Raw genomic sequence first — 57,671 nt, 5'->3', positions numbered from 1 at the left:
CAGATCAGCTCGAAGAACGGCTGCTCGGGCGAGCTGACCATTCCCGTCGACGGCGAGCACGACGACGCGGCGAACATCTTCGCGGTGTTCGACGCCGAGTACACCGACAAGGGCGGGCTGACCACCCACACCCAGCACATCCTGCAGCCGCGGCACCGCCAGGCCGAGCACTACGGGGCCTCCCAGGGCGTCAACCCGATCAGCAAGAGCCAGGCGCACGGCGGCAAGACCGTCGGCGACATCAACAACGGCGACTGGATCTCCTTCAAGCCCTACGAGCTGAGCAAGGCCAAGGGGATCGCCGCCCGCGTCTCCTCCGGCGGGAAGGGCGGCACCATCGAGGTCCGCGCGGGGTCGCCGTCCGGCACCCTGCTGGGCAAGGTGAGCGTGCCCGTCACCGGAGGCTGGGAGACGTTCACCGACGTCTCCGCGCCGCTGTCGAACGCCCCGGCCGGGACGACCGAGCTCTACCTGTTCTTCAAGGGCAACGACGGCGCGCTGTTCGACGTGGACGACTTCACGCTCACGGCCGAGCCGCCCGCGGGCGGCAGCCCGGGACCGATCGTCAACGCCGGCGGCATGTGCCTCGACGTCGCGGGCGCCAACCCGGCCAACGGCACCAACGTGCAGCTCTACCAGTGCAACGACACCGGGGCACAGGTCTGGACGGTCAACGGCTCCACGCTCCGCTCGCTCGGCAAGTGCCTCGACGTCTCCAACGGCGGCACCGCCGACGGCACGCGGGTGCAGATCTGGGACTGCGTCGCGAACGTCGGCGCGCAGGTCTGGACGATCGGCACGGACGGCACGATCAAGAACCCGCAGTCGGGCAAGTGCCTCGACGGCTCGAACACCGGGCAGATGGTCATCAAGACCTGTGACGGCAGCAACGCGCAGAAGTGGACGACCTCGACGGCCCCGGGCGGCGGCGCCGAGGGCGAGGTCCTGGTCTTCTCGCGTACGGCCGCCTTCCGGCACGACTCGATCCCGGCCGGCATCCAGGCCATCAAGGACCTGGGCTTCAAGGTCACCGCGACCGAGGACCCGGCCGTCTTCACCACGCAGAACCTGGCCAAGTACAAGGCCGTGGTGTTCCTCAGCACCACGGGCGACGTGCTGAACGACGCCCAGCAGGCGGCCTTCGAGTCGTACGTGAAGGCGGGCGGCGGCTACGTGGGCATCCACGCGGCGGCCGACACCGAGTATGACTGGCCGTTCTACGGCGGCCTGGTCGGGGCGTGGTTCGCCTCGCACCCGGCCGTCCAGCAGGCGACGGTGAAGGTGGAGGACCGGGCCCACCCGGCGACCGGCCACCTCGGGTCGACGTGGACCCGCACCGACGAGTGGTACGACTACCGCTCCAACGCCCGCACCACCGCGCATGTGCTGGCCTCGCTCGACGAGAAGTCGTACTCGGGCGGCAGGATGGGCGAGGACCACCCGATCGCGTGGTGCAAGGAGTATCAGGGCGGCCGGTCGTTCTACACGGGCGGCGGCCACACGGCGTCCTCGTTCTCCGAGCCGGAGTTCCGGCAGCACCTGCTCGGCGGCATCAGGTACGCCATGGGCGACCTCAAGGCCGACTGCCGTCCTGAGACCGGCTACACGACGCTCTACAACGGCGCCACCACCGGCTGGCAGCAGGCCGGGCCCGGCGGGTTCACCAACGCCGACGGCACCCTGACCTCGCACGGCGGCCTGGGGCTGTTCTGGTACAAGGCGAAGGAGTTCCACTCCTACTCGCTCAAGCTGGACTGGAAGATGCGCGGCGACGACAACGCGGGCGTCTTCGTCGGCTTCCCCGCCTCGGACGACCCGTGGTCGGCGGTCGACAACGGCTACGAGATCCAGATCGACGCCACGGACTCCCCGGAGAAGACCACCGGATCGGTCTACGGCTTCCAGTCGGCGGACCTCAAGGCCAGGGACGCCGCGCTCAACCCGCCGGGGCAGTGGAACACCTACGAGATCCGCGTGGAGGGCGAGCGCCTGCAGATCTTCCTGAACGGCGTGAAGATCAACGACTTCACCAACACCGACCCGAAGCGGTCCCTCCAGCAGGGCTACGTGGGCATCCAGAACCACGGCGACGGCGACGAGGTGGCGTTCCGGAACATCCGCATCAAGGAGCTCGGCCCGGCGGAGGGCGACGTCACCGTCCAGGCCGAGAGCTGGACCGAGGCGAAGGGCGTCGACACCTACCCGCACGCCCCCGCGCACGGCGGCACCGTGCTCGGCTACGTCAACCCCGGCGACTGGGCGGCGTACGACGGCGTGGACCTCACCGGCGTCACCCGGTTCACGGCCCGGGTGGCCTCGCCCAACCCGAGCGGCGGCTTCGAGATCCGGACCGGTTCCCCGACCGGCCCGGTGCTCGGCAGCGTCACCGTCCCGAACACCGGCGGCTGGGAGTCGTACGCGGACGTCTCAACGCCGCTCACGAACGTCCCCAGCGGGAGCGTGAAGCTCTACCTGGTGTTCACCGGGGCCGACTTCGACGTGGACGACTTCACGCTCGTCCGCGCCGCGAAGGACACGAAGGCGCCGGTGACCACGGCGGCCCTCGACCCGGCGCAGCCGGCGAGCGGCTGGTTCACCGGACCGATCTCGGTCACCCTCAAGGCCGCCGACGAGGGCTCCGGGGTCGACACGACCGAATACAAGGTGGACGACGGCGAGTGGACCGCCTACACCGAGGCGGTCGTGGTCTCGGGCGACGGCTCGCACACGCTGGCCTACCGCTCCACGGACAAGGCGGGCAACGTCGAGGACGCCAGGACCCTCGCGGTCAAGGTGGACGCGACGGCGCCGATGACCACCGCGTCGTTCGCCCCGGCGAACGACGACGGCTGGCACAACGGCGCGGTCCCGGTGACCCTGGCCGCGACGGACGGCACGTCCGGCGTGGCGAAGATCGAGTACTCGATGGACGGCGGGGCCTGGACGGCGTACAGCGAGACGGTCGCCGTCACGGGCGAGGGGCAGCACGAGCTGCGCTATCGCTCGGCCGACAAGGCCGGCAACGTCGAGCAGATCAAGGCCGTGACGGTCAAGATCGACACGAAGGCGCCGACCGTCGCGGTCTCCGGAGTGGCCGGCGGGCAGAAGTACGGCGACGGCCAGGACCTGCGGATCGGCTGGACGGCCGTCGACAACGGCTCCGGCGTCAAGACGGTCACCGGCACGCTGGACGGCAAGCCGTTCACCGCGGGCACGGTCCAGGCGCTCTACGAGCTGGCCCTGGGCGAGCACACGCTCACCGTCACCGCCGTCAACAAGGCCGGCAACCAGACCGTTCAGACGGTGAAGTTCTCCGTCGTCACCTCGACGGACGACATCACAGCGCTGATCGACCGATTCGAGGCCGCCGGGAAGCTCACCGGCAAGAACGCCGACAAGCTGCACAAATCGCTCGACGGCGTGCGCAAGGCCGAGGAGAAGGACGACAAGGGCAAGGAGAGGGACGACAAGATCGTCAAGGAACTCGAGAAGTTCGAGAAGACCGTCGACGACAAGAAGATCGTGACCGACGCCCAGGTCCGCGCCACGCTCCTGCGGGACGCCGACGCGCTGATCGTCCAGTACGGCGGCGCGCCGAAGAGCTGACGCCCTGCTGAGGCGCTGCTGAGGCGCTGCTGAGGCTCGGTTCGCCGAACCGATTCACCCGGGTGCCCCGCGACGCGAGTCGCGGGGCACCCGCTTCCTTTTTCAGGCGGTCCGCAGCAGGTCTCCGCGGATCCGCACTACTCCCGGCGGAGCAGCCGTACCGCAGATGGAGCAGGCCCGAGGTGCCTGTGGCCGGACGACGCGACCGAGACGCGCCCCCCGCCTAGCGTTGCGTCGTCAGTCACCGCTCCCTCATGAAGACCGATGGAAGGCCCCGCATGGCCGCACCGCACGCACTGTCCACAGGCGCCCCCGCCGGCTCGTCCGCCCGCTCGCCCGTCCGCCACGCCGGATGGATCCGGGCGGTGGCCGCCGTGGCGGCCGGCGACGCGCTCCTGTCCCCCGGGGTCACCCGCCGCGTCATCGAGCGGTTCGCCCGCCGCCAGGACCTCGCGCCCGACGCCGGGGAGCGGCTGGACGCCCTCACCACCCGCGAGCTGGAAGTGGTCCGGCTCGTCGCGCTCGGGCTGTCGAACGGCGAGATCGCCGAGCGCCTGGTCATCAGCCCGCTCACCGCCAAGACCCACGTCGCCAGGGCCATCGCCAAGCTGGACGTCCGCGACCGCGTCCAGCTCGTCATCCTCGCCTACGAGAGCGGCCTGGTACGTCCCGGCGGCTGAGCTCTCCTGCTCAGGCCGTCGTGAGGGCGGATTCGATGCTGCGGTGCCGGGCGGCGCCGTGCGCGAAATCGGGCACGCCCGGCGTGCCGCCCTCGCGCAGGTCGTCCAGGAACCGCTGGTAGGCGTGGGCGACCGCGTAGGCCGGCGCGTCGGCGTGGGGATCCAGTCGCGGGACGCGAACGTATGACTCCGGCACCGTCAGGGGAGCGAGTCCGGCGGATGTCCCGCGGCCGCCTTCGACGGTGATCGGGCTGAGCTGGAGATGGCCGATCGGGGCGGTGATGACGAGGTCGCCCTCGGTGCCGTTGATCTCCCAGCGGAAGTTGGTGCCCCGGGAAACGCCTCCGCGGTAGTGGAAGGTGGCCACCGCGCCGCCCGGCAGCCGTCCCGAGGCCACCACCTGGTCCGCGGCGGTCATGGGCACGGGCCGTCCGCTCCCGGTGTCCACGGCCGACGTGCGCCGCGACGCCAGGTCGATCCGCAGGTCCCCGGGCTCGCCCAGGACGGACGCGAGTCCGTCGAGGGTGTGCGCGAAGGGGATGGTCAGCAGCGTCATGCCGTTGGCGGCGTCGAGCACGTGATGATCGCCGGGGCCGACGGTTGCGCCCCAGGCGCCGCCGGAGCCGACGACCGTCGTGGACAGCACCTCCCCCACGTAGCCGTCGGCCACGAGATCCCGCACGTAGGCGAGGGCCGGGTGCGACCGCGCCTGGAGGCCGACGACGGTGGGCACCGCGCGGCCGCGCGCCTCCCGCGCCATGTCCTCGGCCTCCGCGAGCCCGTTGCCGAGCGGCCACTCGCACAGCACGCTCTTGCCGGCGCTCAGCGCCGTCCGCACCAGTTCCCTGTGGTGCGGCACCTTCACGGCCACGACCACGAGGTCCACCTCGTCGCAGGCGGCCAGTTCGGCCGCCGTTCCGAAGGTGCGCGACACTCCGTGCTTGTGTCCGGAGCGCTCCGCCGACTCTTTCGAACTCGTGCTCAGGGCCCTCAGCTCGTAACCCGGGACGGCGCGCAGGGCCGGCAGGTGGGAGCGCTCGGCCCAGCCTCCGTTCGCCCCCAGTCCGATGATCCCTACTCCCATCGGCTTCCCGGACCGGGCCGGCTCGGCGAGGAGTGACTCGGATGTGTTCATGATTCGCGACCTGTTCTTTCCGTAGACGGCGCAGGGGTGCGTTCGCTGTCCAGCAGAGCCATGAGGGGTGCGGCGTAGCGGGTGCCGGCCACCGCGCCGGCCGGGACGGCCTCGTCGATCGCGCGCAGGTCCGTGCCGGTCAGGGCGACGCCGGCCGCGGCCAGGGCCTCCTCGACGCGGTGCGGCCGGCGGGCGCCCAGGACGGCCACGATGGTGCCGCGCTCGCGGCTCTGGGCGACGACCCAGGCGGTGGCGAGTTGCGCGACGCTGATGCCGTGCGCGTCGGCGAGCGGCCGCAGCCGGTCGACGAGGGCGAGGTTCGCGGCGAGATTGCCGGGGTGGAAGCGGGGCAGCCAGTGGGCGCGCGGGTCCCCTCCGGCGGGTCGCCGGTAGGTGCCGGTGAGCAGGCCGTGTGCGAGGACCCCGTAGGCGGTGACGCCGATCCCCAGCTCGCGGCAGGTGTCCAGGATGCCGTTGGTCTCGGGACCACGGCTGAACAGGGAGTATTCGATCTGCACATCGCAGATCGGGTGCACGGCGTGGGCACGGCGGATGGTCTCCGGCCCCACCTCGGAGAGCCCGATGTGGCGCACGTACCCGGCCTGGACCAGCTCGGAGATCGCGCCGATCGTGTCCTCGATCGGGGTGTCGGGGGCGAGGCGGGCGGGGCGGTAGATGTCGACGTGGTCGCTGCCGAGGCAGCGCAGTGAGTAGGCGAGCGCGTTCTTGACGTGGGCGGGGCGGCCCTCGATGCCGACGAAGGCTCCGTCGGGGCCGCGCAGGCCGCCGAACTTGACGCTGAGGAGCGCCTTGTCGCGATCGCCGGCGCGGAGGGCGCGGCGGATGAGGTCCTCGTTGTGGCCCATGCCGTAGAAGTCGGCGGTGTCGAGGAGGGTGACGCCGGCGTCGAGCGCCGTGTGGATCGTGGCGATGGCGTCGGCCTCGTCGGCGGGGGTGGTGTGGTCGGACATGCCGGCGCAGCCCAGCGCGAGAGGGGCGACCCGAGGGCCGCCGGTTCCAAGATGTCGGGTGTGCATGGCGCCTCCTGTGGGGCGAGAAGCATGGACGCCGCCGACAGTGCCGCTGCGGACGCGGCCGTCTGTTAGCGTTGATATTTCAACACTAGGAAGAGGCATGTTGATATGTCAACACGAGAGGGAGTGGCCTCGGCATTGAACGAGGCCGTGACCGGCGCCGCGCCGGAGCCCGTCGATTTCTGGTCCGCCTTCAAGCGCGCCCACGAGGTCGTCCGAGCCCGCGTGATCGCGGACACCGCCGAGGCGGCGGGCCTGTCCGAGCCGGACCTGACGATCCTCGTCAACCTCGGCAAGGCGGGAGGCGCCCTGCGCCAGAGCGAGCTCGCCGCGTCACTCGGCTGGGATCGCACCCGCATCTCGCATCAGCTCACCCGCATGAGCACTCGCGGGCTCGTCACCCGCGAGCGCGCAGGCGGGGTCATCGTCACCCTCACCGACGCCGGGCGCTCCACCATCACCGCCGTGCACCCCGCCCTGGACGCCGCGGTACGCCGCCACTTCACCGACAAGCTCTCCGCGGAGGAGATCGAAACGCTGGCCGCCGTGTTCAGCCGGCTCTGACGCGCTCCCGGCCGAAGACCCTCGGCAACTCCCTCCGTCGGCGGCAGTGGACCTCGCGAGTCAAGATCTTTTCCTCGCACACTAAATTCAAGTATTGACCTAAGTATCGAAGGCGATCATTCTCTGGGTCAGGGTTCGCCCCGTTCACCCCCCGAAGAGGAATCGCCATCATGAGACAGCGTTCGAGGATCCATCCCACGCGCCGCGCCCTGACGGCCGTGCTCAGCGCACTGGTCCTGGTCGTGGCCTGCGTCGTCGCAGCGGCGGCCGTGTCCACGCCGGCCACGGCCGCACCCGCGCTGCTGTCGCAGGGCAAGACCGCGACGGCCTCGTCCACCGAGAACGCCGGCACACCGGCGTCGGCCGCCGTCGACGGGAACACCGGAACGCGCTGGTCCAGCGCGTTCGGCGACCCGCAATGGCTGCAGGTCGACCTCGGCACCACGGCGACGTTGAGCCAGGTCACCCTCAACTGGGAGGCCGCCTACGCCAAGGCCTTCAAGATCCAGGTGTCGGCCGACGCGTCCACCTGGACCGACGTCTACTCCACCACCGCCGCGACCGGCGGCGTCCAGAACCTCACCGTCAGCGGCACCGGCCGCTACGTCCGCGTGTACGGCACCGCCCGCGCCACCGCGTACGGCTACTCCCTGTGGGAGTTCCAGGTCTACGGCACGACGTCCGGCACCGCCTGCGGCACGGCCGACGCCGCCCAGGGCAGGCCCGCGACCGCCTCGTCCACCGAGAGCGCCGGGACGCCGGCGTCGGCGGCCGTGGACGGCAACAGCGCGACCCGCTGGTCCAGCGCGTTCGGCGACCCGCAGTGGCTCCAGGTCGACCTCGGCTCCGTCAAGACGATCTGCAAGGTGGTCCTGACCTGGGAGGCCGCCTACGCCACGGCCTTCAAGATCCAGGCGTCCGACAACGCCTCCACCTGGACCGACCTCTACTCCACCACCACCGGCACCGGCGGCACCCAGACCCTCGACGTCACCGGCTCGGGCCGCTACGTCCGCGTGTACGGCACCGCCCGCGCCACCGCGTACGGCTACTCGCTGTGGAGCTTCACCGTGAACACCACGGGCGGCTCGACGGACCCGACGACTCCGCCGCCCGACGCCTTCTGGGGCGACACCTCGAGCATCCCGGCGGCCAAGAACGTCGTCATGGTCAAGATCCTCAACAGGACCAACGGCCAGTACCCCGACTCGCAGGTCTACTGGAGCTACAACGGCCAGGTCCACTCGATCGCCGAGCAGCCCTACTTCGACATGCCGGCCAACACGGCGGGCCGCATGTACTTCTACCTCGGCTCCCCCAACAGCCAGTACTACGACTTCATCGAGTTCACCGTCGGGCCTTCGGTGTTCAACGGCAACACGACCCGGGTGGACGCGTTCGGCCTGAAGCTCGCGATGCGCCTGCACGCCCGCGACGGGTACGACGTGGCGGTCGGCGAGGACTACGCCACCTTCGCCGAGTCCCGCGCGGCGACGTTCCAGCGGTTCGTCGACGAGGTGCCCACCGAGTTCAAGCAACTGGCCCAGGTGCAGGCGCCGTACCGCATCCCGGCCCCGGGCAGCGCGTCGATCTTCCAGCCCGGCGGGGCGTACGCGAACTACTTCACCGGCTACGCCGCCCAGCAGGGTGTGACGGCGACGACCTCGCAGGTCACCGGGTGCGCCGGCCCGCTCGCCGAGGCCCCGAAGATGTGCGCGGCGCTGAACCGGCACGTCGCCGGGCTGTCCGACGCCCAGCAGTCGGACGCGTCGAACTACTACAAGGCCGCGCCGGCGAACTACTACGCGAAGTTCTGGCACGACCACGCGATCGGCAAGCTCGCCTACGGCTTCCCCTACGACGACTACGCGGGCCAGTCCTCGTTCATCTCGCACGGCGACCCGCAGTGGCTGCTGGTCGCGGTCGGCTGGTAGCGCAGGCAGGAGACGCCATGAAGCACACCCTTCCATTCCGGCACGGGCTCGCTCTCGTCCTGGCGGTGGCGCTGGCGCTGCTCGCGAGCATCGTCGCCGGGCCCGCGCACGCCGCGCCCGTCCTGCTGTCGCAGGGCAAGACCGCGACGGCCTCGTCCACCGAGAACGCCGGCACACCGGCGTCGGCCGCCGTCGACGGGAACACCGGAACGCGCTGGTCCAGCGCGTTCGGCGACCCGCAGTGGCTCCAGGTGGACCTCGGGGCCACCTCGGCGTTGAGCCAGGTCACCCTCAACTGGGAGGCCGCCTACGCCACATCGTTCAAGATCCAGGTCTCCGACAACGCCTCCACCTGGACCGACCTTTACTCCACCACCACCGGCACCGGCGGCACCCAGACCCTCGACGTCACCGGCTCGGGCCGCTACGTCCGCGTGTACGGCACCGCCCGCGCCACCGGCTACGGCTACTCCCTGTGGGAGTTCCAGGTCTACGGCACCACCGGCACGTCCTCGGGCTGCGCCGGCCCCGACGCCGCCCAGGGCAGGCCCGCGACCGCCTCGTCCACCGAGAACGCCGGGACGCCCGCGTCCGCGGCGGTGGACGGCGACCCCGGCACCCGCTGGTCCAGCGCCGCCGCCGACCCGCAGTGGCTCCAGGTCGACCTCGGCTCCGTCAAGACGATCTGCAAGGTGGTCCTGACCTGGGAGGCCGCCTACGCCACATCGTTCAAGATCCAGGTCTCCGACAACGCCTCCACCTGGACCGACCTCTACTCCACCACCACCGGCACCGGCGGCACGCAGACCCTCGACGTCACCGGCTCGGGCCACTACGTCCGGCTGTACGGCACCGCCCGCGCCACCGGCTACGGCTACTCCCTGTGGGAGTTCGCCGTCCACACGAGCGGCGGCGGCACCACCGACCCACCGCCGGGCGGCACGCCGATCTCGGCGTACAAGCAGGTGACGGCGTCGTCCTGGGAGGGCGGCAACGCTCCGGCGGCGGCGCTCGACGGGCGGACGACGACCCGCTGGTCGAGCCAGTACTCCGACGACCAGTGGCTGCGGGTGGACCTCGGCGGAGCGGGGCACATCACCGGCGTCACGCTCAACTGGGAGTCCGCGTACGCCACCGGCTACCGGATCGAGGTCTCCGCGAACGGCACGTCCTGGACGCCGATCTACACCACGGCCGGCGGCAGGGGCGGCGTCGAGAACCTGAACGTCACCGGCGACGGCCGCTACGTCCGATTCGTCGGCACCGCCCGGGCGACGGGCTACGGCTACTCGTTGTGGGAGTTCCAGGTCTTCGGCACCGTGGACACGGCGGCCACGACCGCGCCCCTGCTGTCCCCGCCTGCCAAGGCCCCGGCGACCACCGGCCAGTTCGCGCTGTCCGCCCCCGCCGACAAGGCCATGGTCACCGACACCCGGCGGCCCGCGTTCTCCTGGGCGGCCGTCTCCGGCGCGGTGCGCTACGAGGTCTGGCTGAACGTCAGCCGCACCGACTACGACTTCACCACATCGGGCAACCTCATCGACCTCTACACCAAGGTCGCCGAGCCGACCGGCACGAGCTACACGCCCACCTGGGACATCCCCGACCGGTGGACGTACAAGTGGTATGTCGTCGCGGTGAGCGGCTCGGGTGCCAGGACGACGTCGAACATCCGCACCTTCAGCCTCTACCTGCCCGACATCGAGCAGGTCGCCGACGGCGTCCCGGTCGTCAACGGCGCCCGCGACCTCAACAAGAACGGCACGATCGAGCCGTACGAGAACTGGCGGCTGCCCGTCGAAACCCGCGTCAACGACCTTCTCGGCAGGATGACCCCCGAGGAGAAGGCCTACCAGATGTTCTACAACGCCCAGACCTACCCGCTCTCGGGCTGGCACTTCGGCCCGGCGTTGCCGAACGACCTGCACGCCGTGCTGCTGAGCGCGTCCGGAACCCGGCTCGGCATCCCGCCCGTCTCTGCGGGCGACACCATCGCCGGATACCAGACCACCTACCCGCTGCAGAGCACGCTCGCGGCGGGCAAGGACTACGCGCTCGACTACAAGCTCGGCGACATGCAGCGCCGCGAGGAGCTGGAGGTCGGGGCGCGCGGCGTGCTCGGCCCGCTCGCCGAGGTCGGCACCAAGGTCCTCTACCCGCGCATCCAGGAGGGCAACGGCGAGAACGCCGACGTCGCGGCCGCCCAGGTCCGCGCGCTGGTGGCCGGGCTCCAGGGCGGCCCCGAGCTCAACCCCGCCTCCGTGCTGGCGACCGTCAAGCACTGGCCGGGCGAGGGCGCGGGCGGCGAGGCGGGGATCACCTACGACGCGGTGACGATCAAGTACCACATGATCCCGTTCAGGGCCGCGATGGAGGCAGGCGCCGTCAACATCATGCCGGGATACGCCGGGAGCTCCTACCTCGACCCGGGCGGCTCGGGCGCGGGCGACAGCAAGCCGATCCTCGACTACCTGCGGGGCAACCTCGGCTACACCGGTCTCATCACCACCGACTGGCTGCCGTCGTCGGTCTGGGTCAAGGCCGCGAACGCCGGCTCCGACGTGATGGGCGGAGCCGATCCCGGAGCCACCGGGTTCACCATGGCGACCTTCCTCGCAGGAGTCCCGATCGCGCGCATCAACGACGCGGTGACCCGGATCCTGCGCCTGAAGTTCACGCTCGGCGTGTTCGAGCACCCGTACGGCGACCCGGTGAACGGTCCCTACCGCTTCCACCAGCCGTCGTACGTCGCGCTCGCCAACCAGGCCGCCCGGGAGTCCATCACGCTGCTCAAGAACAACGGCGTGCTGCCGCTGAAGCTCAAGGCGGGCGACAACGTCGTGGTCGCCGGTCCGCGGGCCACCGACGGATCGGCCTGCTGCATCTGGACGAGCTTCTTCCACCAGGAGTACGGCTCGCAGACCGTCCTCGACGCGGTCAAGGCGCGGGCGGCCACCGCGGGCGTCAACGTCTACCAGGACACCGGGCCTTCGCCCAAGCTCGCGATCGTGGCGGTCGGCGAGCCCACCTACACGCACGCCACCGCCTGGGTGAAGGAGCAACCCCAGTTGCCCGCCGACCAGCTCGCCGTCATCCAGAACTTCAAGAACCAGGGCATCCCGGTGGTCGTCGTGCTGACCCTCCCCCGGCCCATCGTCATCAGCGAGTGGAACGGCCTGGCCGACGCCATCGTGGTGACGTACCGGGGCGGTGAGGAGGTCGGCCCGGCCACGGCGAGCCTCCTGTTCGGCGACTACACGCCGCGCGGCCGCCTGCCGTGGCAGCTCCCGCGCAGCCTCGACCAGATCCTCAAGCCGGGCGGGGGCGACGTGCTCGCCGACGCCGTCGAGGACTGGAACCTCCCCTACGACCTGGGCGCGACCGCCGCCCAGCGGTCGGAGATCCGGGCCCGCATCGACGCGGGCCAGACCGTCCCCACCACCTACGGCAACCCCCTCTACCCGTACGGAGCCGGCCTGCAGGGCTGGTCGTGACACCCGCTTCAGACTGAAGCGGGCAGCGGCCCGCCGCGCCAGGTCATGGCGTCGGCCAAGGCGGCGAGGAGATCCACCTCGCCGCCTTCGGCCTCGGCGTAGGCACGGTGCAGGTTGCGGTTCTGGCCTTGGGATCGTGGACAACACCGTGACCGACACGGGCAGGCAGCTCGGGGTTCGCCCGTGCGAGGTTCACTGGCGCACGGTGAGCACGATCTTGCCGATCTGGGTGCCGGACTCCATGTGCCGGTGGGCCTGCGCGACCTCCTCCAGCGGGAACAGGCGGTCCACCACCGGACGGAAGGCGCCCGTGCGCAGGCCCGAGGCCACGAAGGCGACGGCCCGGCGCATCCGCCCGGGGTCCTTGGTGATCTCCAGCACCGTGTACGTGCGCATGTTCAGCGCGGGCATGCCCAGGTCGAACCCCGGATAGGGCGTCGGCCGGCCGCTCTGCGCGCCCCACAGCAACAACGTCCCGCCGGGGGCGACGGCCCTGGCCAGTTCCGTCACGCCCGGTCCGGCGACGGCGTCGAAGACGTACGCGGCGCCCCTGCCGTCGGTCAGCTCCAGCACCCGCCCCGCGACGTCCTCCTCGTCGGAGACGACGACCTCGGCCGCACCCTCCTCGATCAGCCGCCGGCGCTTGGCACGGGTGCGGGTGACGGCGATCGGCGTGGCCCCGATGCGGTTGGCCGTGTGGATCGCGGCCAGGCCGATGCTGCTGGACGCCGCGTTGATCACCGCCACGTCGCCCGCCCGCGTCCCGGCCACCTCCGCCATGGCGCCGTAGGCCGTGAGGTAGGGCATCCACACGGCCGCACCGGTGACCGCGTCCACCCCGTCGGGACGGGACAGGAGCGCGGACGCCGGCACGATCGTCCGCTCGGCGTAGACGCCGTAGTCGTTCTGGGAGAAGAAGCCCGGCAGGACGCTGACCGCCTGACCCTCCGCGAAACCGGCCACCTCCGGGCCGAGTGCCTCCACCACACCGGCCGCCTCGGTGCCGAGCGTGGCGGGCAGATGCTTCACCGGCTCGATGTACCGGTCGCGCCGGAACAGGATCTCGGCCCTGTTGACGCCGATCGCCTCCACCCGGATCCGCACCTCGCCCGGCCCCGGCTCCCCCGGCTCAAGGTCGTCCAGCCGCAGCACCTCGGGCCCGCCGATCTCGTGGAACCGCACAGTCTTCGACATGTCGTCGCCCTCTGCTCGTCGTGATCACTGTCCGCCATGTCGGGTTCACTGTGCGGCGAAAGTACGATCGCTGTCAAACTTTGATGGATGTCGTACTATGAGGGCCATGGGACGTACGCCGCCGCATCCAGAGGCGTCACAGTTCGACCTCCAGCAGGTGCTGGAGGCCCTCGTCGATCCGGTACGCCGGAGCATCGTCGCGCAGCTCGACGCCTCCGGCGTGGACATCCCCTGTGGGGGTTTCGACATCCCGGTCAGCAAGTCCACCGCCACCCACCACTTCAACGTGCTGCGCGAGGCGGGCCTGATCCGGCAGTACTACGTCGGGACGTCGCGGATGAACTCCCTGCGCCGCGCCGAGATGGACGAGGTGTTCCCCGGCCTGCTCGACGCCCTGACGCGTCAGCCGGTGAGGAAGACCTGACGCTCCGCGGCCCTGTCGTCGAACGCCTCCAGCCGGGCCTGGCCCTCGGCGGCCAGGGTGTCCAGCATGGTGTGCAGCAGCGCGGTGCACAGGACCGTCGGGCCGGCGTGGGAGTCGAACGCGAAGCCCGAGCTCACCGGGGCCAGCAGGACCTCGTCCGCGAGGTCGGTGAGCCGGCCCACCGGCTGATCGGTGACGAGGGCGATCTTCAACCGGACCCGCCGCGCCCAGACGAGCCCCTCCGCCAGTTCACGCGGATAGCGCGGCAGGCCGATGGCGAGCACCCATTCGGCACCCGACTCGGCCGCCCTGCTCAGCCGGTCTTCGAGGATCGAGCCCGGCACGTCCAGTACGCGTACGTCCGGGAGCACCTTCTCGGCGAGGTAGCCGAACAGATGCGCCAGCGGTGCGCTGATCCGCAGGCCCATGACCAGGAGCGGGCTCGACCTGGCCAGCCGGCCGGCCACCCGCCGGAGCTGGCCGGGATCGGCCATGCCGTCGCGCAGCCGTTCCAGGTCGCGGATCTCGGAGTTGACCAGTTCCTGGATCTCGTTGTAGTGGCCGTCCTTCGCGGCCGGCGGCCGTTCGCCGAACACGGACGTGCGCAGCGCCTCCCGGAACTCGGGGAACCCGCGGAACCCGAGCGCGGCGGCGAAGCGCGTGACCGACGGCTGGCTGACGCCGACGCGCTCGGCGAGGTCGGCGCTGGTGAAGAAGACGGCCTCCTGCGCGTTGTCCAGCAGGTAGCGCGCGATCCGGCGTTGTGACGGCGAGAGGCGATGGCCGTCGAAGAGCGTCCGGAGGTTCGCGACGATCCGGGAGGCGTCCAGCACGGCGAGCGACCGGCCGGTCTCTGGGACGTGCCTCATCCTGGAACACTTCCCTTCTTCGTGGCGTGAGGGACCTGGTGATCGTTCACCGCCCGGCAGCGCCGGGCCGGTCGCCTTACTCATGAATCGCGAAGCGCCTGCCGGATGCAACGCCACCGGGCGGCCCCTGTCGGGACCGCCCGGCTTCGCTGCGTGGTGATGTCGGTCGATCAGTTCTTCGGGCCGTTGCCGTTGAACCTCGTCTTGCACTCCTGCAGTCGCACGTCGACCTGCTCGCCCCTGTCGACGGTCACGTGCACCGTCTCGAGGACCTCGCCGGTCGGGCGGGCACAGGTGAGCGTCCAGCTCTCCTTGATGAAGTTGCCCGGCCCGGTGGCGACGACGCCCGTCTCGGTGTAGGCCGGGGCCGGCCGTACGGACGGGTTGACGTGCCAGGCGAACTTGCCGTTGGCCGGGGCGACCAGCGTCGACTCCAGGTGGGTGGGGACCCTCTGGGGCGGATCGACGACGTTGTTCGCCTGCCGGATCGGCGCGGTCCACAGGTCGAAGTCCTTGGTGATCTTCAGGACCGCGCCCTTCGGCGCCTTGCCGGTGATGACGGAGTGCCCGGCCGGATCGGCCGCGTACTCCAGGGCCACCATGAACGCCTCGCGGTTCGACTTGCCCTCGTAGCGACCGGTGCCCGTGTAGTCCTCGATCACCTCGGAGTAGGTGTTGTTGGTCGACTGGGTCTTCATGATCTCGAAGGTGAACCCGAGGCCGCGGGTCGCGTAGTACGACCAGTCCGGGGTCTCGCCGGTCGTCTCGTAGTCGAAGCCCGACTTCATGCCCGTGTAGCCGTTCTCGGCCGTGATCGCGTCGGTCAGGGCGGCGTAGACGGCCTCGTCCGGGGTGTCGCCCGCCCGCTTCTCCAGCGGCGGACGCAGGACGGTGTGACCGGAGGTGTGGTTCGTGATCAGGACGGTGACCTGGTTGTTCTTGGTCAGGTCCATGATGTTCTGCACTTCGGGCTCGGAGCCGGGCCCCGGGCCGCGGGTCGTCGCGTTGGAACCGGCGTTGCTGCCCCAGCCGAAGGGGTAGTTGCGGTTGATGTCGACGCCGGCGCTGCTCGCGCACGTCGGGGACAGTCCGCAGCTCGTACGCCGGTTGATGACGAACCCGTCGACGTTGACGACCGGCACGAAGATGACCCGTGCCTTGTCGAGCAGGCGCGTGATCTGAGGGTCCTTGCCGTCGTTGTCGATGAGGTCGTAGGCGAACTCCATCGTGTGCTCGCCGGAGGGCCACTCGTTGCCGTGGTGGACGCCCATCATGAACAGGACCGGCTTGCCGTCGGCGGCGTCGACGTCGTGGGTGACCTCGATGCCGTACACCTCCCGGCCCTGGCGGGTCTTGTGCGGCAGCGTGATGTGCTTGACGAGGCCGGGGTGGCGGGCGCTCAGCGCCAGCATTTCGTCGTTGTAGTCCGTGATCGTCCGGTAGGTGGTCCGCCCGCTGGGCAGGCTCGGCGCCTGCTGCTGGACGACCGCCTGGGGGTTCGGCGTGGCGGCGGCGCTGGCGCCGGCGGCCGGAATGCCGAGACCTCCCAGAAAGCCGACGCCCAACGCCAGCGTGACAACGCGTTTCCTGACGACAGAGGCAGTGGAGGGGGACGTGCCTCCTGAAGACATACTGAAACCTTTCTCAGCCACGGACGAGCGGGAAACGAAAACGCATCCTTTTCTCCGAGCCGTCTTTCGGCAGTGCGCGACACCCCCGAACAGCCGCTGACTGCAAAGTTTCAGTAAGTCTGCGGGCTGAATATGAGCCTGTCAACCCTTCGTGGACGACCCCGATCCGCACATCCGGGAAAGGAGGCACGTGCTTGTTCGCACTCCAGCGCGGTCATGGAGGTGAGGGAACGGACAGGCCGCACCGGCACACCGCGGGAGCCCTCCACGAAGCGACCACCGTCGTTCTGCGTGGCGGACGGCGGGCCGCGTGACCGGTCTCGCGCACCGGCGCCGCCCGCATCCACGGCGACGAATATCCCAGCCCCCAACGGCGCAGTTTTCAGCGTGAAATAGTTTCTCGGGGAGTATGAACCCAGTCGATTCGCGGTCGCGACCGAATGCGCCGAATAATCGCCGCAGTTGCGCGGGCGGATATGGTCCGTGCCGCCTTCGCGGCTGTCGCCTGGCGCGGGGGCGCGGACGCCGCCGCCGTCCCGGGGACGGGGACGGGGGCGGGGGCGGGGACGGGGGCGGGGACGTCCCGCACCGCCGGCCGCCTTCCGGGTGTGGCCGGTCCGCCCCGCCGGCCCAGTCATCCGGTAATCGCATTCTCCCGATTTCCGGCCCGGGGACGGTGAAAGTTTCACACGGATGCGCCCTTCTCCGGGCCGCCCTTCACTCTCGGTAAACGACGACGTATCTGCCTCTTGTAAAGGCCCCGACCAGGCGGCTTGTTCCATTTCCGGCAAGACGGCGTATCAGATTGTTCGTTGACTCGACACCTGTTGTTCACCTATTGTTCCGCACGGGCCCCCGAAACTTTCTTTCTCTATTCGAAAGTTTCGACCGGGCCTGTATGGAGAAGCGGGCGATGCTCCACCCCTGGCGGCGACTCAGGAGGAACGAACGTGTCGGCACAGCTCGTCCTGTTCGCGATCGACATCTGCGCAGTGGTACTGCTCGTCTTCGGGCTCTACTTCCCCCGACACCGCCGACGCGACCTGGTCGTCTCCTACCTCGGGGTCAACATCGGCGTCCTCGCCGTGGCGAGCGCGCTGAGCGCCGGCAATGTCGGCGCCGGGCTCGGGCTGGGAATGGCGTTGTTCGGTGTGCTGTCCATCATCCGCCTGCGCTCGACGGAGCTCGACCAGCACGAGGTCGCCTACTATTTCTCGGCCCTCGCCCTGGGAATTCTCGGCGCGGTGAGCACCACCTCGGTCTGGCTCAGCGGCGGAATGATGGCGCTCATCCTCGTGGTGATGTTCCTCGGCGACCACCGGCGGCTGTTCCGGCACTACCGGCACCAGATCCTGGTGCTCGAATCGGCCTTCACCGACCATGTCGCGCTCGTCGCGCACCTGGAACAACTCCTCGACGCCCGGGTGCACGCCGTCACCGTCCAGCGGCTCGACCTGGTCAACGAGACCACCGTGGTCGACGTCCGGTACGCGCTGACCGACCGGGCGCTCACCGCCGAACCCGAGACGTCCGCACCCGCCGGAGCGCGCCGATGACCACGATGCCCATCGGGACCGCCCTGGCGCGGCTGGCCCCCGTCGGGCTCGACGAGCTGGTCGGCCGGGCCGCGCTGCAGACCAGGGTGGACCGCAAGTACCTGGTCGCGGCGGAGGCCCTGCCCCGTCTGCTGGAACGGCTCATGCCGTACGCCCAGGTGCTGGACATCGACGGCGAGCGCGCCTTCCGCTACCAGTCGGTGTACTTCGACACCCCTGAGCTGGCCGGCTACCACCGCGCGGCCTATCGCAGGCGCCGGCGTTTCAAGGTGCGCACCCGCACCTATCTCGACTCCGCCCAATGCTGGCTGGAGGTCAAGATCAGCGGCGCGCGGGGCAGCATCACCAAACACCGGCTGCCCTACGACCCGCGAGACTGCGGCACGGTGGACCCCGGGCGCGAGTTCGTCGACGAGGCGCTCGACCGCGAGTCGATCGGTCCCGCCGCCAGGAGCTCCCTCGGCCCGGTCCTGGTGACCGAATACCACCGCGCCACCCTGCTGCTGCCGGAGACCGCCAGCCGGGTCACCGTCGACACCGCACTCGCCTGGCGGCACGGCGACGCCGCGCTGCGGCTCCCCGGTCTCGCCGTGGTCGAGACCAAGAGCGCCTCGGCGGCCACGCCGGTCGACCGCATGCTGTGGCGGGCCGGGATCAGACCCGCCCGCATCTCCAAGTACGCCACCGGTCTGGCCGCGCTCCGCCCCGACCTGCCCGACGCGCCGTGGCGGCGGACGCTGCGCCGCCACTTCCGCGGCACCGCGTCGCCCGACCCGGCGCCGGACATCTCCCACCGCCCCGAACAGGAGGCATCGTGCGTCTGACGCTCCGCAGCACCGGCGGCACGGCGGCCCGCCGCGTCAGGAGGACCGCGGTCGCCGCCATGCTCTTCACCGGGCTCCTCACCGCGTTCCTCGCCGGGCCCCTCAACGCGTACCCGTCATCGGCGGGCGCCGGATCGGCTTCCGGCACCGCGTCGGCCGGCCGCGCGACGAGCACCACCGCAGCGGCGGCAGCGGCGGCCGACGACCTGACCGGCGACATCGCCTTCTCGGTGCCGAGCGGCACCTTCCAGGGGCAGGTGTCGGTGTCGCTGAGCACCGCGGTCGGCGGCGCGCAGATCCGCTACACCACCGACGGAACACCGCCCACCGCGCAGTCGGCGCTCTACGGTGGCCAGCCGCTGCAGTTCACCCGCACCACCCAGCTGCGCGCACAGGCCTTCGCCGACGGCACGGCGTCCGGAAAGCCCGGAACGGCCATGTACGTCGCCCGCGCCACCACCACGGCCCACGATCTGCCGCTGGTCCTGATCGACTCGTACGGCAAGGGCAAGCCCGGCCGGGACTACCTCGACGCCGCCACCATGATCTTCGAGCCGGGCAGCGGTGCGGCGACGTCGCTGGCCGCGGCTCCGGCGGTCGCCACCCGCTCCGGATTCCACCTGCGGGGGCAGTCGTCGGCCTCGTTCGAGAAGGCGCCGTATCGCCTCGAGTTCCGGGACAACGACGACGACGACGCCGACTACCCGGTGCTGGGGATGCCGGCCGACTCCGACTGGGTGCTGCGCGGGCCGTTCCCGGACAAGTCGCTGATCCGCGAGGCCCTGGTCTACGATCTCGGCAAGGAGATGGGGCTGAAGGTTCCCCGGTATCGGTTCGTGGAGCTCTACCTCAACACCGACGCCGGTCCGGTGGGCGCCGACGACTACATGGGCGTCTACATGCTGGCCGAGACGATCAAGAACTCGAAGAATCGCCTCGACCTCAAGAAGCTGGACGAGGACGACACGACCCTGCCGAAGCTCACGGGCGGGTACATCTGGAAGTTCGAGTGGATGGCCGCGGAGGAGCCGACGCTGCCGTGCAGCGGGTCGTCGGCCACCTGCTGGACCTACCTCGAAGTGGTCGACCCCTCGCCGCTGCAGCCGCAGCAGAAGGACTGGCTGCGGGGCTACATCCAGGAATTCCACAACGTGCTGCACTCGCAGAACTTCGCCGACCCGGACACCGGCTATCGGGCGTACATCGACGTGGGTTCGTTCATCGATCAGTTGATCGTCTACGAGCTGAGCCGGAACATGGACGCCAACTACCGCAGCGCCTACTTCTACAAGGACCGGGACACGAAGATCTTCGCCGGCCCGCTGTGGGACTACGACCTCACGTTCGGCGTGGGCGGGTTCTTCCAGAACGACCAGACCGCTGGCTGGCAGTATCAGCAGACCCGGCAGCCGCTCGCCAACGACTGGTTCACCCAGCTCATGCGGGATCCGGCCTTCGTCGACCAGGTCAAGGCGCGCTGGCAGACGCTGCGCCGCGGCGTGCTGTCCGACGCCGCGCTGCAGAGCAGGATCGACGCTCTCGCCCAGCCGCTGACCAACGCCGCGCAGCGGAACTTCCAGCGCTGGCCGAACCTCACGACGCGCACCATCGGCTTCTTCAACACGCCGACCGCGTCCACCTGGCAGGGTCAGGTGCAGTACCTGCGCGACTGGACGCTGCGCCGCGCGGCCTGGCTGGACTCGACGGCGGGGTGGGGCGGTGCGGTCACCTCGCCCAGCCCCAGCCCATCGCCCAGCACGAGCCCGAGCCGCTCGCCCAGCCCCAGCCCCTCGCCGAGCCCGTCGCCCAGCGTCGGCCCGAGTCGCTCGCCGAGCCCGAGCCCCTCACCGTCCGGCGGAGTGTCCGGCGCGTGCTCGGCGACGTTCCGGGTGGTCAACTCCTGGCCCGACGGCTTCCAGGGTGAGGTCACGGTGCGCGCGGGCAACGCGGCGATCAACGGCTGGACCGTGAACTGGACCTGGCCCGGTTCGCAGACCATCACCCAGATATGGGGAGGCGTGCGCTCGGGCTCCGGCTCCGCCGTGACGGTGCGCAACGAGTCGTGGAACGGCTCGCTCGCGGCCAACGGGAGCACGACCTTCGGCTTCGTCGGCGGAGGATCATCGGCCACCCCGGCGGCCACCTGCACCAGCCCGTGACCTGAAGGAGCCTGCGAGGTCCCGTCCGTCGGACGGGACCTCGTCGCGCACCGGAGTGCCCTGCCGTGATCACTTCGGCATGCGCGTTCTCGGCCGCCGCCATGCGGGCCCGGCCCGTCAGCTCTCCTTGGTGTGGACGTAGACGACCGCGTGCTTCACGGCGACCGAGGTCCACGGCACGATGACGACGGCGCCGTTCCGCTCGAAGACCCGCGCGTCGTCCCCCTCGGTGCCGTACTTCTGCGGCAGCTCCGCCACCTCCGCCGCCTTACCGGTCGCCGCGTCCAGGCGGACGAGCCGGGGAGACAGGTCGCGCCAGTCGCCGACCTCCAGGGCGAGCAGGCCGTGGTCGTCGGCGCGGACGAGATTCAGCATCGTGGGCCGGGTGCCGGACGACTCCCACACCTGCTTGCCGGTCTTGAGGTCGAAGGCGAGCGCCTTGTCGCTCGATCGCGCCTTGCCCGGCACGTTCTCGGGGAAGGTCGTGAGGTAGAGACGGTCGCCGTGCACGGCGTAGCGGCGCTGCTCGAACATCCCGTCCACGAACGCGACCGTGTTCATGGCGAGCATGTCCACCTTGCCGGTCGTGAACTCGCTGAGCTTTCCACCTCGGTCGTCGAGAACGAGGAAGGTGCTCTTGTCGCCCTCCTCCTGCCGGACGACCAGGGGGTCGGCCGACAGCACCAGGCTCATCAGGCTGAGATCGCCCATCTTGTAGCGCCATACGGCCTTGCCGCTCTTCGGGTCGAGCGCCTGCACGAAGTTGCCCGAGCCCTCGAAGCTGCAGTCGAGGAGCAGGGCCACCCGGGTGGCCGCCGTGTTCACGTCCTTGATGTGGCAGCCCTCGGCCAACCGGGCCGTCCACTGCTTCGCGCCGTCCGACAGGCGGTAGCCGGACAGGATATCGTTCGCGTACACCACGGCGACGTCGCCCGCGTCCATGATCCGGGGCACCGTGAGCGAGTTGGCCAGCCGGGACTTCTCCGCCGGAATCTTGATCTTCCAGGTGATCTTTCCTGTCGTCGCGTCGACGCCGGCCAGGTGGTCGCACAGCTGGTCGCTGCCGTACGCCACGGCGCCCTTGCCGTCCGTCAGGTCGGCGGTGGCGCCGCAGAGCTGGTCGCCGGGCGAGGGGGCGCCCCAGGCGCGCTTGCCCGAGGTCAGGTCGTAGGCGAGCACGCCGTCGCGCTGCACCCGGATCACCGTCTTGTCGGTCAGCCAGCCCGCGAACGCGAGCCCCTGGCTGAAGTCCATGCTGTCGGCGCTCGCGAGCGGGACGGACCATTCCCCCGCGCCCCCGCCGGATTCGGTGCCGGAACCGCCACCTGCGACGAACCAGGCGGTCCCCGCGCCCACCGCCAGCAGCACCACCAGCCCGAGCACGACGAACAGCGCCGTCCTGCCCTTGCCGCCAGGTGCCTGCGGCTGCGGCGGATGCCCCTGGACGGGCTGTCCCGGAGCGCCATAGCCCTGGCCGGGGTAGCCCCCCTGCTGACCGGCGTAGCCCTGCTGGCCGGCGTAGCCCTGCTGGCCCGGATACCAGGGTGTCTGCCCCTGCCCAGGTGACGCGGGGGCCGGAGCCGTCTGGCCCGGCTGCGGCTGCCCCCAGGGCTGCGGGTAGGGCGAGCCCGGATATCCCTGACCCGGTCCGCCCTGACCCGGTCCGCCCTGACCCGGTCCGCCCTGACCCGGCGCCTGCTGGCCCTGACCCGGCCGGCCGTACGGAGCAGGCGCGCCCGGGGCGCCCGGGCCCCAGGGCGAGCTCTGGCCGGGCGGGCCGTACGCCGGAGGGGCCGGCGCCTGCGGACCCGGCCCGCCCAGCCCCTGTGACGCGTCACCCCACTGCCCCTGACCACCCGGCTGCCCGTACGCCGGCTGACCGGGCGCTGCCTGGCCATAGGCCTGCTGACCGGGGGCTGCCTGGCCATAGGCTGGCTGAGCGGGTGCGGGCTGACCATAGGCCGGCTGAGCGGGTGCGGGCTGACCATAGGCCGGCTGACCGGGTGCGGGCTGACCATAGGCCGGCTGACCGGGTGCGGGCTGAGCGGGAGCGGCCGGGTGGCTCCAGTTCCCGGCGTCGCCGGGTTGTCCCTGGCCGAGGTATGGCTGTTCCTGTCCGCCGTAGGGCGATCGGCCCGGACCGTAGGGGTACGGCGAGGGCGGAGTGGGCGGAGTGGACCCGCCGTACGGGTTCCCGGTGTGCTGATCCGTCATGCCTGTCCCCCGATCACGCGAGCTGGGCGCGGACGTAGCCCGCCCACTGCCGCTCGAAGTCCGCCTTCGTCACGCCGAGCGCCTGGAACAGAGCGGCTTCGCTGTCGTCGCCCGGCGCCCGGTAAGCCGCCACCACGCCCTCGACCAGCTTCCGTTCGCCGTACTTCTGGGCGGCGAACCGCATGGCCAGATGCCCCATGAGGTAGTTGACGCTGGTCATCTGCTTGAAGTCCCAGAGGGCGTTGGTCGGCAGCTTTCCGTCGAACGGCATGGCGAGCTGCCCTGCCACGTAGGCGCGGCCCTCGCTGAAACGCCGGTTCGCGTTGATCGGCCGGTTACGGCCGGCGACGTACTCGGCGAAGCCCTCGGTGATCCAGTTCGCCCGGCCGAACAGAGCGAACTGTGCACTGTCGAGCCCGGCGACGAGCGAGTGCGCGAGCTCGTGCTCGGAGATCTCCGTGATCCCCTGCTCGTTCCTGAAGAACTCGGTCGTCGTGTCCATGACGACGCGAGTGCCGCCGATCTTCACGGTGTCGTTCGCGATCCCCCAGCTCGGCATGGGGATAGAAACGCCGGCCTCGTTCGCCTTGGCCGTACGGAACAGCTTGCCGAGCTGTGCCTTCCCCTCGACCAGCGCCACCACGAACCCGGTCGGCACCGCCGCATCCGGATCGCCGTTCTTCTCCCAGAAGGCGAGATCGCTCGCGGTGGCGGCCGAGACGGTGGGCGCGACGCGCCGGGCCAGGGCGGCGTCCTGCGGCCTGGCGAGGACGAGGCTGTCGCCCGCCTTCGCCACCACGATGTCCGGCCAGATGTCCCACGGCCCGGGGAAGTACATCGTCTTCGACGCCTCGCCGCTGATCGTCGGCGGCGCGCCCTGCACCTTGGTCACGACAAGGGGCGCTTTCGGCGACGCCTTCTCGATGGTCCAGCGGTACCACTCGGACACCGGACGCAGGTCGATGCCGGCGAACCGGTGGACGAACGCGACGTCCTGCGTGAACTTCACGCCCCGCCCGAAACTGTCCTGAGCCCGGCCCTGGCGGCGCAACACCTGGTAGGACTTCTCCGCCAGCGGCATCTTGCGCAGGTTGGCGAAGACTCTCGCCTGGTCGCGGACCAGAGCGGCGTTCTTCTGGTCGAAGATCGAGGTGAACGCCTTGGCGTCACCAGAGGCCAGCGCCTTGCTGTGCGACTGGACCAGCTTGGTGATCTCGTCGTCCTTCACGACGACCGTGTTCGAGTCGGTGGCGGCGTCGCCCGTGGAGTCGTCGCCGGAGCCGCCGCCCCGCAGGACGAGGCCCACCCCCGCACCCACCGCGACGACGAGGACGAGGGACACGATGCCGAGCGTCACCCACAGCCCGGTCCTGCGTCCGGGCGCAGGAGGGGGAGGCGGAGGCGGAGGCTGCCACTGCTGTGGTGGAGGGCCGTACTGCCACTGCGGTGAAGGCGGAGGTGGAGGGGGAGGTGCAGACTGCCACTGCGGCGGTGGCTGAGGCGGATACTGCTGGTGATAACCAGGCCCCGTCGTCACTCTTGCCCCGTAAATGCTCAGAGTTACCGAAAGGCGTAAAGCGTATCAGTGGCCAAGAAGCGGGCACCGGCGCTTGCCCAAATGCGCCGCACGTACTGCCGATACGCGGCCTGAGCAGGCGTTTTAACGCCTCTCGGCCGAATACGCCGGACCCTCGCAGTCGATCCGCAGGGACGTACGGCCATTCGTGCGGACCGGCGCGTCAGGAGCGAGCCAACGATGGAACGATCCATCAAAGGTGCCACTCATCACCGGACCCGGGGAACTCGGAGAAACCACGGCGGTCCGGCGCTGGCCCGTCAACAGCCGCTCGCCGCGCACGGGGGAGGCATCGGCTTTGCCGTATTTCCGCATGTAAGGGCGGATTCCGTGAATGAGCGCCGGGTAGGTGGCCCTGTGACCTCCAGGGGACGTCTTCCAAGGGGCGGCAGATGGAGACGGTAAAGCTTGGCCGCACACGACTCCAGGTCACTCCCATCGCTTACGGCACCTGGCAGTTCGGCGGGGAGTGGGGCGAGATCGAGGAGCGATCGGCGATCGACAGCATCCACCACGCGCGCGAACTGGGCATCAACATCTTCGACACCGCGCAGGGATACGGCTTCGGCGCCGCGGAGCGACTGCTCGGCAGGGCGCTGGAAGGCGAAACGGATCAGGTGGTGATCGCCACCAAAGGCGGGCTGCGCATGGACGGCGAGAAGCTGGTGCGTGACTCCAGCCCGGCGTGGCTGCGCCGGGGCGTGGAGGAGAGCCTGACCGCGCTGGGAGTCGACCACATCGACATTTATCAGGTCCACTGGCCTGACCCGAGGACCCCGCCGCAGGAGACGGCGGCGGCCCTGTGGGACATGGTCGACGAGGGGCTCGTCCACCATGTCGGCGTCTCCAACTTCGACACCGAGCAGATGCGCGCGTTCTCGGCCGAACGGCAGGTCGAGGTGCTGCAACCGCCCTACCACCTGTTCCATCGGGACATCGAGGCCGACGTACTCCCCTATGCCGCCGAGCACGATATGGGCGTGCTCGCGTACGGGCCCCTCGCGCACGGGCTTCTGGGAGGCGGGTTCGACGAGAAGACCACCTTCCCTGCGAACGACTGGCGGTCGGCCAGTCCCGACTTCACCGGCGGCACCTTCCGCCGCAACCTGGAGGCGGTCGGCGAACTCCGCCGCTTCGCCGAGGAGCGGGGCGCCACGGTCGGGCAGATCGCCGTGGCGTGGGTGCTGGCCCACCCCGCGGTCCATGTCGCCATCGTCGGCTCCCGCCGCCCCGCGCATCTCGCCGAGACCGTCAGCGCCCTGGACGTCCGTCTGGACGAGAAGGACCTCGCGCGGATCGACGAGCTCATGGCCGGGGCCGTACCCATCCGGGCGCCCTCCCCCGAGGGCACGTGAGCACCCCCGGGCACGCGACATCAATCATCCGGCGAAGGACGAGGCAACATGCTTGATCTCGATCCATCATTCCGGCCGGTTCGCATGCGTGACGGTTATCCGCCGCTGGAAGATCTCGGCCTGATCGGGGACGGATCGACCGCGGCGCTGGTCGGTCTGAACGGTTCCATCTCGTGGATGTGCCTTCCCCGCTTCGACTCCGAGCCGCTGTTCTGCGGCTTGCTCGACCACGCGCGAGGCGGGGACTTCACCGTCGCGCCGGAAGACCTGGTGGAGGCCCGGCAGCGCTATGAGCCTGACACCGGGGTGCTGGTGACCGAGTCACGGAGCGCCACCGGCCTGGTCCGGGTCACCGATGCGCTGGTCCTGCGCTCAGGCGCCGATCTCACCGACGACGCTCCCGTCGACCGGGCGGAGCTCGTCCGTTCGGCCGTCGTCCTGGCCGGGAACGTCCGCCTGCGGGTGGAGCTGAGGCCGCGCGGCGGCGGGCAGGCCCGGGCCCTGTTCAGCGGCCTGGAAGTACGGGTGTCCCGGCGGCCGGACCTGCGGCTGCACCTACGCTCCAATCGTCCCCTGACCGGCCTGTGCAGCACGCATGACCTGGAGCAGGGTGATCGCCTTGATCTGGTGCTGTCCTGGGGGCGTTTCCACCGCCACCACCGGTTCGACGCCGAGGCGATGCTGCGGGAAACCGCCGACGCGTGGCGCCGCTGGATGACGCAGTTCAGCTACCGCGGTCCCGAGGAACCGTTGGTCCGGCGCGCCGCGATCACGCTGAAACTGTGCGACGACTGGGTCAACGGCTCGCTGGTCGCGGCGCCCACGTCCTCGTTGCCCGCGCCCGTCGGCGGGGTTCGTAACTGGGATTACCGCTACACCTGGATCCGCGACGCGGCCTTCGCCGTGTTCGCCATGCGCCGCATCGGCTTCTGCAACGAGGCCGACGCCTTCCTCGGCTGGGTTCTCGACGCCTTCGAGCAGAGCCGGCGGCCGCGCATCATGTACGAGCTCGGCGGCAGACCGGTGCCCGACGAGGTCGAGGACCCCGAGCTGGAAGGTTACCGGCGCTCCGCCCCCGTGCGATGGGGCAACGGCGCCGCCGACCAGCGCCAGCACGACATCTACGGCGAGATACTGGACTGCGCCTACCAGTGGATGCGCTCCGGTGGTGAGGTTCAGCCCGCGCTGTGGGCCGACCTGGCCGGGCTGGCCGACGCGGCGGGCAAGGCGTGGCGGCAACCGGATCAGGGCATCTGGGAGGTGCGCGGCGAAGGCAGGGCGTTCACCTACTCCGCGGGAATGTGCCAGGTGGCCCTCGACCGGGCCGCGACGATCGGTGAGCGGCTCGGCCTGCCCGGGCCGATCGCGGAGTGGCGGACGCTGGCCCGCAAGGTGCGCCAGATCATCCTCGACCAGTCCTGGGACCACGACGCGCAGAGCCTGAGCGAGCATCTCCATGGCGGCGGCAGCCTGGACGCCAGCCTGCTCGCGCTTCCTCTGCGGCACGTCGTCCCGGCCGATCACCCGCGGATGGTCGCCACCACCACGGCCGTCGAGAAGCGCCTGGCGGCCGGCGGCGGCCTGCTGTACCGCTACCTGCATGATCAGTCACCCGACGGGATAGCCGGCGACGAGGGCGCCTTCGTGCTGTGCAGCTTCTGGCTCGTCGACAACCTGACCGGCCAGGGCAGGAGGGAAGAAGCCGAGGAGCTGTATGCGTCGCTGTGCGCGCGGGCGAGCCCGCTCGGGCTGCTCTCCGAGCAGATCGACCCTTCCACGGGCGAGTTCATGGGCAACTTTCCGCAGGCGTTCAGCCACATCGGGATCATCACCAGCGGCGTGAAACTCGCGCAGGCGAGAGCGGGTGCGGCATGATCGATCGCCTCGCCGTCTTCGGCGCCACGGGTGACCTGAGCGCGCGCTACCTGTTGCCGGCGCTGGCCGCGCTGCGGGCGGCGGGACACCTCGGCGACCGGTTCCGGCTGACCTGCGTCGGACGCCAGGACTGGCACGGCGAGCAGTTCCGGCACTGGGCGGCCGCCCAACTCGACCGGCACGGGGAATCCTGGCCGGCCGACGCGAGGAAGGCGGTCGTGGCCTCGGCCCGTTATCAACGGGCCGATGTCACCGACCCCGCCGACGTCGCGTCGGTCGTCGCGGGCGACGGGCCGGTCGCCGTCTATCTCGCCCTGCCCCCGGCCGTCTTCCCCATCGTGGTCACCGCGCTGCATGACGTGGGCCTGCCTGCGGGCAGCCGGATAGCCCTGGAGAAGCCGTTCGGCGAAGATCTGGACAGCGCGGTGCGGCTGAACCGGCTGCTGGACGACCTCGTGCCGGAGCAGGCGGTGTTCCGGGTCGACCACTTCCTGGCCATGACGACCGTCCAGAACGTGCTCGGCAGCCGGCTGGCCAACCGTGTGCTGGAACCCATCTGGAACAGCTCCCACGTCGCCGAGGTGGAGATCGTCTGGGACGAGCGCCTCACGCTGGAAGGCAGGGCGGGCTACTACGACGGGGTCGGCGCGCTCAAGGACATGGTGCAGAACCACCTGCTGCAGTTGCTGTGCCTGGTGGCCATGGAACCACCGATCAGCCTCGGCGAGCGTGATCTGCGTGACCGGAAGGTCGACGTGCTGCGCTCGGTGCGGCCCCCGACCGGCGAGGACATCCTCCGCCGCACCCACCGCGCACGCTATACGGCCGGCCGGGTCGGCGACCGCGAGGTTCCCGCCTACGTCGACGAGGAAGGCGTGGACCCGGGGCACCGCACCGAGACCTTCGCCGAGGTGGAGCTGGAACTGGACGGCTGGCGCTGGTCGGGAACGACCTTCAGGCTTCGCAGCGGCAAGGCACTCGGAGACGACCGCAAGGAGATCGCGGTGCGGTTCCGGCACGTGCCCCACCTGCCCTTGGGCCTCAGCGGGGAGGTCCTGCCCAACGTGCTCCGATTCGGGCTCGACCCGGAAGATCTGACCCTGGATCTGACGGGCATCGGTTCCCACACCCGGACCCTCGTCCCGCTCACGCTGACCGCCCGGACGGAGCCACCGGACCTGCCCGCCTACAGCCAGGTGCTGCTGGACGTGCTGAGCGGGAACGCCGCCCTGTCCATCCGGGGCGACGAGGCGGAGGAGTCCTGGCGGGTCCTGACGCCGGTGCTGTCGGCCTGGTCAGAGGATCTCGTTCCGCTCCGGGAGTACCCGGCCGGATCGGGCGGGCCGGTCTCGGTGCGGGAGGACGCGCTGTGAGCCGGCCATCACTTCAGAAGGCGGGAAGTGTCCACCTTTGCCGTATTTCCGCACGTCGGAGCGCTTCTCGTGGACGAGCGCCGGGTAGATGACCAGATGGTGCCGTAGAGGACGTCTTTCGAGGGGCGGCAGATGGGGATGCCACCGGCGAAGCGCACCGCAGGAGCCCTACGCAGCCAGGCGTGGTGGGACAACAAGGGCAACCCGCAGATGACGGCTCTGTATCTCGAGCGTTTCCTCAACTACGGCCTCACTCCCGATGAACTTCAGTCGGGCCGCCCGATCATCGGCATCGCCCAGACGGGCAGCGACCTGGTGCCCTGTAATCGGCACCACCTTGCCCTCGCCGAACGGGTCAAGGCCGGAATCCGCGACGGCGGGGGCATCCCGTTCGAGTTCCCCGTCCATCCGCTCCAGGAGACGGGCAAGCGACCCACCGCGGCGCTGGACCGCAACCTCGCCTACCTCGGACTGGTCGAGGTGCTCTACGGGTATCCACTCGATGGAGTTGTCCTGACGACAGGCTGCGACAAGACCACGCCCGCGTGCCTGACCGCGGCGGCGACCGTGAACATCCCGGCGATAGTGCTCTCGGGCGGGCCGATGCTCAACGGCTACTACGAGGGCAAAAGGACAGGCTCGTCGGGCTCGGGGCTGGTGATCTGGCAGTCGAGGCGGCTGCTCGTCAGCGGGCAGATCGACTACGACGAATTCATGGCCCGCGTGGCCGCGTCCGCACCCAGCGTCGGGCACTGCAACACGATGGGCACCGCGCTGTCGATGAACAGTCTGGCCGAGGCGCTGGGCATGTCCCTGCCCGGGTGCGCGGCGATCCCGGCCCCCTATCGGGAGCGGGCGCAGATGGCCTATCGAACGGGCCTGCGAGCGGTGGCCCTGGTGCACGAGGACCTCGCTCCGCGCACGATCATGACGCGGCAGGCCTTCGAGAACGCGATCGTCGTCGCGTCGGCCATCGCCGCCTCGACCAACGTGCCCATCCACGTCAACGCCATCGCGCGTCACGTGGGGGTGGCGCTGTCCAACCAGGATTGGCAACGAGTCGGAGCCGACATCCCGGTGCTCGCGAACGTCGCCCCCGCCGGTGAGTTTCTCGGCGAGGACTTTCACCTCGCCGGCGGCGTCCCGGCGGTCATGCGGTCGTTGCTGGCAGCGGGACGCCTGCACGGCGACGCGATGACGGTCTCCGGTCGCACCGTGGGCGAGAACCTGGAGGATGTCCCCGCCGCCGACCCGGCGGTCATCCGTCCCTTCGACGATCCTGTCGCCGCGCGGGGAGGTCTCCTCGTCATGACCGGGAACCTGTTCGACTCCGCGGTCATGAAGATCTCGGTCATCAGCGACAGTTTCCGGGCCCGCCACCTGCCGCACCCGGACGACCCGCAGGTGTTCGACCTTCGCGCCGTCGTCTTCGACGGGCCCGAGGACTACCACGCCCGCATCGAGGATCCCGAGCTTGGCATAGACGAGGACTGCATCCTCGTCATCCGCTACACCGGGCCCATCGGCTACCCGGGATCGGCCGAGGTCGTGAACATGGAGGTGCCCGCCGCGCTGATCCGGCAGGGCGTCACCGCCCTGCCCACGCTCGGCGACGGCCGGCAGAGCGGCACCTCGGACGCCCCCTCCATCCTCAACGCCAGCCCCGAGGCCGCGGCCGGCGGCAACCTCGCCATCCTGCGCACCGGCGACCGGATCCGTATCGACATGGACAGGGCACGCGTCGACGTCCTCCTGTCGGACGAGGAGATCGCCGCACGGTGGGCTCACCACACGCCGCCGGCACTGCGACACCAGACACCGTGGCAGGAGATCTACCGGGCCACGGTCGGGCAGTTGGACGGCGGAGGCTGCCTGGAGCTCGCCGTGTCGTACCAGGATCTCGTACACACCAAGGGGATCCCCCGTGACTCGCACTGACCCCCGCGGCACCGTCCTGATCGCCGACTTCGACTTCGGCGATGTGGACATCGAGCGCGCGATCGTCGAGGGCGCCGGATTCCGGCTCCTCGCCGCACAGTGCAAGAGCGAGGACGAGGTGATCGAGACAGGCCGGGACGCCGACGGGGTCCTGACCCAGTACGCGCGGGTCGGCGCACGCGCCATCGACGCGTTCACCCGGTGCCGGGTGATCGCTCGCTACGGCACCGGCGTGGACATCGTCGACGTCGCCGCCGCGACCCGGCGGGGCATCCAGGTCACGAACGCGCCGAACGACTGGTGCGCCGACGAGGTCGCCGATCACGCCGTCGCGCTCTGGCTCGCCGGTGTCCGCAAGATCTGCCAATACGACCGGGCGACCCGGCAGGGCGAGTGGCGCTGGCAGAGTGGGGAGCCGATCTGGCGGCTGAAGGGACGCGTGTTCGGCCTGCTGTCCTTCGGCGCCATCGCACAGCTCATCGCCGAACGCGCGAGAGCGTTCGGCGTCGAGGTCTGGGCGCACGACCCGTTCCTCGACGAGTCCGAGATCCGATCGCGCCAGGTGCGGCCGGTGTCCTTCGACGACCTCGTGGAAGGCGCCGACTACCTGGTGATCCAGGCGCCGCTCACCCCGCGGACACACCACATGTTCGACCGTGCGACCCTCCGCAGGATGAAGCCGACCGCCATCCTCATCAACACCGCGCGAGGGCCCATCGTGGAAGACTCCGCGATCTACCAGGCACTCACCGAAGGGTGGATCGCCGGCGCGGCACTGGACGACCTCGAGGAGGAGCCCGCGAAACAACGCGACTGGCGCCCCCGCAATCCTCTCCTGACGCTTCCCAACGTGATCGTCACGCCTCACGCCGCCTACTACTCCGAGGAGGCCATCACGACCGTGCGGCGCATCGCCGCCGAGGAGGCCGTACGGGTCCTGACCGGGCAACCGGCCCGTTGCCCGGTCAACGACGTGACCGCAGGCTCCCGCCGGTAAGGGACCGCGCGAAGCTCCTGCCGTTCTGCGCGGTGACGGTCGGTCAGGCCGGCGGTGAGGTGGTGCTCGACCGTACGACCAGACTCGCCGTGTCGACCTGTCGCGAGCCGGGGGAACGGCCGTCGATCGTGTCCGCCAGCACCCGTGCGGTCTGCACGCCGTACGCCTGGATGTCCCAAGAGAGCGCCGTCAGCGCCGGTCGTACCATCACGCACAGCTGCGAGTCGTCACCGGCCACGATCGACAGCTCGTCCGGCACGGCGACGCCCATCTCCTGTGCCACGTTGAGCGCGGCGGTGGCCATCACGTCGTTGTCGAACGTGATCGCGGTCGGGCGGTCGCGCCGGGACAGCAGCGTCCGCGTGGCCCGCATGCCTTCCTCCCAGGTGTAGTCGGTCTCGATGACCTGTGGTTCGCCGAGGCCGTGACCGAGCACGGCCTGGCGGAAGGCCGCGATGCGTACTTGGGTGTGCTCAAGTGCGGACAACCCCGCGACGCGGGCGATGCGGCGGTGTCCGAGCGCCACGAGGTAGTCGACCGCCGAGACCACGGCTGCCGCGTCGTCGGTCCAGACGGCGGGCAGCTCGGTGTCCGGCCGGGGCCGGCCGACCAGAACGGCCGGGATCTGGAGTTCCTCCAGCACCGGGATCCGCGCGTCCTCCGTCCACAGGTCGGTGATCACCATGCCGTCGACGCGCCGTTCCGCCCAGCACAGCCGCATCGCGTCGATCGCGGCGCGGTGGTCCTCGACGACCTGCAGAAGCAGAGCGGTGCGCCGCCCGGACAGTTCGCGTTCCAGCCCGGCGATGAACCGCATGAAGAACGGCTCGACACCGAGCGTGTCCGCCGGGCGGGCGATGATCAGGCCGACGCTGTGCGCCCGGGACCCGGACAGGGACCTGGCCGCCGCGCTCGGCCGCCAGCCGATCTCGTTGGCGATGTCGAGGATGAGTTTGCGGGTTTCCGCGGACACCCCCGGCCGTCCGTTGAGCGCGTACGACACGGCGCCGATCGAGACACCGGCCCGTGCCGCGATCTCGGCGATGGTCGGCCGCTTCACCGCATTCCCCCTCACGTCCCGACCATTCTGTTACCGCTGCCGGAAGAGGAACAGCACCGGATCGCTTTTCCCAAGAGCAGCGATGCTTCTTAAGCGCTTAAGTTGCCATGTCGGCGAGCTCCCCATGACGGCTGCCGAGGAATACGTCGACCGTCCGGCGTGCGGCCGGCATCCGGGGACCTGCTGAAACTTTCTCTGTGCCCGCACGTCATGGAGGACCTGCGCACCGTGTACTTCTGGGCTCGGACGCTTCGGCACCCGCCGACGGACCCGCACGTCCGGATCGGCATTTCACGCGACGTGACGACGGGGAACCGTTTCCGTCGCCTTCCGTGTCCGGCCCGCCTCACCCCTTCGCAGAGAGACGACCTTGACTTAAGCCCTTAAGTCCCCCACCGTTCATCCACAGCGCTGCTCTCGACGGCCGTCCGATTCTCAGCAAGGAGGCTTCGATGCAACTTCGTGTCAAACTGGCGGCAGCCGCAGCAGGAGTGCTGGCCGCGGCAGGCATGTCCGCGATATCGGTCCCCGCCGTGGCCGCCCCCGGCGGGTGCTCGGTGCAGTACAAGGTCGTCAGCGAGTGGCAGGGCGGCTTCCAGGGTGACATCGCGATCACCAGCCTCGGCGGCCCGCTGACCGGCTGGACGTTGGAGTTCGACTTTCCTTCGGCTGGTCAGGGCGTGAGCAACGGCTGGAACGCCGACTGGTCGCAGTCCGGCGCGCACGTCACCGCCAAGAGCCTGGGCTGGAACGGCAACGTCCCCTCCGACGGCTCGGTGTCGATCGGCTTCATCGGCAAGTGGAGCGGGAGCAACCCGGTTCCCTCCGCGTTCAAGGTCAACGGCGTCGCCTGCAACGGCGCGTCCCCCAGCCCGAGCCCCAGCGCCAGCCCCAGTCAGAGTCCCAGCCCAAGCCCAAGTCCGTCTCCGAAACCGAGCCCCTCCCCGTCCCCGAGCCCATCCGCGTCTCCCAGCCCCCAGCCCGGCGGGCCGGCCCCGCAGTTGCACGTCTCAGGCAACAGGTTGCTGACGTCGGCCGGCAAGCCGTACCGGTTGCTGGGTGTCAACCGCTCCAGTGGCGAGTTCGCCTGCATCCAGGGCAGGGGCATGTGGGACGGCCCATCGGACCAGGCCTCCGTCAGCGCGATGAAGCCGTGGAACATCCATGTGGTGCGGATCCCGCTGAACGAGGAGTGCTGGCTGGGGACCGCCGACGTGCCTTCGGGCGGGACCAGCGGCGCGGCCTACCAGCAGGCGGTCAAGGACTACGTGAACCTGCTGATCACCAACGGGATCACTCCGATCGTCGAGATGCACTGGAACTACGGCCAGTACACGGGTGCGGGCGCGGGCTGCTCGGATGTGGCGGCGACCTGCCAGAAGCCCATGCCCGACGCGAAGTACGCGCCGACGTTCTGGACCCAGGTCGCGAACACCTTCAAGGGCAACAACGCCGTCATCTTCGACCTGTTCAACGAGCCCTATCCGGACGCGGCCAACAACTGGACGGACGCCACCGCGGCGTGGACCTGCCTGCGTGACGGCGGCACCTGCACCGGAATCGGCTACCAGGTCGCCGGCATGCAGTCCCTGGTCGACGCGGTCCGTGCCACCGGCGCCGCCAACGTCATCATGACAGCCGGTCTGACCTGGACCAACGACCTGAGCCAGTGGCTGAACTACAAGCCGAAGGACCCGACCGGCAACCTGATGGCCTCCTGGCACTCCTACAACTTCAACGGGTGCGTGGACACCACCTGCTGGAACAACACGATCGGCGCCGTCGCCGCGCAGGTGCCGGTGGTGGCCGGTGAGATCGGCCAGAACACCTGCGCCCACGACTACATCGACAAGGTCATGAACTGGGCCGACGCGAACGGTGTCGGCTACCTCGCCTGGACCTGGAACGCCTGGGGAGGCTGCGGCAGCTCGGGCAACGTCCTCATCACCGACGCCGACGGCACGCCGACCAGCACCTTCGGCGAGGGATTCAAGGCCCACCTGGTGGCGCAGAACCCCTACGCGTGATCCCCTGTCCCGGCCACAGGTGATCCACCCGGGCCCAGCCCCCTTCGGCTGGGCCCGTCGCCGATCCGCAGGACGCCGGGGCCGGCCCGGAGGTCGGCGCAGTCGCGGAAAGCGTTCGACGGATGTCAGGAGCGGCGGCTACGCGGCCACGGCCGTCTTCGCCTCGCGGCGCCTCTCGATGGTCTCCATGCCGACGAGGTCGTCGGGCAGCGCGTCGGGCATGTCGGCGTCGAAGCGGGCCAGTCGCCGTACGCGCAGCGCACCCGCCACGACGGCCGCCATGCCCAGCGCGCACACCAGGTAGAGGAACGCGATCCCGCGTCCGGGCCCGACGCCGATCACCGCGCCGACGGTCGGGGCGAGCGCCCCGCCGGGGGCCAGCATGGGGTCGAACAACGCGGCGCCCAGCGGTGCGACGAGTCCCATCCCGATCGGCAGGGTCGACCAGGCCACGAGCGTGTTCAGCGCGAAGACCCGGCCGTGATACCGGTAGGGCACCTTGATCTGCACGATGGTCGAGTACATCGCGTTCATCAGGGTCAGGAAGTACGTCAGCGAGAACGCGCCCGCACCGATCACGATCAGTGAGGGGCGGAGCCCGGTGACCACGCTGCCGGCCGCGATGGCCAGCGTCGACACGAGCACCCCGCGGAAGCGCCATCTGGCCGGCCCGCCCCAGACGGCCATCGTCAGCCCGCCCAGCATCACGCCGAGGCCGGTCACCACGGAGATCACGCTCACCTCGGTGAGCGTGGCGAAGGACAGGACGAGCGGAGAGACGAGCAGCAGGAGCGGGGACAGGAAGACGTTCAGCACCGCGAAGAAGACCAGCATCGCCCGCAGGCCGCGTTCGTTCCACGTGTAGGCGAAGCCCTTGCGGATCTCGGTGCTCAGCGGTTCGCGCGGCCGCCACGGCAGCGTGTCCGGGAACCGGACCGCCAGCACGGCGACGATGGCGAAGACGTAACTGACCACATCGATGATCACGATCCCGCCCAGCCTGATCCAGGCGAGCAGCCCGGCGGCGATCAGCGGCACGACGAGCTGGGCGACGCCGTTGGCCATCTGGGTCACGCCCATCGCGTGCCCGAGGTAGCGCTTGGGCACGAGCTGCGGAACGGCGGACGTGTAGGCCAGGCGCTGGAAGTTCGTCGCGATCGACAGCGCGACGATCAGCAGGTAGATCTGCCAGAGCCGGAGCTCGCCGAAGAGGATCAGGCAGGCGAGCACGAGCTGGATGCCCGCGCAGGCGAAGTCGGCCAGCAGCATGACCCGCCGTCTGTCGCCTCTGTCGACGATCGCCCCGGCCAGCGGCGAGACCAGCAGCCCGGCCAGGTTGAGCACGGCCAGGATGGAGAACTGCGCGACCGAGCCGGAGTCGACGAGGATCGTCAGCGGCAGCGCCCATCCGGTCAGGGCCGATCCGATCATCGAGATCTGCTGGCCGGCGGCGACGGTGAGGAACCGGGCCATGCCGGGCCTGACGGCGGGTTCGGCCGCCGGTCCGGCACTGCGCGGTCCGGCTCCGCGCGGGTCAGCGGTTGGCGTCCCCGGCGTGCTCACGCCGTGGACCCACCACGTGTCGTCCGGCTCGTGCGGGGCGGGCCGGTCCAGCGAGCGGTGGGTCCGCAGGATCTCGGCCAGCTCGGCGGCCCGGTAGCGCAGGAAGTAGTGACCGCCCTCGTCCAGCACCACGAGCGCGTTGGTGTCGGAGAGGAAGGCCCACTCCCGGTAGCGCTCCTCGTAGAAGTCGGTCGCCGGGTCGCGCTCGCCGATCACCGAGATGATCGGCGCCTTCAGCCGCTGCCGGTCCGGGGAGTCGAACAACTCGGTGAAGAACTTCTCGGCCGCCTTCGAATCCCGCCGCATCGTACGGATGATCCGGTCGGCCACGCCGGGGTCGAGCTCGTCCAGGTCGACCCCGCGGGCCTTGAGCCGGTTGATGTCGGTCTGGCTGCGGCTCAGCCGATCGACGTCCACGAGCCTCGACAGCCTGCCCAGCACTCCACGCGGCCGGGCGAACGGGAAGATCGCCCCGATGTAGAGGGCCTCGACCTCCCGGCCGGCCGCCTCGACCCGCCGGGCCAGCTCGACCGCGAGGGCCGCGCCCACCCCGCAGTGGCCGTAGATCGCGATCGGCCCCTCGATCGAAAGGATCTCCTCGGCGCAGCGGGCCGCGAGGGCGTCGAACTCCATCGCCTCCTCGTCCAGGCCGATGTCGTGGCCGGGGATGGCGACGGCGTACAACGCGTGGTCGCCGGGCAGCGCGTCGGCGAGCGGCTGGTAGACGACGGCGCTGCCCGAGCCGTACGGCACGCAGACGTAGGTGAGGCGGACGGTCCGCCCCGCCGGGGTGAGGCGCTGGAGCAGGGGGCGGGGACCCGCGGCGGCCGGCCGCTCGGCGAAGGCGGCCAGCTCACGCACGGTCCGGTGGGAGAACACGTCGACCAGGCCGATCTGCCCGATGCCCGCCTTGCGCAGCTTGGCGACGATCTGGATGGCGAGCAGCGAGTGGCCGCCGAGGTCGAAGAAGTCGTCGTCGAGGCCGACCCGTCCGGCGTCCAGGACCTCGGCCCAGACGGCGGCGATCGCCTTCTCGGTGCCGGTCGCCGGCTCGGCATACTCGGTATCCCCGGCGGAGGCGGCCGGAGCGGGCAGCGCCGCACGGTCGAGCTTGCCGTTCGGCGTGAGCGGCAGGGCCTCCAGGAAGACGAACTGCGACGGCAGCATGTAGTCCGGCAGGACGTCGCGTACGGCCGCCCGCATCGCGGCCGCCTGGGCGGCTTTCTCCGGGACGCCGACCAGGTAGGCGACGAGCCGCTCGGCCCGCACGACGACGACGGCCTCGCGGGCGCCCGTCTTCTCGCGCAGCGCCGCCTCGATCTCGCCGAGCTCGATGCGCAGCCCGCGCAGCTTGACCTGGTTGTCGAGGCGGCCGAGGAAGTCGATGGTCCCGTCGGGCAGCCAGCGGGCCGCGTCACCGGTTCTGTAGAGGCCGCCGGAGAACCGCTCGGCGGTCAGCTCGGGCCGGTCGTGGTAGCCGAGCGCGACGCCGACCCCGCCGATGTGCAGCTCGCCGGGCATTCCGACGGGCACCGGCCGGCGATGCCGGTCGAGGACGTGCAGCGTGATGTTCTGGATGGGCGAGCCGATCGGCACGCGTACGCGTCCAGAGAGCCGGTCGAGGGTGCACTCCCAGGAGGACACGTCGATGGCGGCCTCGGTCGGGCCGTACAGGTTGTGCAGCTCCGCCGGGATCGTCCGCAGGCAGCGTGCGGCCAGGTCGACCGGGAGCTCCTCGCCGCTGCAGATGACGCGGCGCAGGGAGGTGCAGGTGGCCGCGCCCTCCTCGGCGAGGAACACCGCCAGCATCGACGGCACGAAGTGCGTGGTGGTCACGCCTTCGGCGTTGATCAGATCACGCAGGTAGGCCGGGTCGCGGTGGCCTCCCGGCTCGGCCAGCACCAGCCTGGCCCCGGTCGTCAGCGGCCAGAAGAACTCCCACACCGACACGTCGAAGCCGGCCGGGGTCTTCTGCAGCACCACGTCGCCGGAGGTGAGGCCATACCGCTTCTGCATCCAGTCGAGCCGGTTGACGATGCCGCGGTGGCTGTTGGGCACTCCCTTCGGCCTGCCCGTCGACCCGGAGGTGTAGATCATGTACGCGGCCGTGCCGGGCTCTCCGGCGGCCCCGGGCGAGGTCACCGGCACGTCCGCCACCTCCGCCGGCTCGTCCAGCAGGAGGACCGTGGTGGCGTCGCCCAGCCGGTCGGTCAGATGCCGCTGTGCCAGCACCACGGGTGCGGCCGAGTCCGACAGCATGAACGCGAGCCGGTCGGCCGGATAGTCGGGGTCGAGCGGCACGTACGCCGCGCCCGTCTTGAGCACGCCGAGCAGGGCGGCCACGAGTTCGATCGAGCGTTCCGCGCAGACCGCGACCAGCGCGCCCGCGCCCACACCGAGACCGATCAGCCGGTGCGCCAGCCGGTTCGCCCGCTCGTCGAGCTCCCGGTAGGTCGCCGACGCGCTCCGGAACGTCACGGCGGTCGCGTCGGGCGTACGTGCGACCTGCTCCTCGACCAGGCCGTGCAGGGTGGCGTGGGCCGGGAATTCGGCGGCGGTGTCGTTCCAGGACGCGATCAGCCCGGCGTCGTCCCCCGGCGGCAGCGGCAGCCCGCTGACCGGCACGCCGGGCTCGGCGACGGCCGCCCGCACCAGGGCCTCCAGGTGCCCGGCCATCCGCTCGACCGTGCCGGCGTCGAACAGCGTGGTCTTGTACGTGAACGTGCAGGCCAGGCCGCCGCCCGGGGTGGGCACCAGGTAGAGCTCCAGGTCGTGGCGGGCCGAGCCGGGCCGCAGGGGAAAGTCCGACACCTCGCCGTCGTCGCTCCGGTTGGCGAAGTCGTGCATCGAGAACAACGTGTCGACCAGCGGCTGCCTGCTCGGATCGCGCGGCACGCCGAGCGCGTCGACCAGCCGGCTGAACGGCAGCTCCTGGTGGTCCAGCGCCTCGACCACCGTGTCCCTGGTGCGCGCCAGCAACTCGGCGAAGCTCGGGTCGCCGTCGAGCCGGGCGCGCAGCACCAGCGTGTTGACGAACATGCCGACCACGTCGTCGAGCTCGGGCCGGGTCCGCCCGGCCACCGGGGTGCCGACCGCGAAGTCGTCCTGCCCCGTATATCGCGCGATCAGCAGCTGGAACGCGGCCAGCATCGTCATGAACCTGGTCGCGCCGTGCCGTCCGCCCAGCTCGGTGAGCCGGTCGACCAGCTCGGGGTCGAGCTCGCGGACGTGCGACGCGCCGTCGAAGCACTGGCGTGGCGGCCGGGGCCGGTCCACGGGCAGGTCCGCCCTCGGCAGCGCGGCCAGCTCTCGCTGCCAATAGGCCAGTTCGCGGTCGAAGCTCCGCCCGCGCTGCCACAGCGCGACGTCGCCGTAGCGTACGGCGGGCGGGGCCGGGTCCTCTCCGCGATGAAGGGCCAGCAGGTCGCGCATGAGCAGATGAGCCGACCGGCCGTCGGCGACGATGTGGTGCACGAGCAGCGCGAGGACGTGCTCCTCCCCTCCCGTCTTCACCAGCAGCGCCTTGAGCAGCGGCCCCTCCGCGAGGTCGAGCGGCACCGCGCTCTCGGCGTCGATCAGGGCGACGGCCTCCTCGTCCGTCGCGGCCGCCGCCTCGCGCAACGGCACGTCCGTCTGGAGCACGACGTGTACGGCGGGCAGCCCCTCGTCCGTCGCCGGAAACCGGTGCCGCAGGCTCTCGTGCCGCTCGGGCAGCCTTGCCAGCGCCTCCCTGAGGCGGCTCACGTCGAGCGGCCCGCGCAGCCGTACGGCCATCGCGATCGTGTAGGTGGCGGTGCCCGGGGTGAAGTGCTCCATGAACCAGATCGGTTCCTGGGCGGGGGCGAGCGGCGGCTCCGTGCCCTCGGGGCGGCGCGGGATCGCCCGATCCGCCTGGCCGGCATGATCGGCCTGGCCGGCCTGCCGTGGCCGCAGCCGCTGTCTGAGCAGTTCCTTCTTCGCCTCGGTCAGGTCGGCCGCGGACATCAGGTGAGCCCTTCGACGGTGGCTTTGAGCGCGTTCAGGAAGAGGGCGGCGTCCCTGCCGTTGATCAGGCGATGGTCGTAGGCCAGCCCGATGTCGGCGAGGGTTCCGTCGCGCGGCCCGGCGACGGCGAGCGCGCAGACGGTGCCGGGGAAGACGAACGGGATCGCCAGCACGACCCCGTGCTCGGTGTGCAGGGTGACGACGAAGTTGGCGCCGGACAGGTCGCTCTCCCTGAACTCGCCCGTGGCGGCGGCGAGCCGGTGCTTCATCAGGGTGGTCGCGATGTCCTTCGTCGTACGGCTCGCCGCGTCGTGGACGACGGGGACGTACAGCCCCTCGCCGACGTCGACCGTGACGCCGATGTTCGGAGCCTCGGACAGCAGCGCCCTGGTGGCAGTGCCGTCCACGGTCGCGAAGAACAGCGGGAACCGCTCGTGCAGGCCCGCGACGGCCTGGACGAACACCTCCGCGAGCCCCACCGGGCGGCGGATCTCTTTCGTCGTGGCCCGCGCGTACTCCAGCGCCGGGCCGAGATCCATGCGGACGACGGCGTACGCGGCGGGGATGGTCTGACGGGACAACTCGACGGACCTGGCCACGGCCCGCTGCACCCGCGAAAGCCGGTGCTCGGCGGCGGAGGCCTCACTGCCGGCAGGCGTGGCGGCCAGGCGTTCGACGTCGGCCCGCCGGACGACGGGGATGCCGAGTGCCCTGACCCGGTCGAGGCCGACGCCGAGCTCGTCGATGAGCGCCTGCGCGGGGGCCGTGATGAGCGGCGCCGGCTCGGGGCCGGGAGGCTGCGTGACCGGTGACGCCGTGTCCGGGGACGGCATGTCCGGGGACGCCGCGTCGAGGCCGGCAGGCTCCGCCGTCCCGCCGATCGAGGCGATCACGTCGTCCGGACGGCACCAGACCCCGGGACGCAGCCGGTGGCGCAGGACGCCGGAGGCGCCCGCGGTGAGCTCCTCTGCGGCCTTGGACGTCTCCACCAGCACGACCGCGTCGTCCGCGGCGACCTGCGCGCCGTCGGCGGCGAGCCACTCGACGAGGAGATATTCGGTGTCGTTGTTGTTCAGCTTCGGCACGCGGAGCTCAGCCACGCAGGGCCTCCCTGATCGCGCTGTGGATCGTGGACTCGTTCACGAGGGCCGCCCGCTCGAGGTGGGCCGCGGTGGGGATGACCACGCCGAGGGAGTGGATCAACGTGACGGGGAGGGCCAGGCGCCCCCAGTGCCGTCGATGGACGACGTGGGCCACCTCGGCGCCCCACGTCCCCCCGGCGGTGCTCTCCTCGACGACGAACACCCGGCGCGCCGCGCGGACGTCCGCGTCGACGGCGTCGGGCAGGTCGAACGGATACAGCCTGGACGGCACCAGCAGCGTGCAGGCGATCTCCTCCTCGACCAGCAGCGAGCGCATCGCGGCCAGCGCCCGGTGCGCCACCCCGCCGGGGGCGATGATCACGCAGTCGGGGGGACCGTCGAGGGACACCCTGGCCACGCCGTCGAAGACGTCCGCCGAGAACGGCGGCTCCACGTCGCCCATCCGGCGGGTGTAGAGGACCTTGTCCTCGAAGAACACGCACGGCTCCGCCCGGGCGAACATCTCCTCGAACACGGCCAGGTTGTCGTGGAACGGCGACAGCTCGTAGAGGGCCAGGTTCGGGATGCCGACGAAGTGCTTCTGCGGGCTCTGGCTGTGGGTCGGGCCGTAACCGCGCCCGCCGCCGACCGGGCAGCGTACGACCATGCGCATCGGCAGGCGCGAGCCGTACATGGCGACCGACTTCGACGCGAAGTTGAGCAACTGGTCGAAGGCGAGCGCGGCGAAGTCGCCGAACATGATCTCGACGATCGCCAGGTCTCCCGACAGCGCGAGACCCGCGGCGACGCCGGTGACGGCGTTCTCACTGATCGGGGTCGACAGGACGCGGTCGGGGAAGCCGGTGGACAGTCCCCGAGTGATCTTGAAGGCGCCGCCGTACGGATCGACGACGTCCTCTCCCAGCACGTAGAGGTTCGGCTCCCGGGCGAGCAGGGCGGCCAGTGCCGCGTTCAGGTTCTCCGCGACCCTCACGCCCCCTCCCACCGTGACGGGGGCCGCGCCATGACGTCCGCGGCGACCGCGTCGACGTGCGCGCGAGCCTCGGCGTCGAGCCGCGGGAAACGGCCGGGGCACGCCGCCGCGCATCGCGCGTACCAGTCCTGCTCGTGCAGAGCCTGTACGGCTCGGGCCGGCCTGGTGTCGTCGCCCTTGCTGTGCGGTCCGAGGCGCCGGGTGACGAACTCGACCACGAGAGGCGTGGAGCGGGTGCGGACACGCGACACCAGGGGGCCGAGCGTGCGGCGGATCTGGGTGACGTCGGAGGTCTCGACCAGGCGGTGGTCGATGCCGAACGCCGCCGCCCGGCCCGCGATGCTCCCCGCCAGGTGCCGGGACGTGGGCGTCGACTGGGCGATGCCGTTGTTCTCGACGACGACGAGCAGCGGCAGCGCCCACAGCGACGCGATGTTGAACGCCTCGTAGACCGCGCCCTCGCCGAACGTGCCGTCCCCGACGTAGACGCAGGCGAGGCGGCCGGGCTCGGCCCGCTTGAGGTGCAGCGCGACCCCCGCGGCGACCGGCAGGCTCTCGCCCTGCACGCCTGTGGACAGGAAGCGATCCCTGCGGATGTGCTGGCTGCCGCCGACCCCGGCGCAGACCGCTCCCTCCCTGCCCATGATCTCGGCGAGCAGTCCGGCGGGGTCGCGGAAGCGTGCCAGATAGTGGCCGTGCCCGCGATGGTTGCTGAACACGTGGTCGCGCGGGTCGAGCAGCGCCTCCATGGCGACCGGGATGTACTCCTGCCCGAGACAGGTGTGGGTCGTGCCGTTGAGCAGGCCCCTGCCGTACAGGTCGAGCAGCTTCAGCTCGAACGCCCGGATCATCAGCATGAGCGAGAGATCGGCGTCGTCGGGACCGACCGCCTCCGCCGGGAGGACGGCCGGATCGGCTGTGGCGGGCCGCGTCATCGGCGGATCACCTGAAGCACGCCGGCGATCGTCGGGTTGTCGAAGAAGTCGTCCAGCTCGACCTCCACGCCCAGCCGCTTGCGCATGCGGGCGATGATCTGGGTGATGGTCAGTGAGTGGCCGCCGAGCTCGAAGATGTCGTCGTGCGGCTCGATGGGAGCGAGCTTGAGCACCTCCTCCCAGATGGCGCGGATCTCGGCCGCCAGAGGATCGCCGAGATCCGCGGCGGCGCCGGTGTCCTCCCCCGCGGCGGTCGCCGGTGCCGCCCCCGCCGTCGAGGAACTGGGGACGGGCCAGGCGACCACGGGTTCCCGGGTCGGCAGCATCTCCAGGGGCCGGGTGGGATCCTGGGCGACCGCCGCCAGCACCGCCCGGAGGTCGTCGGCGAACCCGACCGGATCGGTCAGCTCGCCAGGGTCGTAACGGAGGCTCGCGGTCATCCCCGGCGCCGACATCGCCGTGTTGTCCGAAGGGTCGCCATGGTCGAGGACCTGGAGCTGCAGGGCGCCCCGCACCGCCTGGTTGAACGCCAGCCGGTCGACCTCGCCGAACCCTGTCACCGAACCCCTGCCGTGCGCCGCCCCGCGCCGGTAGCTGACCGAGACGGGAGCGAGCGCCGCGTGCGGTTTCAGCCCGGCGACCGCCCTGGCCAGGGGGACCTCGCGATAGGTGTACAGGCTCCTGAGCTCGGCGCGCAGCCCGGCGGCGAACGTCACGAACGGCGCGTCGGGCGGCGGGCTCGAGAAGACAGGCAGTTCGTTGACGAAGGGGCCGATGTGTCCCTCCGAATCGGCGGTGCGGGTCGACAGGTCGATCGCGGTGACGACGTCGGCGTTGCCGTACGACATGAGGAGCACGTGCAGCGCCGCGAGCAGCACCTCGAACCTGGTCAGGCCGGGCAGCTCGGGGACGTCGAGCGTGAACTCCAGCAGCCGCCCCGGGCCGCCCCGGCGGGAGCGGAGCGCCCCGCCCGGCACGACCGTGTCGCCCGGTTCGCGCCACCTGCCCGCCCAGAACGCGCGGGCCTCGCCGAGCAGGGCCGCCACCCGCTCCTGCTGGCCGGTGGCGTGGTCGAGGGGTCCGAGCGGCGGCGGTGCGGCACCGGCCGCGAAAGCGGCGAGGTCGGCGACCAGGATGTCCTTGGACTCGCCGTCGAAGACCAGGTGGTGGGCGACGATCACGAGGGTGTCGCCGACGAGCGTGAAGCGGACGAGCGGGCCGTTCTCCAGGTCGAAGGGCCGTCCGACGGCCTCCTCCACCGACTCACCCGTCTCCAGGGACGGTGCCCGAGCGGCGGGCACCAGGTGCGGCACGCCGTCGTGCTCGCGTACGGCCCGGCCCAGCAGCGGATGCCGCTCGACCACGCGCGCACACGCCGTGGCCAGCACGGCGGGATCGGGAGCCGGCGAACCGTCGAAGCGGATCACGATCGGCATGTGGTAGGCCGACCCCGCCCCCATCCGCTCGGTGACCCACATTCCATGCTGGGCGAACGAGACCTGCGTCATGATGCGACCTCTCGGAGTGAGCGCTTGTCGACCTTGCCGCCGTGGTTGCGTGGCAGGGCGTCGAGGGTGATGAGCCGTAAGGGAAGCTCGTGCGGGGCCAGCAGGTCCTTCAGGAAGACGCGCAGCTCTTCGTGCGGGACGGTCCCGACGACGGCGACCGCGACGGCCTTGCCGAGCGTGGGGTGCGGCACTCCGAAAGCGGCCGCCTCGACGACGCCGGGGTGCCGGTGGACGGCCTCCTCGACGTGGATCGTGGACACCTTGTAGGCCCCCGACTTGATCACGTCGCTCTCGCGGTCGACCAGATAGAGGTAGCCGTCGTCGTCGAGGTAGCCGAGATCTCCCATGCGCACCCAGCCGCCGCGGAAGACCTCGCCGGTCGCGGCCTCGTCACCGTAGTAGGCGCGGGTGACGGCCGGCGACCGCATCCACACCTCGCCGGTCGTGCCGGGCGGCAGCGCCCCGCCGTCCGCCGCGGCGATCCTGACGGCCCCGCCGGAGACCGCGCGGCCGACGCTCGACGGCCGCTCGGGATCGAAGATCATCACGGTCTGCGCGGGCGCGGCCTCGGTCGAGGTGTAGTAGTTCGCGATCGTCGCGTTGGGGAACGAGGCGCTGAGATCGCCCGCGACCCGCGCCGGCAGCGGCGCCGCCGCGGAGCCGAGCAGCAGCACGCTCGACAGGTCGTGCCTGGCCTGCACCCCGGCGGCGAGCATCTCGATCGCCATGGCGGGGACCACGAAGACCGTGCCCGCCCGGTAGCGCTCGATCAGCGCGGCGAACCTGCCGGGCGTGAAGCGCGGCAGCGTGACCACCTCGGGGTGCGCGTCCACGGCGTTGACCAGCATCCACTGGCCGGCGTTGGTGCCGACGGGAAAGGCGTGCGCGAGATGCCTGGAGTGGGTGAACGGCCTGCGGCGGCCCCCGCAGCCGTAGGCCAGGTTCGCGTGGGTGGCGGCGACCCCCTTGGGCCGGCCCGTGGTGCCGGAGGTGTAGAGGATCTGCGCCGGGTCGCCGGGCGCCACCGGTTCGAGATCCTCGTCCCCGCCGCCCTCGCCGTACGGCAGGTCGCCCGGCCGCAGCACCGCCGCCGCGCCGCAGTGCGCGAGCATCGCGTCGACGTCGGGGCCGGCCAGGCGGTCGGAGAGCGGCACGGCGACCGCCCCCGCCCTGAGCACGCCGAAGAACGCGACCGCGTAGTCGAGCCAGTCGCCGTTGCCGAACACGAGGCCCACCCGGTCGCCGCGCCCGATCCCCCGGCCGCGCAGCGCGCGGGCCACGCCGGACGACCTGCGCTCCCACTCGCCGAAGGTCAGTGAGCCCGAGCCGTGGACGGTCATCGCCACCCGGCCGGGATCGGCGGCGGCCCGCTCTCGAAGCAGGCCGGGAAGAATCTTGCTCACGATCGGCCCCCGGAAAGTCGCCAGGACGAGAATCGCCAGATCAGAGGTCACCCGGCCACACGGTCACGCGTGGCCGTACGGGATTTCTAATAAGAAAGTTTCCTAATTAAAGTTCGGCGCCAGTTTGACACGAGGCCGCCGAGGGCGGCAACCCCCCACGGCTTGCCCACTCCGGCGCCGCCGCCGGCGAAGCCTTGCGGGTGGCCGAAGATCCGTGGAACACTGCGGCCAACCCGAAAACTGTTAAGAAGCTTTCCAGAAGGCGCCGGTTTTCCGAAGGCACTTGCCCGGGGGTAGGCACGTGAAGACAGGTCCGCTGTCCCGTGGTCAGGAACGACTCTGGTTTCTGAACCAGCTCGATCCCGACGACCCCTCCTACAACACCGCCTACGCCTACCGGCTGCGCGGGGAGCTCGACGTCCCGGCCCTCGAAGCCGCCTTCGGCGCGGTCGTGGCCAGGCACGACGCGCTGCGCACACGCTTCGTCCAGGTCGACGGCCGGCCGGCGGCCGTCGTGGAGCCGCCTGCGCCGCTGACGATCGAGCAGGTCGCCGCGGGGTCGGAGGACGAGGCCCGGCGGATCGTCCGCGCCCGCACCAATGCCGCGTTCGACCTCGCCGAGCGGCCGCCGTTCCGGGTCACGCTGGTCCGCCTCGGTCCGGCCGACCACGTGCTGTGCGTCGTGTTGCACCACATCAACGGCGACGGCTGGTCGCTCAACGTGCTCAGGACCGAGGTGGCCGACCACTACGCGGGCCGGGCGCTTCCCGAGACGCTCCCGCCGCAGTACGGCGACCACGTGCCGACCCGCGAGGACTCGACGGATCTGGACTGGTGGGTGTCGCGGCTGTCCGGGGCGCCCGTCCTGGAGCTGCCCGCCGACCGGCCGCGTCCGGCCAGGCGGGGCACGGCGGGCGGGGAGATCCGTTTCCGCATCCCGCCCGCGCTGGCCGCCACAGTGGCGGAGTCGGCCGGGAAGGCGCGCTGCACGCCGTACATGCTGCTGCTCGCGGCCTACCAGGCGCTGCTCTCCCGGCACAGCGGGCAGGCGGACTTCTGCGTGGGCACCCCCTCGGCCGGCCGCGACAGCACCGAGCTGGAGCAGGTGATCGGCTATCTGTCGACGACCATGGTGCTCCGATGCGACCTGTCCGGTGCGCCGAGCTTCGCCGAACTGCTCCGCCGCACCCGCCGGGCCGTCCTGGACGCGCTCGCCCATCGGGACGTGTCGTTCGAGCGGCTGATCGGCGTCCTCGGGGTGGAACGCGACCCGAGCAGGACACCGCTGTTCCAGACCATGTTCGCGCTGCACACCCACGGCGACGTGGCCGATCCGGTGCCGGGTCTGGCCGCCGAGCCGTTCCCGCTCGGCTGGCACCCCGCCAGGGTCGACCTGTCGCTCGACCTGTACGCGGAGGACGACGGCGGCGTGCTCGGCGTCGCCATCTACAGCGAGGAGCTCTTCGACCACGAGACGGTCGAACTGATGACGGAGCGCTACCTCGTGCTGCTCGCCGCCGCGGTCGCGGACCCCACGCTGCCCGTGGGACGGCTCGAACTGCTCACCGAGCGCGAGCGGGCCAGGCTCGCCGCGTGGAACGCCACCGCGGCCGAGCTGCCTCCGGTCACCCTGGCCGACCTGGTGCTCGACCGGGTGGCCGCCGCGCCCGACGCGGTCGCGGTGGTCTCCGAAGGCACACCCTGCCGGGAGCTGACCTACCGCGAGCTGGCCGTACGGGCGGCGGAGCTGGCGGCGCGGCTGCGCGACCGGGGCGTCGGGCGCGACAGCGTGGTCGCGGTGCGCATGTCGCGCGGCCCGGAGATGATCGTCGCCCTGCTCGGCGTCGCGATGTCGGGTGCGGCCTACCTGCCGGTGGACCCCGACTACCCGGCGGCCCGCGTCGAGTACATGATCGAGGACTCGGGCGCGGCCCTCGTCCTCACCGACGCCGACCTCGCCGATCTCCTCATCAGCGAGGATCCGGTCGGCGCGGCGCTCACCAAGGGGCCCGCCGAGCGGCCCTCGCCCGGCGACACCGCCTACGTGCTCTACACCTCCGGCTCAACGGGACGCCCGAAGGGCGTGGTGGTGCCGCACCGCGCGCTCACCAACTTCCTGCTCGCCATGCGCGATCTCGTCGGATCGACGCCCTCGGACGTCTGGCTCGCGCTCACCTCGCTGTCGTTCGACATCTCCGCGCTGGAGCTCTACCTGCCGCTGGTCACCGGCGGCCGGGTGGTCGTCGCCGGCGCGGAGACGGCGCGCGACGGCGCGGCCCTCGCCCGGCTGATCGCCGACACGGGCGTGACCCACGTCCAGGCCACCCCGTCGGGCTGGCGGGTGCTGCTCGCGGGCGAGCTCCCGCCGGTCGTCGCCATCGCCGGGGGCGAGCCCCTCCCGCTCGCGCTCGCCGCCGAGCTGCGGGCGCGGGTACGCAGGCTCGTCAACATGTACGGCCCGACCGAGACCACGATCTGGTCGACCGCCTGGGAGGTGCCCGAGCGGCCCGAGCGGGTGACGATCGGCCGCCCGATCGCGAACACCACCGTCCACGTGGTCGACGCGGAAGGCGGCCAGGTGCCGATCGGCGTGCCCGGTGAGCTGCTGATCGGCGGCGCCGGCGTCGCGGATGGCTACCTCGGCCGTCCAGACCTCACGGCGGAGCGGTTCGTCCAGCACGCGTTTCCCGAGCACGCGTTTCCCGAGCACGCGTCTCCGAGCCAGGAGGGCGAGCGGGTCTACCGCACCGGCGACGTCGTCAGATGGTCGGCGGACGGCACGCTGGAGTTCCTCGGCCGCACCGACAACCAGGTCAAGCTGCGCGGGCACCGGATCGAGCTCGGTGAGATCGAGGCCGTGCTCGAAGCGCATCCGGCCGTCCGCCAGGCCGTGGTCGCCGTACGCGACGACCTGCTCGTGGCCTTCGTCGTCCCCGGCACGCCCGATGACGCGGGCGCTTCAGCTGCCGACTCCGAGGGCGGCGACCTCGACCTCCGGCGGCACGTCGCAGGGCAGCTGCCCGGCTACATGGTCCCCGCGGCCGTCGTGACGCTCGACGCGCTGCCGCTCACCCCGAACGGCAAGGTCGACAGGAAGGCCCTGCCGCGTCCTCGGGTCGCCAGGCCCGCGGGCGTCCCGCCGCGTACCGACGCCGAGCGGCTGGTGGCCGGCGTCTTCGCCGACGTGCTCGGCGTCGAGAGCGTCGGCGCGGACGACGACTTCTTCGCGCTCGGCGGTCATTCGCTGCTGGCCACCATGGTCACCGCCAGGCTGCCGGTGCGGATCCCGGTGCGCGAGCTGTTCACCCGCCCGACCGTCGCGGCGCTGGCCGAGCTGCTCGACGAGACCACGGGAGACCGGGCCGTCGCTGGGGACGGCGACGGGCCGCGACCCCGCCCGGCCGGAGAGCCCGCGCCGCTGTCGCACGGCCAGGAACGGCTCTGGTTCCTGCACCGGCTCGACCCGGACGACGCGTCGTACAACATGTGGCTCGTCCGGCGGCTGCGCGGCCCGCTGGACGCGCGGGCCCTGGAACGAGCCCTGGCCGCGCTGGTCGCGAGGCACGAGAGCCTGCGCACGCGGTTCCCGGAGGTCGACGGCGCCCCGGTCGCGGTGGTCGAGCCGCCGGGGCCCGTGCCTGTCGAGGCGGTCACGGCCGCCGACGTCGCGCACGCGGAGACGTTGGTCGCCGAGCGCACGAACGCGCCGTTCGACCTGGCCTCCCGGCCGCCGCTGCGCGTGACGCTGATCCGGCTCTGCTCCGCCGACCACATCCTGGGCGACCACGTCCTGGGCGACCACGTCCTGTGCGTGGTCCTCCACCACATCGTGGGCGACGGCTGGTCGCTGAACGTCATGCTGGACGAGCTGGCCCGGCTCTACTCCGGCGAACTGCTCGACCCGGCGCCGCTGCAGTTCGGCGACGTCGCCCGATGGCAGCGCGAGCGGAACCAGGACGACCTCGTCGCCTACTGGGGCGAGCGGCTGGCCGGCGCGCCCCCGCTCGACCTGCCGACGGACCTGCCGCGCACCTCGCCGCCCGTCAGGAAGGGCGGTTTCCACACGTTCCGGCTGCCCGCCGAGGACGTGGCGCGGCTGGTCGAGCGGGGCAGGGAACACGGCGCGACGCTGTTCACGACGTTGCTGACCGCCTATCAGGCGGTGCTCGCCGCGCAGAGCGGGCGCAGCGACATCACGATCGCCACCGTCGCGTCCGGCAGAGACCGGGTCGAGCTGGAGAACGTGGTCGGTTACTTCGCCGACGTCCTGCTGATCCGCACGGACCCGCCCACTGCGGCTCAGCCGAGTTTCGGGGAGTCGCTGGAGCGGACCCGCGACGCGGTCCTTTCGGCGTTCGAGCATCAGGGCATCCCGTTCGAACGGCTGCGGGTGCCCGCCTTCCAGACGATGGCGATCCTGCACAACCAGGACACCGGCGCCTCCCCGGCCGCCTTCTCCGGGCTGGTGGCCGAGCCGTTCGCGCACGGCTTCGAACAGGTCAAGTTCGACCTGATGCTGGAGGCGTGGCAGGACGAGCACGAGTTGCTCGTCGTGCTCTCCTACGACGCCGCGCTGTTCGACCACGGCACCATCGGAGCGATGGCGGCCCGGCTGGAGGGGGTGCTGCGGCAGGACTTCGCCGCTCCCCCGCGGCTGACCACCGCGGCGGAGGAGGCCCGCCTGCTGGAGCTCGGCCGCGGGCCCGACGTCGCGCCCGAGCAGTATGTCACCGGGCCGTACGTCCCCGAGCTGGTGGCCTCGGCCGTGCGCGCGCATCGGGACTCCCGCGCCGTGGGCGACCTGACCTACGGCGAGCTGGACGCGCGCGCCGACGAGCTGGCCGCGCTGCTCCGGGCACGCGGCGTCGGCCCCGGTGACATCGTGGGCGTCCTCCTCGGCAGGACGCCGGACGCCATCGCGGCATTGCTCGCGGTCTGGCGTGCCGGGGCGGCCTACCTGCCGCTCGACCCCGGGCTTCCGGGCGAGCGGCTGGCGTTCATGCTCGGCGACAGCGCGGCGGCGCTCGTCCTGGCCTCCGCCGACCTCGCCGGAGGGCTGCCGCCGGGCGTCCCGGTGGCGTGCACAACGCAAGCCGTCTCTGTCTCCGTCTCCGTCTTGGAGGGTGCGCCCGCGCCCGTGCCGGTCACGGGCGACGCCGCGGCGTACGTGATCTACACGTCCGGCTCGACCGGGACGCCGAAGGGCGTCGTCGTGGAGCATCGCAACCTCGCGGCCAGGGTCGCCTGGATGGTCGGGGAGTACGGCCTGGGACCGGGTGACAGGGTCGTGCAGTTCGCCTCGCTCGGCTTCGACGCGCACGCCGAGGAGATCTATCCGACGCTGGCCGCCGGCGCCCACCTGGCGCTCCTGCCGGACGGCGCGGTGACGCTCACCGACCACCTCGACGGCGTCACCGTCCTGGATCTGCCGACCGCCTACTGGCATCACCTGGTCGACCAGATCGAGTCGATCGCCTGGCCGCCGGAGCTGCGGCTGGTCATCCTGGGCGGGGAGCAGGTGCACGAGGCCGCGGTGACCCGCTGGCGTGGGCGGTTCGGCGACCGGGTGCGGCTGGTCAACACCTACGGCCCGACCGAGGCGACCGTCATCGCCACGCTCGCCGAGCTGGACGGCTCGCCCGGGCGTCCGCCGATCGGCAGGCCCATCGGAGGCACCCGCGTCCACGTCCTGGACGCGGCCGGGCGGCTCGCTCCCCCCGGCGCGGCCGGAGAGCTGTGCATCGGCGGGACGGGTGTGGCCCGCGGTTACCTCGGTCGTCCGGAGCTGACCGCCGAGCGGTTCGCCGACCTGTACGGCGAGCGTGTCTACCGCACCGGCGATCGGGCGCGATGGCGGCCCGACGGGCAGCTGGAGTTCCTGGGCCGGCTCGACGACCAGGTGAAGGTGCGCGGGTTCCGCATCGAACCGGGCGAGATCGAGGCCCGCCTGCTGGCCCATCCCGAGGTGGGTGAGGCCGCGGTCGTCGCGATCGGCGACACGCTGGTCGGCTACGTCACCGGATCCGCCGGCTTCACCGAGCTGGCGGAGTTCGCCGGCGCGGCGCTTCCGCCGTACATGGTGCCGACCGCCTGGGCACGGCTCGACCGGCTGCCGCTGACGCCGAGCGGCAAGGTGGACCGGGCCGCGCTGCCGGCTCCGCAGGCGCACCGGGAGGCGTACGTCGCACCCGGCACCGATGCCGAGGAACTGGTGGCCGAGGTCTTCGGCGAGGTGCTCGGCGTCGAGAAGGCCGGGGTCCACGACGACTTCTTCGCCCTCGGCGGCCACTCGCTGCTCGCCGTACGGATCGTCGCCCGGCTGCGCGGCACGACCGGCCTGGAGCTGCCGATCCGCACGCTGTTCACCCATCCCACGGTCGGTGGGCTGGCACGGGCGGTCGAGGAACTCCTGATCGCCGAGCTCGACCAGATGTCGGACGAGGAGGCGGAACGCCTCGCCAAGGAGCTGCAATGATCAAAGAGAGGCTGGCGGAACTCGTCGAGGAGTCGTCCGACGGCGCCGTCACCGCGGACGAGGTGCTGGCCGCGACCCTGCCGCTGTCGGCCCTGGGCGTCACGTCGATCACGATGCTGCGGCTGATCGACGCGATCGAGTCGGAGTTCGGCGTGGAGTTCGATCTGAGCGAGGACGGCATGAGCCTGCTGGACGATCTCGACCGGCTGGCCGCGCACCTGGCTTCCATGGCCTCCCGGTGAACGCCACCGGCCCCCTGCCGCACGTCGAGTTCGCCGGGCCGGGCTCCGCACCGCCTACGGCACCGCTGACCTGGGGCCAGCGGGCCATCTGGGAGGCGATCGTGCGGACGGCCCCCGACGACCACTACTTCAATTTCGGCCGCGTGCTGAAGGTGCCGGGCTCGCGCACCGTCGCCGAGGTGTGCACGGCGCTGGCCGCCCTGGTGGAGCGGCACGGCGCTCTGCGCACCACGATGAGCGACGCGTTTCGCGCGAGGCCCCCAGAGCCGTACGGAAATGCCGAGCCGTACGGAAATGCAGAGCCGTACGGAAATGCCGAGCCGTACGGGCGGGCCGAGCCGTATCAGCGGCTGGCGGAGAAGGGCCGGCTGCCGGTCGTGGTCACCACCGAGGACCCCGACCGGGTGCTGGGCGAGCTGGCGGCGCGGCCGTTCGACTACTTCGGTGAATGGCCCGTGCGGGTGGCGCTGGTCCTCGACGGCGATCGGGTCGCCCATGTGGTGCTGGTCTTCTGCCATCTGGCCGCCGACGGGCTCGGCGCGGAGGTCGCGCTGCGCGACCTGCGGATCCTGCTGCTCAGAGGTCCTGACGTCCGGCGACCCGGCGCCGCCCAGCCGCTCGATCTCGCGCGTTGGCAGGCCGGCACGGAGGGGCGGCGGGCGGCGGAGACGGCGGCGGCGCACTGGGAGCGCGAGTATCGGCGGATCCCGCCGGCGATGTTCTCCGCGCCGAGCGGCTCTCCGGCCGGACCGCCCGTATGGCGGGCGCTGCTGCGCTCCCCCGCCCTGGAGCTCGCAGTCCGCTCGATCGCCGCCGCGCACGGCGCCTCGACCTCGACCGTGCTGCTGACGGCGGTGACCGAGCTGGTCGGCCGCTTCACCGGCCACGAGACGTGCGCGGTGCTGCCGATCTCGGCCAACAGGTTCCGGCGGGACACGACGGACATCGTCGCCACGATGTCGCAGGAGGGGCTGTTCACGCTCGACCGCCGGGAGGCGCCCTTCGCCGACCTGCTGCGGGCCGCGGGGCCGGCCGCCCTGCGCGCCTACCGCAGCGCCTACCACGACCCGGCCGACCGGAACCGGATCACCGCCTCGGTGAGCGCCGAGCGCGGCGAGCCGATCCATCCGTACTGCTGCTTCAACGACATGCGCTTCGCCGACCCGGGACCGGCCCGGTGCGATCCCGCCGAGATCACTGCCGCGCTGGCGCGGACGTCCGTCACCTGGCCGATGAGCCAGGACAAGCTGAACTGCCGGTTCTGCGTCCACCTCACCACGGAGGGCGTCTCGCTCACCGCCGACACCCGGTATCTGTCCCGCCCGGACATGGAGCGCTATCTGCTGGAACTGGAGTCCCTTCTCGTCGAAGCGGCCGTCCGATGACCGTCCGCGCCTACGCCACCTCGACGTCCTGCGTGCAGGGGGCCTCACTCGGCTTCGTCCTCGACCGGCCGGCGCCCGTGGTGGTGACCGACGCGACCGACGACCGGGTGGTGTTCGAGGGATTCGCCTCCGCGCCCCTGTGGGAGCTGGACATCCCCGCCGGCTGGCGCAGCTCGCTCTATCGGGCGCGCTTCGGGCCCGGGGAGCCGTGGCCGTTCGGACTGCCCGGAAGCGCGCCCTGCCCGGACAACGAGGTCTACTTCGTGGTGCGGCAGGCCGTGCCCAGCTCGCCGGTGCTGGTGAGCGTCCCCTTCACCACCTGGCAGGCCTACAACAGGGCGGGGGAACCGGGGCAGAGCGTCTACTGGACCGAGTCGCCCACGCGGGCCGCGCGGGTGACCTTCGACCGGCCCGGCGGCGGGCCTCCTCCCGAACGATGGGAGGAGGGGCTGATGCGCTGGCTGCGCCGCGGCGGCTACGACGTCGCGTACTGCTCGAATCTGGACGTGCACGACGGCCTCGGCCTGCTGTCCCCGCACCGGCTGCTGATCGTCAACGGGCACGACGAGTACTGGTCGCTGGGGATGCGCGACGCCGTGGAGGAGTTCGTCCGGCGCGGCGGCAACGTCGCGTTCTTCTCCGGCAACACCTGCTGGTGGCAGATCAGGCTGGAAGACGGCGGCCGCACCATGGTCTGCCACCGCGACGCGGTGACCGATCCCATCGCCGACCCCCGTCAGACGACCGTCGAGTGGTCGGCGGCGCCGGTGAACCGCCCGGAGAACGCGCTGACGGGGGTGAGCTTCCGCGCCGGCGCGGGCGCCTGGGGACCGCACATGTCGCGCATGCTGGAGGAGTCGTACACGACGCGTTTCGCGGCGCACTGGGTGTTCGAGGGGACGGGGCTGACCGACGGCGACAAGTTCGGCCAGGGCTGCCTGGGCTACGAGACCGACGCCGCCGAATTCGAGGAGGTCGGCGGAGTCCCCCGGGCGACCTGCAGGGACGGCACCCCGCCGTCGTTCGTCATCCTCGCCACCGCCGACCTGCGGCACTGGAGCGCGTACGGCCAGGGCGGCATGGCGACCATGGGAGTGTTCACCAGCGGTCTCGGCACCGTCTTCACCGCGGCGACCGTCAACTGGGGCAACGGCCTGCACGATCCCGTCGTCGACCGGATCACCCGCAACGTGATCGACCGGCTGTCGGCCGCCGACGACGGGCGCTGGGACGTGATCGGCCCGCCGGCCGACCTGCGGGCGCTCGCGGTGCTCGGCCGGACGCTGTACGCCGTGAGCGCGGACGGCACGCTGCTGGCCCGGGAGCTGTGCGGCCAGAACCTGCCCTGGCGGCCCGTCGGCCTCGCCCGCGGCGTACGCGGCCTGGCCGTGCCGCGCGAGGCGGCGGGCGGCCTCGCCGTCGGTCTGTACGGCGTCACGCATGACGGGCGGCTCCTGCGCCACGACGAGCCGGGCTGGCGGGAGATCGGTCCCGCGCCCGGGTCCGCGGTCGGCCTGGCCGTGACCGACTGCACGTTCTGGGTGGCCACGTCCTCCGGCGAGTTGTGGCGGCAGCCGTTCGGCAGCGGCGGCTGGGAGCCCGCCGGCTCGTCGGGAGGCGCCGTCGCCCTCGTCGGGATGAACGGCAGGCTCTTCGCCCTGGACGCCGAGGGTCGTCTGCTGACCCGGATTCCCCCGCCCGTGCGGGGCGACTCCGAATGGGAGAGTCACGCGGAAGCGGTGCCGGGCAGCACGTTCACGGCCCATGCCGGGCTCATAGTCGCCGCCGGGCACGGCACCCCCCTCCGCTGGCGCCACGTCTGACGCCGCCCCGGCGCCGGACCGCTGAAGGGCGAGACCGAACGATCCCCCACCCGTCCTGGCGCGACTGCCGCTGAGATCACCACCGGCAACGGTCCGCTGAGCGAACCGGAACGTCGCTCCGCCGGTCGATCTGAATGAAGATGTGACGGCGGTAAGCAGGCCGGGGTGAGTACCAGACATTGGTGAGGGAAGCCCGATGCATCGTCGATCTCGCATTTCAGCGTTCGCCGCTGGTCGTTCCTTTACACACAGGTTCTTGATCGTTCTCCTGTCGCTTTCCCTTTTCGCCACGGCATGTCTGGACGAGGAGTTCGGGGGAGGCTCGAACGCCGCGGAGACCGAGAAGGGGCAGGTCCAGAAGCCGAAGACGTCCAGGAAACCCAAGGCCCCGGTCTGCCCCGCTCCGGGGCCCATCACGAGGTCCCAACTCCCCGATTTCCCACCGGCGGACGGGGTCAGTGTGATCACGCAGAACCCCTGCATCAGCATCGCGGGCCTGGCCGAGGATGCCCTCGGTTTCATCCCCGAAGGGCGCTCCGGGGAGTTCAGAGAGTTCCGTGGCGGGCTCGAGCGGTTCATCACCAGGGTGAACGCGGTCAACGACGCGGCGGAGTGCGCCTATGAGACCGACCACTTGGCGATCGGGGTCTACCACCACGACAACGCCCCATGGTCGATCGGCATGGTCGCCGTCGTCCGCGGGGACCTGGACGCTCTGGTCGACAGCGGAGTCTGCTGGCTGCTGAGGAGGCTGCCGT

General features: G+C 71.1%; 34 protein-coding genes (2 of these 34 only partly in view). 20 read left to right on the top strand and 14 right to left on the bottom strand.

Annotated elements, in window-relative coordinates:
* Both FLW16_RS45360 and FLW16_RS25740 read left to right on the top strand, forming a co-directional pair.
* On the top strand, nt 1-3,606 hold the 3' portion of the coding sequence (locus tag FLW16_RS45360) for a ThuA domain-containing protein (RefSeq protein ID WP_142562707.1). It extends 1,914 nt beyond the left edge of the window; only the last 3,606 of its 5,520 coding nucleotides appear in the window; the start codon falls outside the window, past its left edge; it ends in the stop codon at nt 3,604-3,606.
* 278 nt (nt 3,607-3,884) lie between these two features.
* Nucleotides 3,885-4,286, top strand: a complete 402-nt coding sequence (locus FLW16_RS25740) for a response regulator transcription factor (protein WP_396686809.1) — start codon at nt 3,885-3,887, stop codon at nt 4,284-4,286.
* 10 nt (nt 4,287-4,296) lie between these two features.
* On the opposite strand, the gene FLW16_RS25735 is transcribed toward FLW16_RS25740, so the two are convergent.
* Together FLW16_RS25735 and FLW16_RS25730 are read right to left on the bottom strand one after the other, a co-directional pair.
* Nucleotides 4,297-5,421, bottom strand: coding sequence for a Gfo/Idh/MocA family protein (locus FLW16_RS25735; RefSeq protein WP_142562703.1), 1,125 nt, complete (start codon nt 5,419-5,421; stop codon nt 4,297-4,299).
* Nucleotides 5,418-6,458 (bottom strand): aldo/keto reductase, encoded by a 1,041-nt coding sequence (locus FLW16_RS25730; RefSeq protein WP_142562701.1) that lies wholly within the window; start codon nt 6,456-6,458, stop codon nt 5,418-5,420. The genes FLW16_RS25735 and FLW16_RS25730 overlap by 4 nt, the downstream gene beginning before the upstream one ends.
* A gap of 135 nt (nt 6,459-6,593) precedes the next feature.
* On the opposite strand from FLW16_RS25730, the gene FLW16_RS25725 reads away from it, so the two are divergent.
* From FLW16_RS25725 to FLW16_RS25715, 3 genes are all read left to right on the top strand, one after another.
* Nucleotides 6,594-7,019: a MarR family winged helix-turn-helix transcriptional regulator gene (locus FLW16_RS25725; protein ID WP_221891284.1), complete on the top strand. Its 426-nt coding sequence runs from the start codon at nt 6,594-6,596 to the stop codon at nt 7,017-7,019.
* A gap of 170 nt (nt 7,020-7,189) precedes the next feature.
* Nucleotides 7,190-8,953, top strand: coding sequence for a discoidin domain-containing protein (locus tag FLW16_RS45995; RefSeq protein WP_142562697.1), 1,764 nt, complete (start codon nt 7,190-7,192; stop codon nt 8,951-8,953).
* Nucleotides 8,954-8,970: 17 nt separating this feature from the next.
* The gene (locus FLW16_RS25715) at nt 8,971-12,447 is read left to right on the top strand and encodes a discoidin domain-containing protein (protein ID WP_142562695.1); all 3,477 of its coding nucleotides are present in this window, start codon (nt 8,971-8,973) and stop codon (nt 12,445-12,447) included.
* A 192-nt stretch (nt 12,448-12,639) separates the two neighbouring features.
* Here FLW16_RS25715 and FLW16_RS25710 read toward each other — a convergent pair whose 3' ends face one another.
* Nucleotides 12,640-13,641 carry a zinc-dependent alcohol dehydrogenase family protein gene (locus tag FLW16_RS25710; protein ID WP_142562693.1) on the bottom strand — a complete coding sequence of 334 codons (1,002 nt, stop codon included), beginning with the start codon at nt 13,639-13,641 and terminating at the stop codon, nt 12,640-12,642.
* 106 nt (nt 13,642-13,747) lie between these two features.
* Between FLW16_RS25710 and FLW16_RS25705 the strand changes: the two genes are divergently transcribed.
* Complete coding sequence (locus tag FLW16_RS25705; RefSeq protein WP_142562692.1) at nt 13,748-14,065, top strand: helix-turn-helix transcriptional regulator; 318 nt, start codon at nt 13,748-13,750, stop codon at nt 14,063-14,065.
* On the opposite strand, the gene FLW16_RS25700 is transcribed toward FLW16_RS25705, so the two are convergent.
* Together FLW16_RS25700 and FLW16_RS25695 are read right to left on the bottom strand one after the other, a co-directional pair.
* Nucleotides 14,044-14,934: a MurR/RpiR family transcriptional regulator gene (locus FLW16_RS25700; protein WP_185949590.1), complete on the bottom strand. Its 891-nt coding sequence runs from the start codon at nt 14,932-14,934 to the stop codon at nt 14,044-14,046. The two genes, FLW16_RS25705 and FLW16_RS25700, sit on opposite strands and share 22 nt — an antisense overlap.
* Before the next feature lie 170 nt (nt 14,935-15,104).
* Complete coding sequence (locus tag FLW16_RS25695) at nt 15,105-16,499, bottom strand: M14 family zinc carboxypeptidase (RefSeq protein ID WP_185949589.1); 1,395 nt, start codon at nt 16,497-16,499, stop codon at nt 15,105-15,107.
* Between the two features lie 1,016 nt (nt 16,500-17,515).
* Between FLW16_RS25695 and FLW16_RS25685 the strand changes: the two genes are divergently transcribed.
* Genes FLW16_RS25685 through FLW16_RS25675 form a run of 3 tightly spaced genes read left to right on the top strand, consistent with a single transcriptional unit; the run spans nt 17,516 to nt 21,104 of the window.
* Entirely contained in the window at nt 17,516-18,121 is a 606-nt protein-coding gene (locus FLW16_RS25685; protein ID WP_142562687.1) for a DUF4956 domain-containing protein, read from the top strand.
* A complete protein-coding gene (locus tag FLW16_RS25680) occupies nt 18,118-18,945 on the top strand; it encodes a polyphosphate polymerase domain-containing protein (protein WP_221891283.1) in 828 nt (275 codons plus the stop codon). Before FLW16_RS25685 ends, FLW16_RS25680 begins: the two co-directional genes overlap by 4 nt.
* Entirely contained in the window at nt 18,936-21,104 is a 2,169-nt protein-coding gene (locus FLW16_RS25675) for a CotH kinase family protein (RefSeq protein ID WP_221891282.1), read from the top strand. The genes FLW16_RS25680 and FLW16_RS25675 overlap by 10 nt, the downstream gene beginning before the upstream one ends.
* 117 nt (nt 21,105-21,221) lie before the next feature.
* Here FLW16_RS25675 and FLW16_RS25670 read toward each other — a convergent pair whose 3' ends face one another.
* Both FLW16_RS25670 and FLW16_RS25665 read right to left on the bottom strand, forming a co-directional pair.
* Nucleotides 21,222-23,318, bottom strand: coding sequence for a PQQ-binding-like beta-propeller repeat protein (locus tag FLW16_RS25670; protein WP_142562686.1), 2,097 nt, complete (start codon nt 23,316-23,318; stop codon nt 21,222-21,224).
* A gap of 13 nt (nt 23,319-23,331) precedes the next feature.
* Nucleotides 23,332-24,675 carry a hypothetical protein gene (locus FLW16_RS25665; RefSeq protein ID WP_142562685.1) on the bottom strand — a complete coding sequence of 448 codons (1,344 nt, stop codon included), beginning with the start codon at nt 24,673-24,675 and terminating at the stop codon, nt 23,332-23,334.
* A gap of 611 nt (nt 24,676-25,286) precedes the next feature.
* Between FLW16_RS25665 and FLW16_RS25660 the strand changes: the two genes are divergently transcribed.
* The 5 genes from FLW16_RS25660 to FLW16_RS25640 all read left to right on the top strand — a co-directional run bounded on the left by FLW16_RS25660 (nt 25,287) and on the right by FLW16_RS25640 (nt 32,432).
* A complete protein-coding gene (locus FLW16_RS25660; RefSeq protein WP_142562684.1) occupies nt 25,287-26,249 on the top strand; it encodes an aldo/keto reductase in 963 nt (320 codons plus the stop codon).
* A gap of 84 nt (nt 26,250-26,333) precedes the next feature.
* A complete protein-coding gene (locus FLW16_RS25655; protein ID WP_221891281.1) occupies nt 26,334-28,124 on the top strand; it encodes a glycoside hydrolase family 15 protein in 1,791 nt (596 codons plus the stop codon).
* The gene (locus FLW16_RS25650; protein WP_142562681.1) at nt 28,121-29,497 is read left to right on the top strand and encodes a glucose-6-phosphate dehydrogenase; all 1,377 of its coding nucleotides are present in this window, start codon (nt 28,121-28,123) and stop codon (nt 29,495-29,497) included. The genes FLW16_RS25655 and FLW16_RS25650 overlap by 4 nt, the downstream gene beginning before the upstream one ends.
* A gap of 132 nt (nt 29,498-29,629) precedes the next feature.
* Nucleotides 29,630-31,435, top strand: a complete 1,806-nt coding sequence (locus FLW16_RS25645; protein WP_221891280.1) for an IlvD/Edd family dehydratase — start codon at nt 29,630-29,632, stop codon at nt 31,433-31,435.
* Entirely contained in the window at nt 31,422-32,432 is a 1,011-nt protein-coding gene (locus FLW16_RS25640) for a C-terminal binding protein (RefSeq protein WP_142562680.1), read from the top strand. The genes FLW16_RS25645 and FLW16_RS25640 overlap by 14 nt, the downstream gene beginning before the upstream one ends.
* Before the next feature lie 43 nt (nt 32,433-32,475).
* Here FLW16_RS25640 and FLW16_RS25635 read toward each other — a convergent pair whose 3' ends face one another.
* Nucleotides 32,476-33,492, bottom strand: a complete 1,017-nt coding sequence (locus tag FLW16_RS25635) for a LacI family DNA-binding transcriptional regulator (RefSeq protein WP_142562679.1) — start codon at nt 33,490-33,492, stop codon at nt 32,476-32,478.
* Nucleotides 33,493-33,944: 452 nt separating this feature from the next.
* On the opposite strand from FLW16_RS25635, the gene FLW16_RS25630 reads away from it, so the two are divergent.
* Nucleotides 33,945-35,519, top strand: coding sequence for a cellulase family glycosylhydrolase (locus FLW16_RS25630; protein WP_221891279.1), 1,575 nt, complete (start codon nt 33,945-33,947; stop codon nt 35,517-35,519).
* A gap of 138 nt (nt 35,520-35,657) precedes the next feature.
* Here FLW16_RS25630 and FLW16_RS25625 read toward each other — a convergent pair whose 3' ends face one another.
* Genes FLW16_RS25625 through FLW16_RS25600 form a run of 6 tightly spaced genes read right to left on the bottom strand, consistent with a single transcriptional unit; the run spans nt 35,658 to nt 46,988 of the window.
* A complete protein-coding gene (locus FLW16_RS25625; RefSeq protein ID WP_142562678.1) occupies nt 35,658-41,066 on the bottom strand; it encodes a non-ribosomal peptide synthetase/MFS transporter in 5,409 nt (1,802 codons plus the stop codon).
* Nucleotides 41,066-42,166 (bottom strand): 2-oxo acid dehydrogenase subunit E2, encoded by a 1,101-nt coding sequence (locus tag FLW16_RS25620; RefSeq protein ID WP_142562677.1) that lies wholly within the window; start codon nt 42,164-42,166, stop codon nt 41,066-41,068. The genes FLW16_RS25625 and FLW16_RS25620 overlap by 1 nt, the downstream gene beginning before the upstream one ends.
* Nucleotides 42,159-43,142, bottom strand: coding sequence for an alpha-ketoacid dehydrogenase subunit beta (locus tag FLW16_RS25615; RefSeq protein WP_142562676.1), 984 nt, complete (start codon nt 43,140-43,142; stop codon nt 42,159-42,161). Before FLW16_RS25615 ends, FLW16_RS25620 begins: the two co-directional genes overlap by 8 nt.
* A complete protein-coding gene (locus FLW16_RS25610; RefSeq protein WP_142562675.1) occupies nt 43,139-44,077 on the bottom strand; it encodes a thiamine pyrophosphate-dependent dehydrogenase E1 component subunit alpha in 939 nt (312 codons plus the stop codon). Before FLW16_RS25610 ends, FLW16_RS25615 begins: the two co-directional genes overlap by 4 nt.
* On the bottom strand, nt 44,074-45,585 hold the full coding sequence (locus FLW16_RS25605; RefSeq protein ID WP_142562674.1) for a condensation domain-containing protein: 1,512 nt from the start codon (nt 45,583-45,585) through the stop codon (nt 44,074-44,076). The genes FLW16_RS25610 and FLW16_RS25605 overlap by 4 nt, the downstream gene beginning before the upstream one ends.
* A complete protein-coding gene (locus FLW16_RS25600; protein ID WP_260615576.1) occupies nt 45,582-46,988 on the bottom strand; it encodes a class I adenylate-forming enzyme family protein in 1,407 nt (468 codons plus the stop codon). Before FLW16_RS25600 ends, FLW16_RS25605 begins: the two co-directional genes overlap by 4 nt.
* Before the next feature lie 301 nt (nt 46,989-47,289).
* Here FLW16_RS25600 and FLW16_RS25595 point away from each other — a divergent pair, with 301 nt between their 5' ends.
* The 5 genes from FLW16_RS25595 to FLW16_RS25575 form a co-directional block, all read left to right on the top strand.
* A complete protein-coding gene (locus FLW16_RS25595; RefSeq protein ID WP_185949587.1) occupies nt 47,290-53,463 on the top strand; it encodes a non-ribosomal peptide synthetase in 6,174 nt (2,057 codons plus the stop codon).
* Nucleotides 53,460-53,705, top strand: coding sequence for an acyl carrier protein (locus tag FLW16_RS25590; protein WP_142562672.1), 246 nt, complete (start codon nt 53,460-53,462; stop codon nt 53,703-53,705). The genes FLW16_RS25595 and FLW16_RS25590 overlap by 4 nt, the downstream gene beginning before the upstream one ends.
* A complete protein-coding gene (locus FLW16_RS25585) occupies nt 53,702-55,090 on the top strand; it encodes a condensation domain-containing protein (protein ID WP_142562671.1) in 1,389 nt (462 codons plus the stop codon). Before FLW16_RS25590 ends, FLW16_RS25585 begins: the two co-directional genes overlap by 4 nt.
* Nucleotides 55,087-56,913 (top strand): N,N-dimethylformamidase beta subunit family domain-containing protein, encoded by a 1,827-nt coding sequence (locus tag FLW16_RS25580; RefSeq protein ID WP_142562670.1) that lies wholly within the window; start codon nt 55,087-55,089, stop codon nt 56,911-56,913. The genes FLW16_RS25585 and FLW16_RS25580 overlap by 4 nt, the downstream gene beginning before the upstream one ends.
* Nucleotides 56,914-57,169: 256 nt before the next feature.
* Nucleotides 57,170-57,671 carry the 5' portion of a hypothetical protein gene (locus FLW16_RS25575; protein ID WP_142562669.1) on the top strand. 161 nt of this gene lie beyond the right edge of the window, so only the first 502 of its 663 coding nucleotides appear in the window; its start codon is at nt 57,170-57,172; the stop codon falls past the right edge of the window.

This window comes from Microbispora sp. KK1-11 (assembly GCF_006874435.1).
GTDB lineage: Bacteria > Actinomycetota > Actinomycetes > Streptosporangiales > Streptosporangiaceae > Microbispora > Microbispora catharanthi.
Note: the sequence above shows the minus strand (reverse complement) of the source record. Positions and strands in the feature narration are given on the sequence as shown.

Coding starts and splice junctions, on each gene's coding strand:
- FLW16_RS25740 (WP_396686809.1), top strand. CDS start 3,885: ATGGCCGCACCGCACGCACTGTCCACAGGCGCCCCCGCCGGCTCGTCC.
- FLW16_RS25735 (WP_142562703.1), bottom strand. CDS start 5,421: ATGAACACATCCGAGTCACTCCTCGCCGAGCCGGCCCGGTCCGGGAAG.
- FLW16_RS25730 (WP_142562701.1), bottom strand. CDS start 6,458: ATGCACACCCGACATCTTGGAACCGGCGGCCCTCGGGTCGCCCCTCTC.
- FLW16_RS45995 (WP_142562697.1), top strand. CDS start 7,190: ATGAGACAGCGTTCGAGGATCCATCCCACGCGCCGCGCCCTGACGGCC.
- FLW16_RS25715 (WP_142562695.1), top strand. CDS start 8,971: ATGAAGCACACCCTTCCATTCCGGCACGGGCTCGCTCTCGTCCTGGCG.
- FLW16_RS25710 (WP_142562693.1), bottom strand. CDS start 13,641: ATGTCGAAGACTGTGCGGTTCCACGAGATCGGCGGGCCCGAGGTGCTG.
- FLW16_RS25705 (WP_142562692.1), top strand. CDS start 13,748: ATGGGACGTACGCCGCCGCATCCAGAGGCGTCACAGTTCGACCTCCAG.
- FLW16_RS25700 (WP_185949590.1), bottom strand. CDS start 14,934: ATGAGGCACGTCCCAGAGACCGGCCGGTCGCTCGCCGTGCTGGACGCC.
- FLW16_RS25680 (WP_221891283.1), top strand. CDS start 18,118: ATGACCACGATGCCCATCGGGACCGCCCTGGCGCGGCTGGCCCCCGTC.
- FLW16_RS25670 (WP_142562686.1), bottom strand. CDS start 23,318: ATGACGGATCAGCACACCGGGAACCCGTACGGCGGGTCCACTCCGCCC.
- FLW16_RS25660 (WP_142562684.1), top strand. CDS start 25,287: ATGGAGACGGTAAAGCTTGGCCGCACACGACTCCAGGTCACTCCCATC.
- FLW16_RS25655 (WP_221891281.1), top strand. CDS start 26,334: ATGCGTGACGGTTATCCGCCGCTGGAAGATCTCGGCCTGATCGGGGAC.
- FLW16_RS25650 (WP_142562681.1), top strand. CDS start 28,121: ATGATCGATCGCCTCGCCGTCTTCGGCGCCACGGGTGACCTGAGCGCG.
- FLW16_RS25645 (WP_221891280.1), top strand. CDS start 29,630: ATGGGGATGCCACCGGCGAAGCGCACCGCAGGAGCCCTACGCAGCCAG.
- FLW16_RS25630 (WP_221891279.1), top strand. CDS start 33,945: ATGCAACTTCGTGTCAAACTGGCGGCAGCCGCAGCAGGAGTGCTGGCC.
- FLW16_RS25625 (WP_142562678.1), bottom strand. CDS start 41,066: ATGTCCGCGGCCGACCTGACCGAGGCGAAGAAGGAACTGCTCAGACAG.
- FLW16_RS25610 (WP_142562675.1), bottom strand. CDS start 44,077: ATGACGCGGCCCGCCACAGCCGATCCGGCCGTCCTCCCGGCGGAGGCG.
- FLW16_RS25605 (WP_142562674.1), bottom strand. CDS start 45,585: ATGACGCAGGTCTCGTTCGCCCAGCATGGAATGTGGGTCACCGAGCGG.
- FLW16_RS25590 (WP_142562672.1), top strand. CDS start 53,460: ATGATCAAAGAGAGGCTGGCGGAACTCGTCGAGGAGTCGTCCGACGGC.
- FLW16_RS25580 (WP_142562670.1), top strand. CDS start 55,087: ATGACCGTCCGCGCCTACGCCACCTCGACGTCCTGCGTGCAGGGGGCC.